This window comes from Pseudomonas sp. GW821-FHT07E12, from assembly GCF_058986605.1.
The window spans coordinates 56,531-114,201 of the sequence record NZ_JBYSVX010000008.1 but is presented as its reverse complement, the minus strand read 5'-3'; the positions used below and the strand labels follow the sequence as shown (position 1 = coordinate 114,201).

The window sequence follows — 57,671 nt, the reverse complement described above, 5'->3', positions numbered from 1 at the left end:
TCCCCGTCGCCGTAGCGTCGCGGTCCTGTGTCGATGGCCTCGCTCGGAACTCGGTCAAGGCCCCGGCATGGAGACCTTCGCTTTGAAGTCACGCATAAACCTTCCTGAGGGCGCGGCATGGACTCGCCCTATTAATAAATTTGAATATCACTTCGTCGGCACGACATCAGGCATTCCGGCCAATGACCAGAATTCACATGCCCCAGAAGTTTTTGAACAAAAAAATCCCTACACCGCGAGATCCATTAAACTCGCGGAAAGATAATGTTTATTCGGGATACGAATCACACAATCACGAGAAGTTGACGGCATCCACTGCTCCAATACACCTAAATATCCAGCTCCCATGCCCCTAACCCGTATTGCGCCCAGCCCGATCTTCAGCAGATGGATATGTGGTCAATCAGTGCGGCATCACGCGCCATGCACATAATATTCGTTGCCACACACCCAGTGTTTCTCCCGAATTAAAGCAAGGCATCTCCTTGCATGCACCCGTCTAGATCAAAACGGATCGATGGGACTCACGCGCCTCAAATTAATAACCACCAATGCGTCCTTTGGGAGGCGTATCGATATCTCACCGCATATCTAGAGCACGTGAAATCATCTTATTTCACGCGCCCTTTAAATTCCCTTCACTGCTTATGTGAATATGCTCTCCAATTGATTGAACGTTCCTTGATCGAAGAACTCATTTCATCGTGATGGTCCAGTACGACTTATGGCCCAAGGTCACATGGACCCGCTTCTACTCAAGACAGCAACGAGACGCCTCACGCAACCGCTATGCTTGTCATCACGCTCCGCCCACCATGCCGTGATGACATCGTCGATGGTCCGCCTACTGCTCGCCGCCTCGCTCGCCCTCGCCGCGATGCGTCCCGCACACGCCGGCGATGCAACACGGAACGCTCCCGCGTTCGAGTTGATCGCACTCGGCGTACAAGGCGGCCTGCATGACGGCAACCTCAGCGCCTGGCTCGCACGCACGCCGCACGATGATCGCTACATGGCGCTCGATGCCGGCACGCTGCTGCCCGGCATCGAGCGCGCGATGGAACGCGGCGCCTTCGGCACGCCACCCTCGCCAACGGACACGACCTCTGCGGCCGGTCGTGTGCTACGCGAACGCATTGCTGGCTACTTCATCAGCCACCCACATCTGGATCACGTCGCCGGGCTGCTGATCGCCGCCACCGACGACACCCACAAGCCGATCTACGGGTTGGCTTCGACGCTGGATGCGCTATCCCGCGATTACTTCAACTGGAGCGCGTGGCCGAACTTCGCCGATCGCGGTACGCCACCAGCGTTGGGCCAGTACGCATTGCGCGAAGAGGAGCCCGGGCAGTGGTTCGCCATCGAAGGCACCTCGCTGCAGGGCCTGCTGCTGCCGCTACAGCACGATCGCATGCAATCGTCGATGTTGCTGCTGCGCGCAGGCGATGCATACCTGGCCTACTTCGGCGACACCGGTCCGGATGCCGTGCAGCACAGCGAGCGCCTGGCGCAGGCATGGACACGGCTCGCGCCGCTGCTCAAACGCGGCGAACTGAAAGCCGTGGTGATCGAGACGTCCTACCCCGACGATGTGGACGACGATCATCTCTACGGCCACCTCACGCCGCATTGGCTGCTGCGCGAGCTGCACGTTCTCGCTGTGCAAGCCGGTGGCGACGACGCATTGCGCGATCTGCCAGTGGTGATCACGCACATCAAGCCATCACTTCAGCCCGGCCGCGACACCCGCGCCACGATCCAGGCGCAGCTGCAGCAGCGCAACGATCTGCACGTTCGCTTCGTGCTGCCGCAACAGGGTGACCGGCTGGCGTTCTAGCAACGCGTCACACCGTAGAGCCGAGCTCGGCTCCAGGCGCTCCCGGAGAAAGCGGCCGAGCCCACAGGAAAGGCATGTATAACGGCCACGGTGGCAGCACGCGTACGCAACGCCATCACGCAACCGTGAAGCCCACGTGCATGCAGCGGTGCAATTACCGACCCACGATTAACACCTTCGTTCGCACCCTGACCGGGTTCACCACCCAACCCAGGACCGCACGATGGCCGCCAGCAAGCCGACCGGCAAGCCCGCCCGCACCACTCCCGACAAGCCCCACGCCAGCGATCACCGCGGCAACGGCGACGAGCTGCAGCAGCAGGCCGGCGGCGCTCATCCGGTACTGACCACCAATCAGGGACTGGCAATCTCCGACAACCAGAACTCGCTGCGTGCCACGCCGCTCGGGCCGACATTGCTGGAAGACTTCGTCCTGCGCGAGAAGATCACCCACTTCGACCACGAGCGCATTCCCGAACGCATCGTGCATGCGCGTGGCAGCGCCGCACACGGCTACTTCGAGCTGACCCGATCGTTGTCGAAGTACACCACCGCCAAGCTGCTGACCGAAGTCGGCGAGAAGACCCCGCTGTTCACCCGCATCTCCACCGTGGCTGGTGGCGCCGGCTCGGTAGACACGCCGCGCGACGTGCGCGGCTTTGCCGTCAAGTTCTATACGAAGGAAGGCAACTTCGACCTGGTCGGCAACAACATCCCGGTGTTCTTCATCCAGGATGCGATCAAGTTCCCGGACCTGATCCACTCGGTGAAGATGGAGCCGGATCGCGGTTTCCCGCAGGCGGGCAGCGCGCACGACACGTTCTGGGATTTCATCTCGCTCACGCCCGAGTCTTTCCACATGGTCATGTGGGCGATGAGCGACCGCGCGATCCCGCGCTCGTTGCGGACGATCGAAGGCTTCGGCATCCACAGCTTCCGCCTGCTCAACGAGAAGGGCGAGAGCACGTTCGTGAAGTTCCATTGGCGGCCGAAGCTGGGCCTGCAATCGACGGTATGGGACGAGGCGGTGAAACTGGCCGGCGCCGATCCGGATTTCCACCGCCGCGACCTGTTCGAGGCGATCCAGGCCGGCGCGTTTCCCGAATGGGAATTCGGCGTGCAGTTGTTCACCGAGAAGGAGGCGGCGAGGTTCCCGTTCGACCATCTCGACCCGACCAAGCTGATCCCCGAGGAACGGGTGCCGGTGCAGATCGTCGGCCGCATGGTGCTGGATCGCTGGCCGGACAACGTCTTCGCCGAGACCGAACAGGTCGCCTTCTGCCCGGCCAACATCGTGCCCGGCATCGACTTCAGCAACGATCCGCTGCTGCAGGGGCGCCTGTTCTCGTACCTGGACACCCAGCTGAGCCGCCTGGGCGGCCCCAATTTCAACCAGATCCCGATCAACACACCAAAGTGCCCGTTCGCCAACCAGCAGCGCGACGGCCACATGCAGATGCAGATACCCAAGGGTCGTGTGAACTACGAACCAAGCTCGCTGCAACCGGATTCGCCGCGCGCCAGTCCGCACGGTTTCGTCAGTCACGCCACGCCCAGCGACGGAGTGAAAGGTCGCATCCGCGCCGAGAGCTTCGCCGATCACTACAGCCAGGCACGCATGTTCTATCGCAGCCAGAGCGCGCCGGAGCAGGCACACATCGCCTCGGCGCTGGTATTCGAGCTGTCCAAGGTCGAGACCGCGCATGTGCGTGAAGCGATCGTCGGCCACCTGCGCCATGTCGATGCCAGCCTCGCACAACGCGTGGCCGACGGTCTCGGCCTGCGGACGTTGCCACCGGCGCCGCATGCCGCCGTTGCACCGACCGATCTGCCGCTATCACCAGCGCTACAGATCATCGGCCGCATGAAGGACACCTTGCAGGGGCGCGCGGTCGGCATCCTGATCGACGACGGCTCCGATGCGACGCTGGTGAAGGCGTTGCGCAAGGCCGCCGAGTCGGCCGGCGCGACGGTCAAGATCGTCGCGCCCAAGCTAGGCGGCGGGAAACTCAGCGACGGCACCCAACTCGCCGCGGACGGCCAACTCGCCGGCACGCCCTCGATCGTGTTCGACGCGATCGCGGTGGTGCTGTCCGCCGAGGCCGGCAAGCAATTGGCGAAGGACTCGGCGGCGATCGGCTTCGTCGCCGATGCCTGGGCGCACCTGAAGGCGATCGCTCACGATGCCGGCAGCGCACCGCTGCTCAAGGTCGGCAACGTCGGCAAGGACAAGGGCGTGGTCGATGCCGGCGATACCAAAGCCTTCATCGCCGCCGCCAAAACGCGCCAATGGGCGCGCGAGAAAAAGGTCAGGATGCTGGCCTGATCCGAATCTGCCGGTAGAGCGGCTCAGCGCGGCGACGGATCCGGCGGCCCGGCCTGCTCGACCAGTCGCGCATTGGCCAGCGCGCGATATTCACTCGGCGTCATGCCGGTGGCGGTCTTGAATTGGCGGGTGAACGCGCTCTGGTCGCTGAAGCCGCAGGCGTGGCCGATCTCGGTCACGCTCTGCTTGCCGTGCAGCAAATGCATCGCCATCTGCAGACGCAGCTTGGTCAGCACCTGCTGCGGCGTGAGCTGGAACACGCGCCGGAACGAACGCTGCAGCTTCGACATCGAGAACCCGGTGATGTCCACCAACGTCTGCATGCGTACGTTCTGTGCGTAGTTCACATGCAGATAGCCCAGCGCCAGGCGCAGCTTCTCGTACTGCGTATCGTGTCCGTCCTGCGGATCGAGGTCGCGCGAGATGCCGATGATGCCCTGCACTTCGCCATCCACCCGCAGCGGTCGCTTGCAGGTCAGGCACCAGCCCGGTTCGCCATTGGCGAACAGATGCAACTCCAGCACGTTGTCGATCGTCTCACCGGCCAGCACGCGCTCGTCCTGGTTGGCATAGCTGGCACTCAAGCCACTCGGATAGACCTCGATCACACGCTTGCCGATCAGCTCCTTGCGCGACTTCAGGCCAAGCCGGCGCAGCATCGTCTGATTGACATGCGTATAGCGCCCCTCACGGTCCTTGACGAAGAACAGCACGTCGGGCACTGCATCGAACAGGGCTTCGAGATCGGCGGGATCGATGCTTTTCATGGTGAGCGAAAGAATCGGAGGCGGTGAGAAACCCGCGGCGAGGGTCGCTTCATGATACAGATGCAGCCCTGACCGATGCGGCAGCTGGATGCAGGTCGCATGTACAAGGCATCATGGGTGGCACATTACCTGCGCAAGGGACGCCATGTCTGCCATATCTCCCCTCTATGCTGTCGGCCAGGTCTGGCGGTGCAAGGGCCGTACACCCGATGAGACTCCCACTCTGCTGATCAATCGCATCGAGCAACATCCTCTCGATCTGGGCGAGATCATTCACGTCACGCTGCGTGACCTGCGCATCCGCCATCCGGGCCTGCCGAATGGGCTGATGACGTCACTGGCGCATGCGCCGGTGATCGCCCAAACCTTCGAGCTCAGTGAGGCGACGCTGGTCGGCAGCGACGTGCCGGACCCGGCCTACGAGGCTGGCCATGCCCAATGGAAGGCCGCGTTCGATGCAGGCCAAGCAGGTTCATACGGGATTTCCGTGGCCGCAATCCTGGATACCATCGAGCGCCAGTTGAACAACCTGCGAACGCATTGAGCACCCTTGCTTGATCCAGAACGGACAACGCCGCGCAATGCGCGGCGTTGTCCGTTTCACGGGCCGGAAATCACTCGCCAATGTGTTCCTTCAACCACGCATTGACAGTGTCATGCCAGAGAATGCTGTTCTGCGGTTTGAGCACCCAGTGGTTCTCGTCCGGGAAGTACAGGAACTTCGACTCGATGCCCTTGCGCTGTGCTGCGGTGAACGCGGCCAGGCCCTGTTCCATCGGGATGCGGAAGTCCTTCTGGCCGTGGATCACCAGGATCGGCGCCTTCCACTGGTTCACGTGCAGCACCGGGTTGAACTTCTCGTAGCCGGCCGGGTTCTGCCACGGCGTGCCGCCGTTTTCCCACTCGCTGAACCACAGTTCCTCGGTGGCGTAACCCATCGTGCGGTTGTCGAACACGCCGTCGTGGGCGACCAGGCACTTCCAGGGCTGGTTCCAGTTGCCGGCGATCCAGTAGGTCATGAAGCCGCCATAGCTGGCGCCGAGCGCACAGGCCTTGTCGCCGTTGAGGAAACCGTACTGCTGCTGCGCGGCGGCCCAGCCCTTCTGCAGGTCTTCCAGCGGGCGATCGCCCCAGTGCTGACTGATCGCGTCGGTGAACGCCTGGCCATAACCGGTCGAACCATGGAAATCGATCATCACCACGGCGTAGCCCTGGCCGGCATAGGTCTGCGGATTCCAGCGGTAGCTCCAGCCGTTGCCGAAGCTGCCCTGCGGACCACCGTGGATCAGGAACGCCACCGGGTATTTTTTGCCTGGCTGATAGTTGTACGGCTTGAGTACGTAGCCGTGCACGGTCTCGTCGTTCCAGCCCTTGAAGCTGAACTGCTCGAAATCGCCCAACTGCACGTCCGGCAGCGTCTCGGCCGCGCTCGGGGTAATCGCGCGCAACGCCTTGGCGTCGGCGTCGGTCACGAAGATCTGGTCGCCGCTCTTGAGCGAGTTGCGGGTGAAAGCCAGCGTCGGGCCGGCCAGCACCGGCGAGCCGACGCTGCCGTCGCCCACCACTTCGGTGACCTTGCCGGAGGCGATGTCGACGCGGAACAGCGGATGCTCGCCCACGTCATCGGCGCTGGTGTAGATCGCCTTGCCGTCGGCGGACAACACGATCTCGCCGGCCGAACGATCCCAATCCGGCGCGATCTCGCGGGTCTTGCCGTTGGCCAGGTCGAGTGCGATCAGGCCGAAGCGGTCGGCTTCGAAACCCGGACGCTTCATCGCGCGGTAGTACAGGGTCTTGCCGTCGGCGCTGAACACCGGACCGGCATCCCAGGCGGGGTTGGACGCGGTCAGGTTGACCGGCGCCTTGCGACCGGCGGCGTCGAGCTTGTACAGGTCGAAGTTGGTCGACCACGGCTCCTGACGGCCGGCGACGCGGATGCTGGCCACCACCGAGGTGCCATCCGGCGACCAGGTGTAATCGTCGTTGCCGCCAAACGGCTTGGATGGCGCGTCGCCCGCAATCGTCACGCTGATCGCCGAGGCACCGACCACCGGCTTGGCGCCCGCCTTCGGCAGTTCGGCCACGAACAAGGTGTTGCGGCGGCCGTCGTTCCAGGTGTCCCAATGGCGCACGAACAGCGAGTCGAACACCTTGCCCGACGCCTTGGAGGCTTCGTCGGCATCGACCTTCTTCTTGGTGCAGGCCAGGTCCGAACCGCAGTCCTGGAACACGCCGGCGCTGAACACGATGCGCTCGCCCTTCGGCGAGAGCTTGAAGCTGTCCACGTCGACAGCGAAATCGGTCAACTGGCGCGGCTCGCCGCCGCTCAGCGCGATCGAATAGAGCTGCTGGATACCGGACTTGGCGCTGAGGAAGTAGACGCTCTGGCCATCGGCGGAGAATTCCGGCGAATTGACGTTCCAGCCTTCGGGCGTCAACTGCTTCGGCGGCGCCAGATCGCGGGTACGCAGGTCGCGTATCCACAGGCTGCTGCTGGCCTTGGTCAGCTCGGGATTCATCTTGCGCTTGGCGAATACCAGCACGCCGCCATTGGGGCTGAGCGTGGGCGCGGATACGCGGTCGAGCGCGACCAGGTCGCGCACCTCCAAACCACGCGCGCCGGCCAGGACGGGCAGCGCGGCCAACAGAGCCAGGGGCAGCAGGGCAGTACGAAGCTTCATCGGGATCTCCCGGAACGGCAAAACGAGGATGGTAGGTGGCGCAACACGCGCCCGACAAAGGCATGAAGTCATGCCCTGTTTTCCTTGTAGGAGCGGCTCTGGGTGGCCTCGGGCCATCAGCCGCGATGGGGACTTACCGGTAAAGCTCCATCGCGGCTAAAGCCGCTCCTACAGAGTGCGAGCCGCCTCAGACCGCCTGCTCGCCCTTCTTGCCGGTGCGATACAGCAGCCAGCCGACCAGCGCCAGCACCACCAGGCCGATCCACTGGTTGAGGTGGAACAGCTCCGGCAATGCCAGCACGTCAGCGCGCCCCGCGGCCACGATCGGAATCGCGATGGCGATACCCATCAGCGCCTCGCCGGTGATCAGACCCGCCGAGAACAGCACGCCCGGACGATGCACACGATCGCGTCCCTCTTCGTCATCGACACGCACCTTGTGGAAGCGCTCGACCAGATACGCCAGCAGGCCACCGAGGAAGATCGGCACCATCAGCTCCAGCGGCAGGTAGATGCCGATCGCCGCCGCCAGCACCGGCACGCGGAAGTGGGCTTTGCGCGACTTCAACCATGCGTCCAGGGCGATCACCAGCGCGCCGACCACCGCACCCAGCGCGATCATCGACCACGGCAGTTCGCCGCCGAACAGGCCACGCGCGACCGAAGCCATCAGGTTCGCCTGCGGCGCGGCCAACGCGTTCGGATGCTCCGGCGTCGGCGCGCCGATGCCGTAAGCCTGTGCCAGCAGGTTCAGCACCGGCGCCATGATCAGCGCGCATGAAAACGCGCCGACCCCCAGCATCAACTGCTGCTTCCACGGCGTCGCGCCCACCAGATAACCGGCCTTCAGGTCCTGCAGGTTGTCGCCGCCCACCGCTGCAGCGCAGCACACCACAGCGCCGATCATGATTGCCGCCACCGCGCCCAGCGGCGCGCCGCCGATGCCCACCGGCGTCAGTCCGCTCTTGCCGAGCAGCAGCACCAGCACCGCCGAGGCGAACAGGATGGTGGAGATGGTGATGCCCGAAACCGGGTTGTTCGACGAGCCGATCAGACCCGCCAGATAGGCCGACACCGACACGAACAGGAAGCCGGCGACGATCATGATGATCGTCATCGGGATCGAGACGTGCCACTGCTGCACGATCGCCTGATACAGACCCAGCAGCGGCAGGGTGAAGATCACCAGCGCCACCAGCATCCACTTCATCGGCAGATCGCGCTCGGTGTGCGCCAGCACCGGGCCGCCACTCTTGCGCGCGGCGGCGAAGCCGCTCTTCACACCGTTCAGCAGTGACTTGCGCAGCGAGAACAGTGTCCAGATGCCACCGACCAGCATCGCGCCGACGCCCAGGTAGCGGATCTTCGCGCTCCAGATCGCATAGGCCGCATCGGCCGCCGAGGCATCCACCAGCTTGGCCGCCAGCGCCGGATCGCTGCCGGCAAAGAACGCCTGGTACAGCGGGATCGCGACGTGCCAGGACAGGATCGAGCCGGACACCACCACGATGCCGACGTTCAGGCCGACGATGTAACCCACGCCGAGCAGCGCCGGCGACAGGTTGGTGCCAAGGAATGCAGTGATCTTGGAGCTGCCGACGTAGGTCGACTGAATCCAGGTATCCGGGATCAAGCGCAGGCCGCTGGCGGCGGCGAGCTTGACCAGCGCGCCGATCGCGCCGGACAGCGCCAGGATCTTCAGGCCCGGACCGGGGTTCTCGCCCGCCTTGAGCACCTCGGCCGCCGCCTTGCCCTCCGGGAACGGTAGCGGGTCTTCGACGATCATCGAGCGCCGCAGCGGCACCGAGAACAACACCCCGAGCAGGCCGCCCATGCCGGCGATGCCCAGCACCCACCAGTACTTGAAGTCCGGCCAGTAGCCCATGATCACCAGCGCCGGGATCGTGAAGATCACACCGGCGGCGATCGACGAGCCGGCCGAGGCACCGGTCTGGACGATGTTGTTTTCCAGGATCGTGCCGCCGCCGAGCAGGCGCAGTACGCCCATCGAGACCACCGCCGCCGGGATCGCAGTGGCGATGGTCAGGCCGGCGAACAGGCCCAGATAGGCATTGGCGGCCGCAAGGATCACCGCCAGCACGATGGCCAGCAGTACGGCGCGGAAAGTGAGCTGGCGCGGCTGGGCGTCTTGGCTCATTGGGTAACCCCCTGATGGAATGGCAAAAAATCCGCCTCACGCTATCGTCTGAAACCATTCAAGTCCAGTGCGCCCGCCTCCCGCGCCACGGAATCGACCGTCGTCCCCGTGAAGGCGGGGATCCAGTGGCCTGGGTTTTTCCGAGAGCTTCAAGTCGCTGGATCTGCGCCTCCTGACCCTCGCGCCCAGCGCTCGGGCGTTCGGCCGGGTGCGAGCCCATGGCTCGCAAGCCCCCCGTCCTCCCCTGCCTTCGCGAGGACGGCGATTTATTGGCAAGGCCCCGTCGCGGCCAATCCCCAGAGCCACTCCTATGCAAGCCTGCGGGCCTGCCTATACTCGCCGCTTCTTCGCGACCGTCCGCCCATGTCCTCAACCCTTGCCGCTACCCGGCCAGACGACTTCCTCGGCCACCCCAAGGGCGTCTACATCTGCTTCTTCACCGAAATGTGGGAGCGCTTTTCGTTCTACGGGATGAAGGCGCTGCTGCTGCTCTACCTCACCAAGTACCACCTGTTCGGCGACAAGGCCGGGCTGGATCTGCTCGGCGCCTATGGCGGACTGGTGTACTGCATCCCGGTGTTCGGTGGCCTGCTCGCCGATCGTTGGCTGGGCATGCGCAAGGCGGTGGTGTTCGGCGGCATCCTGCTGGTACTGGGACATCTGGGCATGGCGTTCGAGGGCCATGCCGCCACCCGCGTCAACGGAGAAGTGGTACGCGACACCACCGCTCTGGCGGTGACCTATCTGTCGCTGGCGCTGATCATCGTCGGCGTCGGCTTCCTCAAGCCGAACATCTCCACTATCGTCGGCAAGCTCTACGCCGAGAACGATCCGCGACGCGACTCGGGCTTCTCGCTGTTCTACGCCGGCATCAACCTCGGCGCGCTGTTCGCTTCGCTGGTGTGCGGCTACGTCGGTGAGGCCTATGGCTGGAAGTACGGCTTCGGCGCTGCGGGCATCGGCATGCTGGTCGGTCTTGGCATGTTCCTGTGGGGCCAGAAGTACCTGCACGGCCACGCCGAGCCGCCCGCTCCGGCCACACTGCGCGAGCGCGTCGCCGGCGTCCCGCGCGAATGGCTGATCTACGGCGTGGCGGCAGTGGGCGTGCTGCCGGTGGCGTGGCTGATGTGGGCCGCCGCCAACGGTGCGTTTTCTCTGGGTGGTGAAGTCTCGCTGGCGTTGATGCTGATGCTGGTGGTGCTGGGCGGCGTGCTGGTGTGGTTCGGCTGGTTCATCGGCAGCCAGTGCACACCGGTACAGCGCCAGCAGATGATCGCGCTGATATCGCTGATCTTCATGGCGCTGGTGTTCTTCACCCTGTACGAGCAGACCTACGGCTCCTGGGTGACCTTCAACGATCGCCTGCTGACCAAGGACGTAGTACCGGCATTGGTGATCCGCGATGGCACGCCGCTGCCATGGTCGATCGCCTCGTTGCTGCTGGCGCCGCTGGGCTTCGTCGTGGCCGCCTCGATGTCCGACCGCAATCCTGCTTCCGCCGCGCCGCGCGTGCTGTTCGTTACGGTGGTCGCGCTGATGCTGGTATTCCTGGTGCGCGACTGCATCGTGCTGCCGCAGACGGCCGGCTCGCTGACCTATCTCGGTGCGCTGTTCCTGGTGCTGCTGGCACCGTTGTTCGCGGCGATCTGGGCGTGGCTGGACCGCCGCAACGCGGATCCTTCCAAGCCAGTGAAATCCGCGTTCGGCCTGCTGTTCGCCGGGCTGTCGTTCGTGCCATTGGCGCTGGCTGCGCAGCAGGTCGGCGCCACCGGACAGATGGCCAGCGTGTGGTGGCTGGTGCTGGCCTACCTGGTGCTGGAGATCGGCGAGATGTGCCTGTCTCCCGTGGGCCTGTCGGCGGTCACGCAGTTGGCGGTACCGCGCGTGGTCAGCCTGATGATGGGCACCTGGTTCCTCGCCACCGCGTTCTCCGAGGCGCTGGCCGCCCTGTTCGGCAAACTCGCCGCGATCGACGTACCCGACGGCCAGACGCTGGATCTGGTGCAAGCCTCGACCGGCTACGCGCATCTGTTCTGGCTGATGATGTGGATCGGCCTGGGTTGCGGTGTCGTGGCGTTGCTGGCGGCGCCGCTGTTGAAACGCTTGATGCACGGCGTGCGTTGAACCACGCTCGCCCGGGAACGAAAACGGCGCCTTGCGGCGCCGTTTTCATTGGCTGTGTTCGCATTCGGTGTGGACGATTTCCTCTGACACCGCCCAGAGTTCCTCCCACAGAGCACCATCCCATGCGAACAGAGCCGCTCCTGTCGATCGCCTACGGCTGCGCCGCGGCCGCCTGTTGCCCACCCAGCGAATGCGCCAGGAATGCCAGCAGCTTGGTGTAGTACTCACGTCGGTGCGGTTCGGTATAGAAACCATGGCCTTCCGTGTCGTAGTACAGCGTCTCCACCGGTACGCCGGCCTTGCGCAGCGCCGCTTCCATCCTCCTGGAATGCTGGATCGGCGCACGCTGATCCTCGCCACCTGCCGCCAGCAACACCGGCACCTTGATGTGATCGGCCAGATTGACCGGCGACACCGCCGCCAGTTGTGCGGGATCGCCGATCCATTCCTTCAGATAGGTCTCGCCCGTACCACGCTCCTGGATGTCGCCGCGCGTGAACATCACCGGCAGATCGTAGACACCCACATAGCCGGCCGCACACTTGTAGAGCGACGGCTCCTTCGCCACGCCCATCAACGCGGCATAACCGCCATAGCTCGCACCGTAGATGCAGATGCGCGAAGGATCGGCGATGCCCTGCTCGATCGCCCAGCGTGTGGCATCGGTGACGTCGTCCTGCATCGTGCCGCCCCATTGCCGAGCGCCGGCATGCAGGAACGCGCGCCCATAGTTGCCCGAGCCGCGGAAGTTGACCTGCAGCACCGCATAACCGGCCTGCGCGAGTATCTGTGCCTCGATATCGAAGGACCAGTGATCGAAAATGTCGTACGGGCCACCGTGCGGTACGACCACCATCGGCAGGTGCTTGCCGCTGCTGCCGCGTGGCTGGGTGAGATAGCCGTGCAGGTCCAGACCGTCGCGCGCCCTGAACGTGAAGGCCGTGGCCTCTGCCGCCCGTGCCGGATCAATCCATTGGCGCCTGCTGGCAAGCAGTTCGAGCTTGCCGGTCGCACGCTCGAACACATAGAAATCGCCGGGATTGGTGCCGGAATAAGTCGATACCAGCAAGGTCGCCCCATCCCGCGTCCGCGATACGACCTGGACCGCTTGCCCTCCGGCTACTTTCTCCAGAGCGGCGTACAGCCGTGCATCCTCGCCAGCGGGATCGAAGAACACATTACGCACCCCATTGTTCATCAGGGCTGCGCCCACGGGCACCGTATCGCCATCGTGGTAGAGAATCTCCAGAGGATCGACCGCCGCATCGCGCAGCACTTCCTTGCGCTCTCCCGTCGCCGGATTCCAGGCGACGATGGCATTCGGTCCCGATGCCTGCTGGACGCTGAGATAAGCCAGCGTGTCGTCCGCCAAGAAACCGAGCGGAGTCTCGACATGGCCACTGCTCGCCTCGTCATTGATCAGCTTCCAGTCGCCGCCATCACTGCCGCGGTAATAGAGCTTGCTGACGTTGTCGCTATCGGCTCCTTCGGCGAAGCGGGCCCGCGAAGCGTTGTCCACATAGAACATGCCACGCCGCACCGGCGCGCTGGCCACCGTCGCACGCCGACCATTGCGTACATCCATGCGATCCAGGCGGGTGTATGGCACGCCCGAGAGCACCAGGGGCGAGATCGCAACCAACACCTGATTGTCATCGCCCTGCAGCCGACCGACGAACGTGGCCGCCACACTCTCGGATTGCTTGTTGTTCATCAGGTTGCCCAATCCAGGGCCCTGCGTGCGATAGCCCACCAGCTGCTGGGCGTTCTTGCCGTCCACGTCCATCACGTACATCTCGCCGGTAGGCTGCGGCCTATCCAGTCGCCCCTCCTTCTCATTGATGGTGATGAGCACGCTGCGGTCGTTCGCCCACCAGAAATCGTTGACATGGACATCGTTGCCAAGCCCGAACGTACCCGTGGTCTTGCGGCTCGCGCGGTCCACGATCGCCAGCACCGTGCGGTTCTCCAGCGGCACACTCACTGCGTAATGCCGCCCATCCGGCGACAGCTTCAGCTGCGAGAAGTCGTCCAGTCGAAGATAGTCGTCAAGCTTCACCTGCGCCGATGCGCAGCCGGCCACGACCAGACAGGCCCATACCACCCCCTGCATCACCCACTTCATGTGTTTCCCCTTGGTATCGCATGTGACTCAGCGGACTGCCCAGGCGGCGCAGCCCATCGATGTTCCCGGCAAAATATACGCCGCCGGGGGACTCGGTCTTTGTCGAGCCAGGTTGCAACGGCGCTGAACCGCGCTGGCCCGGGAAAGAAAAAACGGCGCCATCAAGGCGCCGTTTTCATTTGGATCTGTCGATTGTCTAGGGTTGCGCCGCGGCCGCCTGCTGCCCACCCAGCGAGCGCGCAAGGAATGCCAGCAGTTTGGTGTAGTACTCACGCTGGTGCGGCTCGGTGTAGAAACCATGGCCCTCGGTGTCGTAGTACAGCGTCTCCACCGGCACCCCAGCTTTGCGCAGCGCCGCTTCCATCCGTTTGGAATGCTGGATCGGCGCACGCTGATCCTCGCCACCCGCCGCCAGGAACACCGGCACCTTGATGCGATCGGCCAGATTGACCGGCGACACCGCTGCCAACTGCTTGGGATCGCCGATCCATTCCTTCAGATAAGTCTCGCCCGAGCCGCGTTCCTGGATATCGCCACGCGTGAACATCACCGGCAGATCGTAGACACCCACATAGCCCGCCGCACATTTATAGAGCGACGGCTCCTTCGCCGCCCCCATCAACGCGGCATAACCGCCGTAGCTCGCGCCGTAGATGCAGATACGCGCAGGATCGGCGATGCCCTGCTCGATCGCCCAACGCGTAGCGTCGGTGACGTCGTCCTGCATCGTGCCGCCCCACTGACGGGCGCCGGCTTGATTGAATGCTCGACCATAATTGCCCGAACCGCGGAAATTAACTTGCAGCACGGCGTACCCGGCCTGCGCCAGCATCTGTGCATCGTCGTCAAAGCGCCAGCTATCGAAGATATCGAATGGCCCACCATGCGGCATCACCACCATCGGCAAATTCTTGCCGTTGCCGTCCTTTGGCAGGGTCAGGTAGCCATGCAGACCCAACCCATCCCGGGCCTTCAATGCGAATGGTTGCACCGACGCGGTCTTTGCCGGATCGAACCATTGGCGACGGCTGACTAGATGCTGTGCCTTCTTGGCCACGGTATCGAAAAGATAGAAATCACCAGGATTACTGCCGGAATACGTCTCCAACAACACTAGCTTTCCATCCTTGGTACTGGAGGTGATATAGATTGCATCGTCGCTAAAGGCCGCCTCCAGACTGTGGTAGCGCCGAGCCTCTTCCGACTGCTCGTCGAAGAACAACGACCGAGGCTTCCCGTTCATCACCACCGCTCCGACCGGCACCCGGGTACCGTCGCGATAGATGATCCGCAGAGGATCGGCAACGCTGTCACGCAGAACCTCCTTGCGCTGATCGTGAGCGATGTCCCAGGCCACGATGGCGTCAGGGCCTTCGCGTTGTTCAACCCGCAGGTAGGCAATCGCATTGTCCGCGGAGAAACCGATCACGGACTCGGCGTGACCACCAACTGCCTCGTCGTTGATCAGCCTCCAGTCACTGCTCGCCCCATCGCGATAGTAGAGCTTCCTGACATTGTCCACGCCCTGGCCATGTGCAAAGCGGATTGCGCCGGTATTGTCCGTGCTGAAATGAGCACGTCTGACCGGAGCCTTGGCCAACGGGACGCGTCTGCCGGTATTGATGTCAAGCTTTTCGGCACGTGTGAAAGGGTCCTGCGCGGTCAATGGCCAGACATCGATGACAACATTGCGATCATCATCGAGCAGCGCATCGCTAAGGAAAGCCGCGATGAGTTCTGTTTTCTTAGTCTGGATGTTCGTTCCCAGCCCGCTGCCCTGGGAACGATAGCCAACCAGTAACTCAGGACTGCCGCCATCGGCATTGATCGCGTACAGCTCACCGGTCGGCTGAGGCTTGTCGAGCAGACCCATCTTTTCGCTTATCGAGATCAGCACCCGCTTGTCATTCACCCACCAGAACCCGTCGACATGCGTGTTCTTGCCGAGCACAAATTTTCCAATCAACTTATTTCCGGTCCGTTCCATGATCGCCAACGCAGTGCGATCCTCCATCGGCACCGTCGCAGCCAGATAATCTCCTGTCGGTGATAGCTCAATATCAGTGAAATTATCCTTTTTGATATAGGCATCCACGCCCACCTGCGCCGAGGCGCAGCCTGCCACCGCCAGCAGCGTAATAACAGCCGGCAAACTCCACTTTCCCATCATGTCCCCCTCGAATCGGATCTATTCCCTGATCACCGCGCTTCTACGCGGCCCCTGCGGAAGATCATCATGTTTCCGCCCTCCAAAGTATCGCTCAGTTGGATCGGATACGCATCCGGTCCAACTGAGTCATGGAAAGCGCAGCTCAATGAAAATCCCGCGATGCCACATCCAGTTCGCCGAGCAACTCGCTGAGATCGTGCAGGTCGCCTGCGATCAGGTGTTCGACACCATCCACGCGTTCCCAGCGGCCGCGTACCGCCAACAGGCGTGACTCCAGCAAGGCGCGACGGCGGCGTACCGCAAGATGCGACCAGACGATGACGTTGATCATCCCGCGCTCGTCCTCCAGCGTGACGAAGACGGTGCCCTTGGCCGTGCCCGGACGCTGGCGCTGGGTGACCAACCCGGCCACATGTACGCCGGCGCCGTGGTGGCGATCGCGCAGTTCCTCCAGGCCGAGGATGCGGCGCTGGCGCATCTGCGGGCGCAGCAGCGCCATCGGATGCTGGCGCAGGGTCAGGCCGGTGCTGCGATAGTCGGCCAGGATGTCCTCGCCCTGACGCGGCGCGGGCAATGCAATGTCGGTCTCGGCTGGACTGCCCGGCAGCAGCGGGCGACTGCGCTCGATGCCGGCTACCGCCCAGCGTGCAGCGTTGCGATGTCCTGCCAACGTCTGCAGCGCACCTGCTTCTGCCAGTACCGTGCGCGCCTTCTCGTCCAGACCGGCGCGCAGGCACAAGTCGGCAACGGTGGCGAAAGAGCGTTGTGCGCGAGCACGCACCAGCGCGCCGGCCATTGCTTCGGACAAGCCGGCCAGTTGGCGCAGGCCGAGCCGGATCGCAGGCTGCTCGCCCGGCTCGTCATCGCTGCGCCATGGACGTCCGCCGACCAGCGTGTTGTCCCAGCCGCTGTGCATCACATCCACCGGCAACACACTCACCGACGCCCGCTCGGGACTGCCACGACATGCATCCTGCACGATCTGGCTGGCCGAGTAGAAACCCATCGGCTGCGCATTGAGCAGCCCGCAGGCGAATGCCGCCGGCTCGTGCCGCTTGAGCCAACTGCTGGCGTAGACCAGCTTGGCGAACGAGGCGGCGTGGCTCTGCGGAAATCCGTAGGAACCAAACCCCTTGATCTGCTCGAAGATCTGATCGATGAACGCCGACGAATAGCCTTTCCCTTCCATCAGCTCACGGATGCGCACGCGATGCGGCTCCATGTCGCCGCCGCGCTTCCAGGCCGCCATCGAGCGGCGCAACTGGTCGGCCTCGTGCGGCTCGTAGCCGGCGTGGATCACCAACTCCATCACCTGCTCCTGGAACAGCGGAATGCCCAGCGTCGGCCCGAGGATTTCCTCCACGCCTTCCGACGGAAAGCTCACCAGGCCCTTGTCCTGCCTGCGCTTGAGATACGGATGCACCATGTCGCCCTGGATCGGCCCCGGCCGCACGATCGCCACCTCGACCACCAGGTCGTAGAAGCACTCCGGCCTCAAGCGCGGCAGCATCGCCATCTGCGCGCGTGACTCGATCTGGAACACGCCGATGGTGTCGGCGCGCTGGATCATCGCGTAGGTGTCCGTGTCCTCGCCGGGGATGGTGGCGACTTCGAGGTCTCGCCCACGATGGCCGCGCACCAGATCCAGCGTCTTGCGCAGGCAGGTCAGCATGCCCAGCGCGAGGCAATCGACCTTGAGCATCCCCATGGTTTCCAGATCGTCCTTGTCCCACTGGATGATGGTGCGATCGGGCATCGCCGCGTTCTCGACCGGCACCACCGTGGACAGCGGCGCGTCGGAGATCACGAAACCGCCGACATGCTGGGACAGGTGGCGCGGATGGTCGCGCAGCCTCTCGGTTACCTCCAGCACCCTGCAGATCAGCGGGTTGGACAGATCGAAACCGGCCTCCTCGATACGCTGCTCCATCGGCGTGTCGCCGTTGCCCCAGCCATAGCAGTTGGCGAGCAATGCAATCTGGTCGGGCGGCAATCCGAACACGCGTGCCACATCGCGCACCGCGCTCTTGCCGCGATAGCAGATCACCGTGGCGGCGAGCGCAGCGCGTTCGCGGCCGTACTTGCGATAGACGTACTGGATGACCTCCTCGCGCCGTTCGTGCTCGAAGTCCACATCGATGTCCGGCGGCTCATCGCGCGCCTCCGACAGAAAGCGCGCCAGCAGCAGGCGGCTCTCGCTGGGATTGACCGCCGTGATCCCCAACGCGAAGCACACGGCCGAATTGGCCGACGAGCCGCGGCCCTGGCACAGGATGTCCTGCGAACGCGCGAACCGCACCACATCCTCGACCGTCAGGTAGAACGCCTCGTACTTGAGCTTGGCGATCAACGCCAGCTCCTTGACGATGTCGCGCCGTGCCTTCCACGGCACCCGGCCCTCCCTCCATCGCCGCCGCATGCCGGCGATGACCAGCTTGCGCAGGTGCGTGGCCGGCGTTTCGCCGGACGGCACCAGTTCGACCGGGTAGTCGTAGCGCACCTTGCTCAGATCGAAGCTGCAACGTCGTGCCAGCGCGGCCGCCGATTGCATGAGCTCGACGCCATGGATGCTGAGCAGCGCACGACGCGTGCGCAGGTGGTGCTCGCCATTGCGGAACAGGTGCGCGCCGCATTCGGACAGCGGCAGGTTGTGGCGGATCGCGGTGAGCGTGTCCTGCAACACGCGTTCCCTGCGCGTGGCCATGTGCGCGTCGCCGCTGGCGAGCGCGATCATGCCGAGCTGGCGTGCCACCGTCTTGAGTTCGGCCAGACGGGCAGCGTCGTCGCGCTCGCGATGCAGTTCGACGGCGAGGAAGGCACGCTCGCCGAACAGGTCGCGCAACCATTCGCCGTCAGCCGTGTTCACCTGCTCGCCGGGCAGCCACAGCGCAAACACACCTTCTGCGCCATTCCGGAACTGCACCTGCAGATCCGCGCGCGTCAATCGGTACCGGCCCTTGCCGGCGGCACGGCGTGCGGTGGTGATCAGCGCGCATAGTTGCGGATAACCGGCATCGTGTTCGACCAGCAGTACGCACTTCAAGCCGTCATCGAGTACGAACTCGCTGCCGACGATCAGCTTCATGCCGGTGGCACGCGCCGCCTCCAGCCCGCGCACGATGCCGGCCAGTGAGCATTCGTCGGTGATGGCCAGGGCCTCGTAACCGCATTCGCGGGCACGTTGGAACAGCCTCTCTGCGCTGGATGCACCACGCTGGAACGAGAAGTCCGACAGGCAATGCAGTTCGGCATAGGTGGGCAGGCCGTCATCGCCTGCATGGCCACCATCGTCGTTGGCAGCACGCAGGCGTGCGAGTACGTTCCAGGCGCGGGGCACACGTCCGCCGGGCGTATCGCGATACACGTCGTCGAACGTGTCGTCCCGGCTCATGCGAACCACCCATGCAACATCCAGCCTTCGCGCTGGCCGGCCGGCACGAATGCCCAGGCGCGCTGGCCGCGCACGGTTTCCAGCACGTAGTAGTCGCGCCGGGCCTCCGCGCCGTCCCACCAGCCGCTTTCCAGCCGCTCCGGGCCGGAGACGATGCGTGGATGTGGATCGCGCAATGGCAGCGGATGCGGCAATAGCCAGGACGGACGTGGTGGCAGCGGGCGTCGACCATCGGGTACGGGCAGCTCGACGCTACCGGCATGCATCGCTGTCTTTCCAGCGCGCGCCGGCAAGTTCGTCTTCACCGGTGATCGGCGACGCGGTGCAGCATCAGCCCGTCCACTCTCGTCCTCCATCACCCGACGCCAGCCCCGCTCCGGACGCGGATCATCGCCCGGCACCACCCGATACACCGACGCATCACCCAAGCGCGCACGCATACGCTCGCGCAGCTGCGGCCAGTCCATCGCCTGCTGCGGGCGGGCATCGAACAGATCCTTGATCGCCGGCACGAAAGGCGGCAGCTGCCTGGCCAGTAATCGCACCGCCACTACCGGATGCTCGATCTGCACCCGCTCCAGACGGTTGCGCGCCAGCTCGAACAGCAAGGCGGGCGAACGCTCGGCCGACAACAGCCCGACCTCGATATCGCAATGCCCCTGCTCGTGTTCCAGCCGCAGCACGAAACGCTGCACGCCGCCATCGCGGATCGACAGGTACGTGCACAGGTCGCCGATCAGGCGTCGCAGCGGAAACAGCAGCGCGGTGTGGGATTCGACCTCGTAGCCCATCTCCACGCGTGCGTCGAAATGGTCCGGAGGCGCGTAGCAGGGCAACGGATCGTCGGCCTCGCCGTAGAGTCGATCGAGATGTTCCAGCACCTCCAGGCCGAAGCGTCGCCGCACGCCGTCACGCGGCAACGCGCGCGATGCCGCCAGCGTGCGTACGCCCATCCGATGCAGCCGCTCGCCGGTATCGCCAGGCAGCGCGCCACGCCGGATCGGCACGCTGTCGAGCGCGCGTCGCAATGCATCGGGGTGGGTGATCGCCAAGCCGTCGCGCAGCCCGGCCAGCACGCAGGCCGCACGCGGCGTGGGTGCCATCGCGATGCGGTGGCGGAAACCCAGCGTGTCCAGTTCCTCGCGCAGGCGCCGCTCGAAGCGCGGCCACGGCCCGAACAAGCGGAAGCTGGCCTGCACCTCCAGCACGATCGCGCGCGGCCACTGGATGCTCACCAGCGAACTGTGCCGGTAGGCCCAGGCCGCGAGGAAACGATGCCAGCGGGCCTCTTCAACCGGGTCGTAATCGACGGTACGCACCTGGGCCAGCAACGCATGCGCTGCGGACAAGCGCATGCCGGCCTTCAGGCCCGACTGTGCCGCCGTATCGTTGACCGCGTGCAGCGTGCGCAGTTGCGCGGGGCCTTCCACCAGTGCCAGTGGTGCGTCGGGATCGGGAAGACGACGCAATACCGCGTCGAGTGCCAGCTGTGGCAGCAGGATGCAGGCCCAGAGCATGTCGACCTCACCGCCCCAGCCGCAGCGGCTGCGCCGGCACCGGACCGCCACGGCACTTGAGCACCTGCCAGGCCGCCTGTGCCGGCAGGTATTCCAGCCGCAGCGCCGCCGGCGAAGCATTGGCCGCATGCCGACGATCACGCAGCGCGAAACCGCAGCAATCACCGCTGTCGGCCGCCACCTGCAAACGACGCAGCGCACGCGCGTCACCGGTCTGCGGCCATCCCAGCACGGCACTGCACGCCCCGCTTCGAAGACATTGCTCGAACGCCCACAGCGCATCGCGCGGCTCGGCCTCGACCAGATGCAGCCATGCCAGATCGATTCCCCCCGCCTGCCAGGCCGACGCATACGGGATGTACGGCGGCGCCACCAGCACCACGCGCTGGCCGGCCTGGGTCATGCGCGCCAGCGTCGGCAGCAGCAGCGCGATTTCGCCGACGCCATCGGCCGGCAGCAGCAGTTCGGTCAGGGCACGACGTGGCCAGCCACCTTTCGGCAGCAATGCATCCAGCGCGGCATGACCGGTCGGCTCGCCGCCCTCGGCCACGTCGATCCCGCGACCGGCGTGCCAGACCGTGCGTGCCGCCAGCAGTTCATCCAGGGCCAGTACTTCGCCCATCTTTATCCCCGCCGCACCAGGCCGCAGAACAGACCCTCGATGGCGAAGTCCGCATCGGGCATCACTTCGATCGGCGCATGCGCCGGATTGCGCGGCAGCAGGCGCAGGCGCTCGGCACCGCACTCCAGCCGCTTGATGGTGATTTCGCCATCGATCCGCGCCACCACGGTCTGTCCGTTGCGCGCCTCGCTGGCGCGGTGCACACCGACCAGATCGCCATCGAGGATGCCGTCGTCGATCATCGAATCGCCCTGCACCACCAGCAGGTAATCCGGTGGCAGCGAGAACAGGCTGCGATCCAGCCACAGTTGCTCGTCCAGGCCGATGTCGGCACCGATCGGTACACCGGCCGCGACCCGGCCCAGCACCGGCAATGCCAAAAGCGCCTGGCGCGCGGGGGCTCCGGGAATCCGAAGACCGCGTTTGACATTGGGCAGGCGCTCGATCAGCCCGGCCTCGACCAACGCCTGCACGTGTTTCTGCGCAGCGTTGCGCGAGGCGAAGCCGAAGTGCCCGGCGATCTCGGCCAGACTGGGAACGTGGCCCTGCCGCGCACAGTCGCGCAGGAAGGCAAGGATGGCGGCACGCCGGGGCGGGAGCGGGGACATGGGCAATCAGAAAGCGAAACGAGGTGTACATTTGTACACTCATGCATCGCACGGTGCGAGACGGACTCCGTGCAAGCGGGCCATCCCCTTGCAGGACAAGCCTTTCCGCGCTATATAACGAAAGTTATAACAACCCTGGAGCGCTTCGATGAAGCTCAAGATCACCAGCATCGGCAATTCCGCCGGCGTCATCCTGCCCAAGGAGTTGCTGGCCCGTCTGCGCGTCGAGAAGGGCGACGAGCTCTACGCGCTGGAAACACCCGACGGCATCCGCCTGACCGCCTTCGATCCGGAACTGGCGCGACAGATGGATGTGGCAGAGAAGATCATGCGTGACCGCCGCATGCTGCTGCACAAGCTTGCGCAATAGGAGTGGCGCCATGATCGTCTGGATCGGCCGTGCCCTGACCCTGGCCATCCATGAGCGCCAACTGGCCGAGCATGGCGGCGGCAGCGGGGTGCGCGATGAGAGCCTGCTCGAGTCGGCCCTCGCCCGCCCCCAGCAATTGTTCGCCTATGGTGATCCGCCGCCTGATCTCGCTGATCTGGCCGCCAGTCTGGCGTTCGGCCTGGCGCGCAATCATCCCTTCGTGGATGGCAACAAGCGCACGGCAGCGGTCGCCTGCGAAACCTTTCTGATGCTCAACGACATGCGGTTGGAAGCGGACGATCTGGAGCTGTATCCGCAATACGTCGGCCTGGCCGAAGGCAACCTCGACGAAAAAGCCTTCGCCGACTGGCTGCGTCCGCGCCTGCGCGGGGCCGGTACTTCGGCCGTCCACGAGCCGGTTCCGCATTACGGCTGAGGCCAGCGGCAGCCCGTCTGCGCTGGCCGGCCGGGTTCTTTTCGCCGCGACCTTGCGCATCGGCCGGCGCCTCGAAAAACCCAGCAGAGCCCACTCCGCCCTGCGCGAAGTGGGCACCGAGCAGCCCATATCGTGCAGTGCGTCATGGCCTGACAGGCTACTTCCGATAACGTTTACAGTCTTGCCAGGCTTAAAGGACGCCCTCGAATGACCCTCCGCACCACCCGCCGCAATCTGCTGATCGGCGCCGGCTCGCTTGCTTTGCTGTCGCGCATCCCGGTCGGCTGGGCGCTGCCGCGCGACGCCGCGCGTACGCCCGCTTTCATCGATGAACTGATCGCGCGCATGACGGTGGAGGAGAAGGCCGGCCAGCTCACCCTGCTCGGCTCGGTGGCGGCCAACGCCGCAGCAACCGCCGCCAACCCCAATACCCGCGCCCCTGCCGCCAGCACCCAATTGGAAGCGGCCCGCGCCGGCCAGCTCACCGGCGTCTTCAACGGCTCGCATGTCGCCTGGCACCGGCAGATGCAGGACGCGGCGATGCAGGGCCGGCTGAAGATCCCGCTGCTGTTCGCCGCCGACGTGATCCACGGCTTCAGCACCGTGTTCCCGGTGCCGCTGGGCGAATCGGCCAGCTTCGAGCCGGACCTGGCACGGCGCACCGCACGCGCGGCCGCGCTGGAGGCCAGCGCGGTCGGCATCGACTGGACCTTCGCGCCGATGGTCGACGTGGCCCGCGACGCCCGCTGGGGCCGCGGGGTGGAAGGCACCGGTGAAGATCTGCTGCTCGGCCGGCGCATGGCCGAGGCCCGCGTGCGTGGCTTCCAGGGCGAAGGACTGTCGCACCCGGACGCCGTCGCTGCCTGCCCCAAGCACTTCGCTGCCTATGGCGCGGCCGAAGGCGGGCTCGACTACAACACCGTGGACGTATCCGAACGCACCCTGCGCGAGGTCTACTTCCCGCCGTTCCAGTCCGGCTTCGACGCCGGCGCGCTGACCACGATGGCCGCGTTCAACGAGCTGTCCGGCATCCCTGCCACCGGCAACACCTGGCTGCTCACCGACGTGCTGCGTGGCGAGTGGAATTACCAGGGGCTGGTCGTCTCCGACTACACCGGCGACATGGAGCTGATCGCGCACGGTTACGCCAGCGACGAACGCGATGCCACCAAGAAGGCGTTCCTGGCCGGCGTCGACATGAGCATGCAAAGCGGTCTGTACCTCAAGTACCTGCCCGAGCTGGTCGCCAGCGGCGAGGTACCGATGGCCAAGCTGGACGAATCGGTGCGCCGCGTACTGCGCTTCAAGGCCGCGCTCGGCCTGTTCGACGATCCCTATCGGCGCATCCAGCCCAAGCGTGCGCAGGCGCGCCAGCGCCGTCCTGAAACACTGCAGCTGGCGCGCGAAGCCGCACGCAAGTCGGTGGTGATGCTGAAGAATGACAACGACCTGCTGCCACTCAAGCCCAAGGGCCAGCGCATCGCGCTGATCGGCCCGATGGCACGCGATCTTGCCAACATCCATGGCCCGTGGGTTCTGTTCGGCGGCGATGATACCGGCCACGATCTGGCCAGCGCGATGCGCGCGGCGATGGCCGATCCCAAGGCGCTCGACGTCGTCGACGGCAGCGATTTCGACAAAGCGTTACCCGGCGGAATCGACGAGGCCGTACGCGCGGCCCAGGCCGCCGACGTAGTGGTGCTGGCGATCGGCGAACCGCTCAAATATTCGGGCGAAGCGCAATCGCGTACCGATATCGTCGTGCCCGAGATCCAGCAGCAGTTGGTGGAGGCCGTCGCCGCCACCGGCAAGCCGCTGGTCGTGCTGCTCAGCAATGGCCGCGCATTGGCACTGCAAGGTGCGGTGTTGAACGCACCGGCGATCCTGGTGACCTGGTTCCTCGGCTCGCAGTCCGGGCCCGCGCTGGCCGATCTACTGTTCGGCAAGACCAGCCCATCGGGACGGCTGCCGGTGAGCTTCCCGCGCGAAGCCGGCCAGGTGCCCTACTACTACGCACACAAACCGACCGGTCGCCCTGATCCACAGCCGGAAAAACTCGACGCGTTCAAGACCCACTACCGCAGCATCCCGAATTCCTCGCTGTTCCCGTTCGGCCATGGTCTGACCTACGGCCGCATCGAATACGACGGCCTGGACATCGGCAACGCCAGGCTCGATGCCGGCGGCACGTTGAGCGTGCACGCGCGCCTGCACAATCGAGGCCGATACGCAGCAGAAGAGGTCGTGCAGCTGTACGTACATGATCGCGCTGCCAGCGTCACCCGCCCGGTGCGCGAGTTGAAGGACTTCCGCAAGGTCTCCCTCGCCGCGGGTGCTAGCGCGGACGTGACGTTCACCCTGCGCCGCGAGGATCTGCTGTTCATCGGCACCACGCTCAAGCCCACCGTAGAAGCCGGCACCTTCGATCTGTGGGTCGCACCCTCTGCGGAAGCCGATGGTCTGCACACAACGTTCGAACTTTTGGGCTGATCTCGTCCCCGTAGCGCGGAGCTTGTACTTGCATCCCTGTTCGGAGCTCCGCCTTGTGGGCACTCGACCGACATCAAGCTCCAGCCAGCCCTGATCCCGTCGTCCCCGCGAAGGCGGGGATCCAGCGACTTGAGCCTTCACCGCGACAAGACACTGGATCCCCGCCTTCGCGGGGATGACGTCCGATCTTGATGCGACGACCGAGCGTCGGTGCACATCAGGCATCGACAAGCATCCGGCGCCGCCTACGCCGTGACCGATGACCCAAGTCCCGGCGCATATCTCATGCTACGGTCGCGCCAGTTCATCGCCGGGGAAAAACGATGCACCGCCTTCGCCGAGTCGCCACCCTTCTGCTGCTCAGCCTCACGCTGATCGGCAGCGCACACGCCGCCACCGCCAGTGACGCCTACAGCGCGGTCGATCCCTTCATCGGCACTGGTGGCGAAGGCCACACCTATCCCGGCGCCACGGTGCCGTTCGGCATGGTCCAGCTCAGCCCTGACACCCAGATCAAGCCACGCAAAGAGGCCTACGGCTGGGCCGCCGGCTACCGTTACGACGACCACACCATCGTCGGCTTCTCGCACACCCACTTCTCCGGCACCGGTCATTCCGATCTCGGCGACATCCTGCTGATGCCGATCAGCGGCGAGCCCAAGCTCGAACGCGGCGACATCGACAAACCCGGCAGCGGCTACACCTCGCGCTTCCACCATGACAACGAAAAAGCCGAGCCCGGCTACTACGCAGTCACGCTGAACGACTACGGCGTGCGCGCCGAACTCACCGCCAGCGCACGTGTCGGCGTGCATCGCTATACCTTCCCGCAGGGCAAGCCCGCGCACGTGCTGGTCGACCTGCGCACCAGCATGTACGACTACCCTGGCAAGGTGCAGTGGTCACGCTTGCGCATCCGTACCGACGGCACCGTCACCGGTTTCCGTGAGACACGTGGCTGGGCGCCCGGTCGCCAGCTCTATTTCGCGATGCGCTTCTCGCGCCCGCTCACTGGCCAGCAACTGCACGACACCGAACAGGACGTGATCTACAAGGGCTTCCCGCCACCGGGAGAGAAAGATCCGCGCCAACGCGCGCAGATCGAAGGTCGCCAATTGGTCGGCGTGTTCGATTTCGGCAATACCAACGCGCAGCCACTGGTGGTGAAGGTGGCGATCTCGCCGGTCAGCGAAGACAACGCCATCGCCAATCTCGATGCCGAAGTCCCCGGCTTCGACTTCGACCGCGTCCGTGCCGACGCAAAACGCCAGTGGAGCGAAGCACTGTCCGCCGTTGATGCACAAGGCAGCACACAACAACGCACCCAGTTCTACACCGCGCTCTACCACACGCTGCTCGGCCCGACCCTGTTCATGGACAGTGACGGTCGCTATCGCGGACCCGACAACGCGGTGCACCAGGCCAAGGGCTGGACCAACTACTCGACCTTCTCGCTGTGGGACACCTACCGCGCCCTGCATCCACTGCTGACGTTGGTACAGCCACCGCAACACACCGCCGACATCGTCAACTCATTGCTCGCCGCGCGCCGCGAGAGCCCCTACGGCATCCTGCCGGTATGGGCGTTCCACGGCCTGGAGACGTGGTGCATGATCGGCTACCACGCCGTGCCGGTAATTGCCGATGCCTACATGAAGGGCATCGGCGGCTTCGATGCCAACGACGCACTCGATGCGATGGTCGCCAGCGCCAACTACGGCCCCTACGACGGCATCGCCCAGTACCGCGAACTCGGCTACGTGCCAATCGATGAGGAAGGCGAAGCGGCCAGCAAGACGCTCGAATACGCCTTCGACGACTGGACCATTTCGCAAATGGCGCAGAAGCTCGGCAAGCCCGGGATCGCCACCGAATTCGGCAAGCGCGCCAGCAACTGGAAACACGCCTTCGACCCGGCCACCGGCTTCATGCGCGCACGCAAACGCGACGGCAGTTTCCGTGAACCGTTCGATCCCACCGCCAGCGGCTACGGCAGCGACTACACCGAGGGCAACGCCTGGCAATACTCGTGGTACGTGCCGCAGGACGTGGCCGGTCTGGCCACCGCGCACGGCGGCGCCGACAAGTTGCTGGCGAAGCTGGATCAGGCGTTCGATGCCAAGGTCGACCCCAAGGTGTTCGAGCACATGGAGGACATCACCGGCCTGATCGGCTGGTACGCACATGGCAACGAACCCAGTCACCACGTCGCCTACCTCTACGCCTACGCCGGCCAACCATGGCGCACCCAGGCGCGACTCAAGCAGATCATGGACAGCCAGTACGCCGCGCGTCCGGACGGTCTGGCCGGCAACGACGACCTCGGCCAGATGTCGGCCTGGTACGTGTTCACAGCACTCGGTTTCTATCCGGTCGCACCGGGCAGCAACCAGTACATCATCGGCCGCCCGTTCCTGCCGCGCGCTGCGCTCAATCTGCCCAACGGAAAGCATTTCACTGTCATCGCCGACGGTCTGGACGCACAGCACCCCTATGTCGGAAGCGTCAGCTTGAACGGCAAACCGCTGCCGCGCGCGTGGCTCTCCCACGAGGACATCATGGCCGGCGGCGAGCTGCACTTCACGATGCAAGCCGAGCCGAACAGGCAGTGGGCGACCGATCCGGCGCAGCATCCATACTCGATGTCCACGCAATAACCGTAGCAGGTAGGAGCGGCACAAGCCGCGATAGGACTTCCCCGGTAATGCCCTATCGCGGCTTGTGCCGCTCCTGCACTTGCACTCCCGATACCTAGCGATCCAACAAAGCAACGAAGTGCGAGCCGCCCTTGCTCCCCTGTGGCAGAGCACGGATGCGCACCACGCGGGAACGGCAGACATCCGCACCGCGATAGACCAACGTGCGACCATCGCGGAATACGAAGCGCAGGTCGTAGCGGCAATCGCCCCCCTGCAATCCGATCGTGACCGAGTCCCCGCCGCCACGCAGCGCCCCTTCCATCACCTGCTCCTCAAACGCTTCAGTGCCCGTCGGCGCGGCCGCGAACGAGACCACGCTGTCGTACGCACGGTTGACCAGCTCGAAGTAATGCACGCGGGAATCGTCTTCTGCATGCGCGGTGATCGCGGCGACCAGCAACGGCGCGGCGAGGAAGATGGTGCGGAACAGATGCATGGCAGCGCTCTCCGGTGGGAAGGGGTACCGGTTTCACCGCGTCCTCCACTACGTTCGACACAGCGATCCGGTGCGCACATCTGGCGCGTCCGAACCCTCGGCGGGGAAGTGATCCGGGACGAATCGTCGCCACGCCGTGACCAACCGTAGTAATTGGCCTCCCTGCTTTTCAGCCCCTTCCCATGCGCATACGATCCACCCAACCCGTCCGAGCACCATCCCGATGAAGATCCGCCTGGGAAACACGGAAATCAGCCTGTTCCGCTACTTCGCGCTGTGGACGATCGTGGTGATGGTGTTCTCGATCCAGGGATGCCTGCACGATGCCGTCAACAGCGAGTACCAGTGGGCACCCACCGATTACCTGCGCTGGTCGATGATCCAGTGGTACGCCTGGGCCGCGCTGGCACCGTTGGTGTTCCGCCTGGGCGAACGCTTCCCCATCCAACCGCCGCTGCGGCTGCGTGCGCTTGGCCGGCAGATCATCGCCAGCGTGTTGGTCACGCTGTTCGCGGTCGTGATCGGCGCACTGGTGTCACCAGGTGATTTCGCCGACCAACTCGCGCAGTACCTGAGCAAGCACTTCGCCATCGGCCTGCTGACCTATTGGGCGTTGCTCGCGATCCAGCAGGCGCTGCATTTCCGTGCCGAGAGTCATCGTCGCGAGCTGGAAGCCAGCCGCCTGAGCACCGAGCTGGCGCAATCGCGCTTGCAGGTATTGAAAACGCAGCTGCAGCCGCACTTCCTGTTCAACACGCTGCACGCGATCATCACCCTGCTGGACGAAGACACGGTCTCGGCCGAAGACATGCTGCTGCGCCTGAGCGAATTGCTGCGCGCGTTCCTGGAGGAGTACGACGGCCAGGAAATCACCCTGCGCCGCGAACTGGAACTGCTCGATCTCTACCTCGGCATCCAGCGCAAGCGCTTCGGCGATCGCCTGACCACGCACATCTACGTCGACCCGGAAACGCTCGACTGCGCCGTCCCCAGCCTGATCCTGCAGCCCATCGTGGAGAACGCCATCCATCACGGCATCGGCCGGCACGCCGGTGCCGATCGTGTGGAGATCGAAAGCCGGCGCGAGGGAACCGACCTGTGCATCGAGGTCCGCAACCACAACAGCACGCTCGAACCCGACGGCGATCCTGCCGGCCATGGCATCGGCCTGTCGAATACGCGGCTGCGCCTGAAGGAGCTGTACGGCGAGAGCGCCGACATCCGGCTCGACATGATCTGGCCGCAGGGCGTGGCCTGTCGCATCCGCCTGCCGCTGCATGAGCTGGAAGATCTCGACGACGCCCCGGAGCATGTCCCGGAATGAGCCTCACCGCGCTGGTCATCGACGATGAACCCATCGCCCGCCACGCGATCGTGCGGCTGCTACGCGAGCAGACCGACATCGAGCTGCTCGGCGAATGTGGTGACGGCGCGTCCGCCGTGGCCGAGATCCGACGCCATTCCCCGGACCTGGTGTTCCTCGACATCCAGATGCCGGAGATGGATGGCATCGCGGTGATCGAGCAGATCGGCGTGGAGCGCATGCCTGCCACGATCTTCGTCACCGCCCATGAGCAGTACGCGGTGCGCGCTTTCGACGCCAATGCGGTCGACTACCTGGTCAAGCCCTTCAGCCGCGAACGTTTCGCCACCACCCTGCAACGCGCGAAAGCACGGCTCGCGGCCGCCACCACCAGCGAGGCCGGTGCCGCACCACGCATCCTGCAGGCGCTGGACGAACTGCGCCGTCACACCGCCTACCTGCAGCGACTCCCGGTACGCGTGGACGAGCGCATCGTATTCGTGGACGTCGAGGACATCGTCTGGATCAAGGCCAACCGCAACACCGTCCAACTCCATCTGGCCGACCACAGCCACGAACTGCGCGAGACCATGGCGGTACTGGCCGCGCGTCTGGATCCGCGCCAGTTCGCGCGCATCCACCGCTCGGCCATCGTCAACGTGCGAAGAGTGAAGACGATCCACCCGTGGTTCAACGGCCACCACGTCGTGACCATGGATACCGGCCAGCAGCTGCGCATGAGCCGGTACCAGCACGAGACCTTCCTGCGGTTGGCAACAGCCGGGCGCGGCGAATGACCACGGCTGCAACGAGCACAAACCGCCCGTGGAGCCCAGCTTGCTCGGCTGAAGCCCTACCGGGCACACCTCAGCGGAGCAAGCTCCGCTCCACGAGAATTCGTCAGTTCAGCAGCGTCTGGATCGCATGCGCCGGAATTTCCACCTGCGTGGAGGCATCACCCACGTAGTAGTTGTAGGTGATCGCCTTGTCGCCCGGGTTCATCACCACCGTGGCGAGCTTGCCATCCACGTTGATGAACGAGGTAGTCAACAGATTGCTGCGGCTACTGGCGGCACTGACACGCTGCGCACCCGGCCGGATGAACTTGGAGAAATGGCCGATATACCAATAGCTCGGTGTATAGATCAGCTCACCGGTGCGGGTATCGGCGTGGATCGGCGCGAAGCAGTAGTTGCCGACGTGATTGGGGCCGCCGCGTTCGTCGAGCAGGATGTTCCAATCGGTCCAGCCCACCGAACCGCCATTGAGGTCGTGGATGATCGCGGTGCCGTAGCGCTCGCCGTTGCCCCAGAACTGCAGCCTGGCGGGGTCGAACTTCTCCACCGTCGCCTCGGTCAGCAGCAGGTGCTTGTCCGGGTAGGCCTCGCTCACCGCCGCCACGTTGTCGAACATCGGCTCGAAACCGGCCCAGGTCTCGTACCAGTGGAAGCCCATGCCCCAGGCATACCTGGATGCCTCCGGATCGTCGAAGATCACGTGTGCGCGGTGCACCATCATGTCGCGATTGTGGTCCCAGACGATGATCTTCCTGTCGCCATAACCGGCCTTCTCCATCGTCGGCCCGAGATGGTTCTTGAGGAAATCACGCTCCTCCTCGGCCGAGAACTGCATCGACTCCCACGTCTGGATCGCCATCGGCTCGTTCTGCAGCGTGATGCCCCAGATCGGGATGCCTTGCTTTTCGTAGGCGGCAATGAACTTGGTGTAGTACGTCGCCCAGGCCTGTGCATATTCCGGCAACAGGTGACCGCCGCGCAGCATGTTCTTACTGTCCTTCATGAAGGCCGGCGCGCTCCACGGGCTGGCGAACGTGGTCAGTGTGCCGCCCGCTGCCGCGATCGCCTGCTTGATCATCGGGACGCGGTACTTGCGGTCGTGATCGACCGAGAACGTCTTCAGTGCCTTGTCACCTTCCTTGACGTAGGTGTAGCTGGCGCTGCTGAAATCGGAACTGTGGATGCTGGTGCGCATCAGCGAATAGCCGATGCCGGCATCCTTGTCGTAATACGCGCGCAGCAACTCGGCCTGTTTGTCCTTGCCGAGCTTGGCGAAGGTCTCCGCGCTGGCATCGGTGATCGCACCACCAATACCCAGCACCGACTGGAAGCGCCGCGTCGGATTGACGAAGATCGAGTTCTCCACCTCCACCAGCGTGTGGCCCGGCTTGAGCGCCGCCACTTCCGAACGAAGCATCGGCTGGTCAGCACCCTCGGCGGTGGTATAGACCGTGACTGCGCTGTCGGAAGCGGTGTAGGCCATCACGGCGACATCAGCCGCCCGGCCTTCAGCGGATAGCGACAACATCACCGCCAGAGCACTGGTGGCCGAGAGTGGAACCGAAGATTTCATCAGGAACCTCGAATGGAAAAAGCCGGACAGCGTCGATACGCGAAAGCGCTCGCACCATACAAGCGCGCGATGCGGCCATGGTCACGCTGCGCAGCAACACCGGCCGATAATTATTCCATGCGGATGGGCTCGGCCATCTTCGCCACTGGCCTGCCGCCCCAGACCTCCGGACCGGCCTTGCAGTAGCGCTCGATGAAATCCCGCTGTGGTGGCATCTGCGCAACCGCCTGCGCGATCGGCTGACGGATCGACTCCAACAATCGGTGCAGATCCTGATCCGGCAACGCCCGCGCCAGTGGATGGTGCTGCGCTGGCCTGATCCCCTGCCCCAGCATCACGTGGGTCCACGAGTCCACCCGGAACAACTCATCCTGCCGCTGCCATGCATGCGCGCACTCGCGCCAGGCACGCAGGCGCAGGCTCAGCGACTCGGGCAGTTCCATCTCGCGGCACGCCTGCCACATCGGCTCGTCGCGCTGGTTGGCGTGGTAATGCAGGATGATGAAGTCGCGCACGTGCTCCATCTCCGCGCGGCTGATCTCGTTGTAGATATCCACCTGCGACGGCGCGATGCCTTCAGACGGGAACAACATGAGCAGACGCATCACTGCGGCGATGGTCAGGTGGATGCTGGTCGATTCCAGCGGCTCGATGAAACCGCTGGCCAGACCCAGCGCCACCACATTCTTGTTCCACGCCTTCAGCCTGCGTCCGGTGCGGAACGGCACCAACCACGGCTCCTTGAGCGGCTGCGCGCCGACATCACGCAGCAGCTTGGCGCGGGCCTCGTCGTCGGACATGTGGCGGCTGGAGAACACCAGTCCGCAGCCAACGCGATGCTGCAGCGGGATATGCCAGCGCCAGCCAGCCTCGTGCGCGATCGCGCGCGTGTACGGCACCGGCGGCCCCACCGATTCGGTCTGCACCGCCACGGCGCGGTCACTGGGCAGCCACTGGTTCCAGTCCTCGTAACCGGTGTTCAGAGTCTGCTCGATCAACAACCCGCGAAAACCGGTGCAGTCGATGAACAGGTCGCCTTCCAGCACCTGCCCGTCCTCCAGCTCCAGCGCCTCGACAAAACCGCTGCCTGCGTGCTGCCGCACCTGCCGGATCTTGCCTTCGACGCGCTTGAGCCCGTAGCCCTCGGCGATGCGACGCAGGAAGCGCGCGTACAGACCAGCATCGAAGTGATAGGCGTAGTTGACCGGTGGCTGTTGCAGCAGCGCGAAACGATCATCGCGCGAGGCCACCGTTTCCAGGCAGTAATCGCCCAGCTCCGAGTGCATGCCGCGCCGCAACGACTCCAGCCAGAAGTGGTGGAAAGCGCACACCAACGTGCTCTGCCCGGTGATGCCGAACGGATGGATGTAGCGATCCCCCGGCCGACGCCAGTTCTCGAAGGAGATCGACAGTTTGAAGGTGCCCGCGACAGCACGCAGGAACTCACGCTCATCGATCTGCAGGAAGTGATGGAAGCTGCGGATCGGCGGCACCGTCGATTCGCCGACGCCGACCGTGCCGATCTGCTCGGACTCCACCAGCGTGATATCGAGCAGACCACGGAACTGATGCGCCAGCGCGACACCGGCGATCCAGCCCGCCGTGCCGCCGCCCGCGATGACCACCTTGCGAATCTTCCGCGTCTCCATATCCCCTCCCACATTGATGCCACCACGCGCGACGGCGCGCTTCAGCGATTGAGCTTGCCGATCAGCAAGGCGCGGATCCGCCGCGCCTGTATCTCGTCGATGGGCCCCAGCACGCCACGCGCCGCCTCAGGCAGATGCTCGCCAGCGTGCCCGGCCGGGCCGAAGACATAGTGCTCGAACACCCCGCGCCAAGCCTGCTTCTCGGTCTCCGGCCGGTCACGGATCGCCCACAGCGCGTGATAGAGCGCATCCACCGGCGTCGGAATATGGTTCTGCACCCGCGCCCACCAATAGTTGACCAGCACGTTGAACGGTTCCAGCGCTTCCACGTGGTGCCACCACATGCTCGGCAGAAACAGCGCATCGCCAGGCTCCAGCACCGTACTGAATCCGTTCGCAAGCGCTTGCCGGAAACGCGGATGCCGCTCGAAATCGGGATCGGTGAAATCGACCGTACTCACCGCCTGCCCGCCCGGCGTGAGATCCAGCGGGCCGGGATAGAGATTGCCGATCTGATCGGGCGGGAACACGTTGAAGCGCCGTCGCCCCACCACGCAACAAGCGATGTTGTTAGGTGCATCGTAATGACAGGAAGCAATCACCCGATTGCCGATCCAGATACTTGGCGGCGCATGCACGCCACGCGCGGCGAAGTCCAGATCGTTGTCATCACGGAAACCCGGCAGGCTGCCATCGATCGGCAACGATGCCAGGTAATAGGTCGGCGGATGCGCATCAGCCAGATGCGCCGCGATGCCATCCAACACCGCATCCAGACTGCCACGGCGGACCTCGAAATTCAGCTCGGTGAAGTCGTCGCGATAGAACGGTCGCCCCGCAACTTCCGGTTCACCGTAGGAGTATTGCAACGGCCGTCCGTTGTAGCGCTCCCGCAGGTAGTCCATCGCATCCTGCACACCGTGCAGACCCGCTCGAACCAGCCCCCAGTCACGGGCGATGCCGCGCAGCACCACCGGTTCGTTCGCTTCCAGCAACTCGTCGAGCGGCAACCTGTCGAGCCGCGCGCCGTCGTACTCACGGATGGCCGCGAGTGGACCCATGGTGCTCAGGCAACCTGCTCGGGCGTTACCGACACGACATCGCTCTGCCGCAGCCGGCGCTGTTTTTCCGCCATCAGTCGCGGCACGTTGTGCACAGACGCAAGCAACAGGAAAGCACCTTCCAGATAACCGCCGCCGTGCAGGCGATGCAACGCATCGGCATCGAGCCCGGCCAACCGCTCACGATCGATGCCATACAGTCCGGTCAGATTCACGCTGTGCTCGCTGTCGAGCGTGACGTCAAACTGCAGCGGCTGGATCAAGCCCAGCGCATCGAGCGCGGCGAACATGGCATTGCCGCCGCGCAGGCCGTCGTGGATGCCACGCAACACGACGATGACGCGCTCCAGATACGCACTGTGCCCGCCATGCGGCAGGAACACCGGTTCACCCTCCTCGAAACTGATCCGCGGATGATCCAGATCGACATGGATGACCGGTTCGCGTACCCGTTCGCCTTCGTTCCAGCGTTCCTGGAAACCGATCAGGAACGGCCCCTTGGCAACGATGCCGGGCAGGTACGCGGCGTTCCAGCGCGAGCCATCCAGAAACAGGTTCTCATGTGCATCGAATCCCAATAGCGCCACCGACTGGAACTCGCCGGTTTCCGGATCCTTGCGCAGGAAGATCGGATACTCACGCTGCAGCTCGGCGTACTCGGTCGGAAATGCCGGGATCAGACCGACCTCGTCACCGAACTCGCGACCAAAGCGCATCACCACGCGCAGATCCTTGTGCGTCACATTGTCGAGCAGCTCGTATCGGGCCATCTGTGCTCCAGCGGTGATTGCGTACCGATGCGGCGACCATTGCAGAAAGCCGCCGCGTCGGCAAGGTCACCGCCCCAGGGCGTGTCCCAGCCATATCAAAAAAAGGACCGCCGATCGGCGGCGGTCCCACCCGTCGCGACACCCTGGGAGACGCGTCGCAAGGATTTAAAAGTTGTAGCGCAACCCGAGCGTGTAGCGCGGACTCTGTTCGATCAGCTTGATGACCTGCTTGTCCGAGCGACCATGCCAACGCACGTCCTCACCGGTCAGGTTGATCACCTCGAAGCCGATCGACAGCTGGTCGGTAAAGGCATAGTTGATGCTCATGTCCCATTGCTGATACGGCTCGACGTAGTACGGATTGCGGTTGGAGCCATCCTGATTGGCGGCGATCAGGTACTTGTCGCGCCAGTTGTACGCCAGGCGTGCGCTCCAGCCGTACTTCTCGTACATCAGCATCGCATTGGCGGTGTCGCTCAGGCCCAGCAGCGCGAACTGGTCGCGATCGATCACCGTGTTGTCGAAGCCGACATCGCCCTTGACGATGGTGTAGTTGGCGTAGATGCCAAAGCCGGTATCGCCGAAGAAGTACTGTCCGCCCAGTTCCCAGCCATGGATGTTGGCGTTGTTCTGGTTCACCGGCTCGGAGACGTCGAACTCGTACAGCGGATCATCCGCCTCGCCGACCAGGTCATAGGCATTCTCAAGTGCCAGGCTCTGCGCCGAACTGCCGTTGTAGGCGCTCAATCCACCCGTGGCTGCCGCATTGCGCAGCAGCGCCACCGCCGAGAACAACGAGGTGTCGTTGGCCGAACAGGCCGCCGTCACATCGTTGCCGGCCGCAGCCACCTGCGCGGCGCATGCCCCGCTCTGCAGGAACGCCAGCGCAGCCTGCGCGTCCGGTCCGGATGTCGGATCGCGCAAGCCGTACAAGGTTTGCCGCGTGACCGTATTGCCGATGAAGTTGGCAACGCGCTTGCTCCAGAAGGTCACCGATACGTAGCTCGCTTCGGCGAAGTACCACTCCAGCGCAAGATCCAGATTGTCGGACTTGAGCGGATCCAGGCTCGGATTCTGCGAACTGCCGGCTGCGCGCGTGGATGGATTGATCAGGATCGAGCCCGACGGCGTACCCGGGGTCGGGCCGGCAACGAGGTTGTTGTACGGCGCCCGCGCGATGCTCTGCCCGAACGAGACACGACCCTTCAGCTTGTCGGTGAAATCGACGCTGAAATCCAGGTTCGGCAGGATGTGGCTGTAGCTGTGCTTCTCGCTGAAAGGCTGCATGTCGCTCGATCGGATCAGCTGGAAGTCGTTGTTGGCCTGCCATTCGATCGCCACCGGCGTGGCCACCTGCGAGGTCGACACCACATCGGTCTTCTCATAGCGCACACCGATGCGGGTGTTGGTGGTCAAGCCGCCCAGCTCGCCCTCGAATTCGAGCTGCATGTAGGCCGCGCGGGTCTTCTCCTCGACCTCGTTGTCGGAACTGAACTGCGAGTTGTAGCGCGTGCCCACGCCATAAGCTTGCGCTGCCCATTGCGCCAGCTGATCGGCATTGCCACGCCATGCATTACGCGCCGCGCCGTTGGTGTTGTAGTCCTTGAACATGCCCACGATGCTCACCGGCTGCAGCAGGTCCACCATGCCCGGCTCGTTGCCGGCGTTGGCCACGCCCCAGTCACCGAGCGCCGCATAGCTGTCACTGGTCTTGCGATGCATGGTGGTCTTGGCCGAATCGACACCGAACTGGAAGCGCCCGTTGTCGAAATCCCATTGACCATCGATCCGGCCTTCCTTTATCTCGGTCACCTGGCTCTGGTAGTAGATGCGCAGCACCTGTGAACCCAGTTCCTCCGCCGTGAAATCCGGGTTCACCACGCCGTTGGTACCGGCGATCGAATCAGCCGCCGTCGGGTACCAGGTACGCGCGCCGATCGGCAGCCCACCGTTGAACCAGAACTCCTGGGCCCATTGACCGCCGCAGTTCGGACCGGCCGTGCAATTGTTGGTGCCGGCAAAACTGAAGTAGGTCGCGCTGCCGCCGGTCACCGGATCGTTGGGCAGACTCTCGGTCTTGGAGTTGTGTGCATCAAAGCTCAGGCGCAGCCGATCGCTCGCCTGCCAGTCGGCATTGAAGCCCAGCGAGCCGAGCTTGTACTTCTGCATGCTGCGCTGCTGCTCCATGCCGAAGTCCTTGGCACCGTTAGGCACATCGCGCAGGTACACCGGCGTGGCCACCGCCTGGCCGGTATCGAACACCAGGTCGGTGAAGCTGTTGGCGCGCTGCAGCCAGATGCCCTGCTCGCCGCGATCCTCACGGATCTTGTTCTGTGAATAGGTGTAATCCAGAGTCAGGATCAGGCTGTCGGTCGGCGCGAACTGCAGCACCGCCTGACCGTTGGTGCGCTCGCGCTCGAAGTCGGCGAAGGCATAACGCAGATCGTTGGGCAGCGCATACAACTGGCCGATCGCCGGTGCATTCACCACGTTGGCACCGGGACGCAGCGCCGGATCGGTACCGGTCCATTCCTGCACGTTCCAGGCGTTTTCCGTCGCCTGCACCGAGCCACCATGGCGTTTCTGGAAGCTGCCGCTCAACCCAATGCCCCAGACCTTGTCAGGGCTGGTGTAACTGAAGATGCCGGAGACCTCGGGCGTGAGGTCGTTGCCGAACGGCTGCGACTTGTCGTACATGCCCTTGACGCCGGCACTGGCGACGACACCCTCGTGATTGAATGGGCGATCGGTCTGGATATTGATGGTCGCGCCAATACCGCCGCTGGGCGCGTTGGCGCGGCTGGTCTTGTACACCTCGATGCCGGTGATCGCCTCGGAGGCGAGCTGCGCGAAATTGAACGCACGCGTGCCGACATCGACGCCGCCGATCGGTACCGCCCCCGGCGCACCGAATGCATCGGCGCCGGGAATCAGCCGACCATTGAGCGTCACCGTGTTGAACTGTGGCCCGAAGCCGCGCGCAGTCACCTGCGCGCCTTCACCATCGCGGCGCTCGATCGAGATGCCGGTGATGCGTTGCAGCGACTCGGCGAGATTGGTGTCGGGGAACTTGCCGATGTCCTCGGCGCTGATCGCATCCACCACGCCGGCCGCGTCACGCTTGATGCCCATCGACTGGTTGAGGCTGTTGCGTATGCCGGTGACCTGCACCGTATCAAGCGTGGTGGCATCGCCGGACGCGGTCACCTGTTCGGTTCGCTCTGCCTGCGGTGCTTCCTGGGAGAACGCCGGATTGATGACCAGCACACCACCCACGAAGGTGAACATCGCCCTCGACCTGAGCCGCTTCAAGTTGTGACGCATCAGGACATCCTCCTCACGAGAGCCCACCGTTCAATCACATCCTCTGCGGCACCCGGCACGTTCATCGCCGCTGCTGGAGCCGTCCGCCGTACCCGGCATGGAAAAATGCTTGCTCTCATGGGATCCCCTCCCGTTTCGATCGATGGATGAAACCGTCCCCTTACGGCACCGCAGGTCACGACCTACGTCTTTCCAGAACCGGACGCGCAGAACGTCCGGTCCGTTGCAGCCAAACCCATCACGCAACTTCTGCAGCGAATCGAGACCCGCCCGGCAGCAACGCTCGAAGCCGACACCTCACTTCGGCCGGCCACTTCGACGCTGATGATCTGGTAGCGCTACCACCGGTGGCGCAACCTAACCCCATGTGTCAGACGGTGTCACCATGCGCTGCAACAAGGAGTTACTTTCGCCATATGTGACAAATGTGTCCGTTCGCGTCACCCACCAAGCGAACGCCAACCCGCATCCGAGCGCTGGCGCCGATGTAATCGTTTACCGGCTGGACTGCCGGTCCGCAAAGCTCGGCATGGCGCCCCCACGAGCTGATCACGTTCCGGACGACCATGAGAGCGCCCTGGCGGCCCTGCTCATCCACCCTTGATATGATCAGCCCGCGAAACAGCTGGCACGCTCAACACCAGCGGCGTCCAGCGCGGGATGCTCAAGGAGGAACACATGAAGCATCGATTCATATGCCTGCAGATCTTCGGTCTCATCCTTGCCACAGGAGCGTGCTCGATGACAAACAGCAACCGGAAGATGCCACTCGCATCGGATGCCTTGAGCGTGCCGACGGCACTCCCGAACAAACGGCTTTTCGATTGCGCCCAATCCAGCATCCTTGAGCTTTCCAGGACCAGCAGTTCATGGCCGGACGTCACGCTGCGAAATGACAACAACGGAATCCTAGAATCCGGGGACTTCGGCCAGGACGACAAAACCGGATTCCGCATGCGGATCGAGCGCCTCAACGGCACCGGTCAGGCCACAATCGCGTTGAAGGGCGCCGGGGCCTACTATTTCGACCTCGGGGTCGATCAGGCCATGAAGGACCTCAAGGCGACCATGCAGCACTGCATCTCGGAAAAAGCCGAATAAACCCGACAACAACACAGCGTGGGGATAAGGAACATGCCCGATTACAGCATTGAGGCCAGATCACTCAAAGTCGCCGGAATTGCCGGGCATGACTACTGGGTTCTGCGCGACGAACAAGGCAAGGCCCTCGCCGAGCTGCACGGCCTGGCAACCGATCGAGCCACCGGAAAAGCGATCCCGATCGGAACCGACGAAGAAAAGCACTCGCTCCGCGCCTGGCACTACCCACATGATGCTGGGTACGCAAACTCCATCGGAGCGCGACCGGACTCAACGAGCTATATCAACGCCGACCAGCCGTCGCGCACCGTCGCCACCGGTTCCAAGGAAGAAATTCTTGATCGCTGGAACACGGCCGTAAACGCCATTCCGGAACTGAACAAGCTCGACCTGAACTACCCGGCGTATGGCTTCAAGACCTTCGGCGAAACCGTCAACAGCAACTCCGCCTACCGCACGTTCGGCGAGCTGATGGACGTTCCGGTCAATGACTTCCCGGGCAGGATCGAACCGGGCATCGACAACAGGATGCTTTCCGAAGAGCGCATCCAGCAACTCAAATATCAGGGATCACCCGATAAAGAACACGGCAACGTGCATCCGCCCCAAGACCCCAGAAATCCACAGCATCCCGATCACGCCCTGCAACAGCAGATCAACGATCGTCTGCAGGCACTGGGCGGGCAATATGCCGAGAATGCGGACAAGTACAGCCTGAGCCTGCTGCACGACGCCAAGCAAGGTGGCATCACCAACGTAAGCCAGATCGTAACCAGCAACGCCACCGCCACGCGCGCGGAAGGCGAAACCCTGTTCATGGTCCAGGGCCGCAGCGGCGACCCTGCCGCACAGCGAGTGGCGGTTTCGACAGCCGCCATGGCCGAGATGACGGAAGACGCCAGCCTGCAGCGATTGCAGCAGCAGGCGCAGAATCAACCGGTGCAAGAGCCCTCGGCTCCTGCGCAGCAGCAAGGCGTACCCGCAATAGGTGCCCGATGAGCATGCGGGCGCCACGACGGACGAGACCAAGTGGTTAAGGGTCACAACTCCGGCGTGATCGCTTCACGGCACTTGCTCCCCATGATGTCGTGAACATCAGCCGCTATGCATCATGCATAACTGCAGCCGGCATTGATGGCGCAAGTAATTTCCTCTCGACGAGTTACAGCATCAGTACCAAATAGCCGCCGGTAATCCCGTCGCATCGGGCATGACGGGAGCCGGCAGCGAACCGGCGCATCCAGCGGCGATGCGGCCGGCACTCCACAGCGCAACAAGCGCATCGAGCACATCATCCGTCGCCGCCTCCCTGCGCGGCACCGCATGGACCAGCTCCATCACTTGCTCCTGACCGAACACAGGCGCCAACAATTCAATCCGCTTTTCCTTTCCTGTGTGTGTGCGCTTGGCATCAGCCAATCCACATCCCAATCCACCATTGAGCGCGGCAAAGCAGACTTCAGGATGGACCTCCCTCACCATCTGTCGCGCATGCGCATCACCCTGTAGCAACTCGTCCCACTGACGGATCTTGGGCAGGATCGCGAACGACTGGGCCCCGAAACCGCGTCCGTCGATCTCCCGATGCCGGCGAGAGGCTTCCGCTTGCGATGCCGCATCGAGGATGCCCCGCACCGGAGTGGAGAAAATACTGCTCGCGCGCCGGCCACCCACGAATTTGCGCGCCTGGATATCGGCTTGCCGGCCGTCGCGATCGGATAACCCGATGGGGATATCAACCGCGATCACTCGCGCCCCACGATGCCGGTCTACCAACGCACGAGCACTGTCATACACGCACCAGGCAAGACCATCCTCACCCAGCCATACCGCAATCCAACCGCTCTTGGCCCCATCCGCACCTACGCAGCTTTCCATTCGCCCCTCTCCCTTTGCGCCCAATGCACTGCCTGGCAGCGGACCAACCCCAGCATGCGGCCCAGCGGCGCACGGACAGCTTGGCCTTACTGGCGATACACCATTTTGTAGCTCATGGTCGGAAACTTCGGTTTCACAGATCGTGCAGGTGACGCTACCGAGCCGGTAGCACGCCTGCACAAGGTCGATCAGCGGCAGGATCAGTGCAGGTACGCGTTGTACGACGGTTCGGTGCGTGCCACAGCGTAAACAGCTCGTCCCTCGCTTACACCGGATTGCAGACGAGGACCGCGCCGAAGCGGCAGTGCTTCCACTTCTGCCTACACCTCGCGCATGGTGGTGGCCACCTTGAAGATCGCGTCTCCAAGGTATGGCTCGCGAACTCGGCCGTATTGCTGGCCACAGCCGCCTCGCGCAGCGCGGGATTGCCCCGGAGCGATGGCGATGCGGATTTCATTGACCAACGAAACCCGCCTCACGCTGCGCACGCACTGCCAGCACGAACACCGTATCGATCTGCGCCACATAGCGGTACAGCGCGAGATAACCATGCGCACCGCGACCGATCACCAGCTCACGCTTGTCGCGGTTGGCCAGCCGCCCGATCAGCGGATTGGTTTCCAGCACGCTGATCGCCTCGATGATCTCGCGTAACCGGGCCGGCACATGCGTCGCTTCATGGTGCTGGAGGTGATCGAGTATCCGCTCAAGATCCTCCGCCACCTCGGGCGCCAGTTCGATACGCGCCACGTTATCTGGCCAACTTCCGGGCCACTGGGCGCCGGGCCGGCTCCCCCGCCATGCGCTTTTCCAGGTAGCCGCGCATGTCGTCCCAGGCGATGGCCTTCCCGGATGCCACGATGTCGGCGTACCGCTGCTCTGCAACAGCATCGAAATCGGCACGACGCTCGGCTAGATCGGCCTTCTCGGCAATCGCCTCCAGGATGAAATTGTGCGGCGTGGTGCCGTCCCGCTTCGCCGCCGCCGCAATGCGTGTCTTGAGTTCGTCGGGCAGACGGATGGTGGTGGTGGTGCTCATGGAATCCTCCGGGCGCGCAGGGGTCCGCGCGAATGTAGCACTTTTGTGCCACACGGAGCATGACAGTCCCGGAATATGGAATCCCCGCGATGGCGCTGGATCGAGCGGCCGCTATCGAGTAACTCCGCCATGCAGACACAAGAAAGGCCCCTTTCGGAGCCTTTCTTGCTTGCCCTGACCCCAGCCCTCTCCCGTCATGCGGGAGAGGGAGCGGAACGCAGTCAGTTGGATCAAGCAAACGGATCCTGCAACACCATCGTGTGGTCACGATCCGGGCCGGTCGACACGATCGAGATCGGGCAGCCGGCCAGTTCTTCCAGCGCGCGCAGGTAGGCGCGGGCGGCGGCGGGCAGCTTGTCCCACTCGGTGATGCCGTGGGTGTTCTCGGTCCAGCCCGGGAATTCCAGGTACACCGGGGTGATCTCTTCCCAGCCCTGCGCGTCCAGCGGGGCGTACTCGGTGCGCTTGCCGCGGTATTCGTAGGCGATGGCGATCTTCAGCTTCTCCATGCCGTCGAGCACGTCGAGCTTGGTGATGCACAGGCCGGAAATGCCGTTGATGGCGACGGCGCGCTTGAGCGCGACGATGTCCATCCAGCCGCAGCGGCGCGGGCGACCGGTCGAGGCGCCGTACTCGGCGCCGCGGTCGCGGATGCCCTGGCCGATCTCGTCGTCCAGTTCGGTCGGGAACGGGCCGCCGCCGACGCGGGTGGCGTAGGCCTTCGCAATGCCGAGCACGTAGTCGATCGCGTCAGCGCCGACGCCGGTGCCGGCCAGTGCACCGCCGACGGTGGTGTTGGAACTGGTGACGTACGGGTAGGTGCCGTGGTCGATGTCGAGCAGCGCGCCTTGCGCGCCTTCGAACAGCACGCGCTTACCCTGCTTGCGCAGGTCGTGCAGGATGCCAGCGACGTCGGACTTCATCGGCTGCACGTATTCGCCGAAGGCCAGTGCCTCGTCGTAGGTCTGCTGGAAATCCACCGCGTCCACGCCCAGGTACTTGGTCAGCACGAAGTTGTGGTAGTCCAGCGCGGTGCGCAGCAGCTCTTCCAGTTGCTTGGGGTAATGCAGGTCGGCGATGCGGATACCGCGACGCGCCACCTTGTCTTCGTAGGCCGGGCCGATGCCGCGGCCGGTGGTGCCGATGGCCTTGCCGCCGGCCGCCTTCTCGCGCGCCTGATCGAGGGCGATGTGGTACGGCATGATCAGCGGCGCGGCCGGGGAGATCTTCAGGCGCGAACGCACTTCCACGCCGGAGGTCTCGAGTTCTTCGATTTCCTTCTTCAGCGCGGCCGGGGAGATCACCACGCCGTTGCCGATCAGGCACAGCGCGTCTTCGCGCAGGATGCCGGACGGAATCAGGTGAAGAACGGTCTTCTTGCCATTGATGACGAGCGTGTGGCCGGCGTTGTGGCCGCCCTGGAAGCGCACGACGGCACCGATTTCCTCGGTGAGCAGATCGACGATCTTGCCTTTGCCTTCATCGCCCCACTGGGCACCGAGAACGACAACTGACTGACCCATGACGGGTGACTCCTAAGTTTTGTCTGGCGGCCATCGGGGCCGCGGGATGGATCGTGCGCAGACGGCGGCGCTGGGTGCCGGCTCCATCGGGGAGGACGGCGGCGCTGAAGCCCTTACACGGAAAAAGCCGAACGGGGTGCTCTGGTTGGAGCGTGCCCGGCCGGCTTTTGTGCATTATCCGGGTTTCTGATGGCGGCTACCACCCCGGGGGCGTTCAGGATCTGCTCGGCTCTACGTGCGGGGTCAGTGGCGAACCCACCAGAGCGCCAGCAGACCGATCGCCAGGGTCACGGCGCCGAATGCGCGCAGCTGGATGTGGTGCAGGTCGAGCAGTTGTTCGACCAGGCGCTTCCAGGCCAGCGGCGCGGCGAACAGGAACAGGCCTTCGATGACGGCCACCAGGCAGAGGGCGGAGAAGAAGTCGTGCATGGGGTGAAGAAGTCCAGGCGGAAGCAGCGATTCCCTTCTCCCAGCGAGAGAAGACGGTGCGGGGCGCCTGATGAGGCGCGTCGGGAGACGGACGGAGGCGGTCACGCTGAACGCCATTGCCAAGCACCTGAATGACAAACCATCAGGGCAGGCGCGTGGATGGCTCAGCTGGGCCGGCGGATGATGACGTGTTCACCGCCACCATCGCCATCAGGGCTCTTCGACGCCCCTCTCCCCGCGGGAGAGGGGCTTCAAGACCTCAGCGGTCGCTCTTGAGGTACTGCAGGAACGGATCGTTCTTGTCGAGCACGATCACGCCGTTGCCGTCGCTCATGGAGTTCCGATAGGCCTCCAGGCTGCGATAGAACGCGTAGAACGACGGATCGGCGTTACCGGCCTTGCCGTAGATGCTCGCGGCACCGGCATCGCCCTCACCACGCAGCTTCTGTGCGTCACGCTCGGCATCGGCCACCAGCACGGTCGATTCGCGATCGGCCTGCGCACGGATGCTCAGCGACTGCTCCTCGCCCTCGGCGCGCAGCTTGCTCGCCTCCTGCTTGCGCTGGGCGCGCATGCGCTCGTAGACGTCGGTGATCACCTGGCTGTCGGTGGGCAGGTCGATCTGCTTGATGCGCAGGTCGCTGATCTGCATGCCCAGGCCTTCGATCGCCTTGTTGATCGTGGCCAGCTGCCCGGCGATCAGCTCGCTGCGGTCGCCGGAAACCAGCTGCTGCAACGTGCGCGAGTTGATCTGGTTGCGCAGCGAGTCGGTGATGATCGGCGCCAGACGGGCGTTGGCGATCGACTCCTCACCGCCGGTCGCGCGATAGAAGGCACGCACGTCGGAGATGTGGCCGATCGCGAAGAAGTCGACGCTGACGTCCTTCTGCTCGGCAGTGAAGTAGCGCGCCGGGGCGGTGTCGAGCACCTGGAAGCGGCGATCGAACACGCGCACCGATTCCACCACCGGGATCTTGAAATGCATACCCGGCTTGAGGTCGGCACGCACCACGCGGCCGAGGTTGAGCACCATCGCGGTCTGATCCTCGCGCACCACGAACACCGAGCCGAACAGGCCCAGCAACACGACCACCGCCAGTGCGATCCAAATGGAATTCTTCATCACTTAGTTCCCCTCACGGCTGGTCGGGCGCGGGCCGCGATCCGGATTGCGGATGCTCTCGGCCGAGCTGGCGCCCTGCAACGCGGGCATCGCCGCTTCCTGCGAAATCAGCGGCAGGCTCGACGCCGGGATGCCGGTCCCCGTCGCAGCGGCCGGCTTGGCCGAATCGGCCGGCATCGGCACGTAGATCAGCTGACGCCCATCACCACCGATGACCTTGCGGTTATCCGACAACACCTTCTGCACGGTTTCCAGCCACAGGCGCTTGCGGGTGACTTCCGGCGCCAGCTTGTACTGCTCCTGCAGCAGGCTGAAACGCGCCGCGTCACCCTCGGCCTTGGCGATCACCGCGTCCTTGTAACCCTCGGCCACGGTACGGATGCGGGCGGACTGGCCGCGCGCTTCCGGCACCACCTTGGCGGCGTAGGCCTGGGCCTCGTTGATCAGGCGCTCGCGCACCTGCTGGGCACCGTTGACCTCGTCGAAGGCCGGCTTCACTTCCTCCGGCGGACGCGCGTCAGGCAGGGTCAGGCCGGTGACCACCAGACCGGTGTTGTAGGCCCCGAGCGAGCTCTGCAGACGCTCCTTGGCCGCGGTCGCCAGCGGGCCGCGGTTGTTGAGCACGGCGTTGAGGTCGGAACGGCCGACCTGTTCGCGCACCGCACTCTGCGCGGCCTGCTCCAGCACCAGATCGGCGTTACGCGAGCCGAACAGGTACTGGCGCGGGTCGTCGATGCGGTACTGCACGTTCAGCGCGACATTGACGATGTTCTCGTCACGGGTCAGCACCGGCACCTGGTTGGAGAAGGTCTTGATCTCGGTCGCATTGACCTTGGTCACCGACTCGATCGGCCATGGCAGCTTGAAGTTCGGGCCGGGCTGCAGGATCCGCGAGAACTGGCCGAAGCGCAGCACCACGCCACGCTGCTGTTCGCCGATCAACTGGAAGCTCGAGAGCAGGATCAGTATCGCTACTGCCACCAGCGCCCAACGCCAGATGCCCCCGTCCAGCAGGTCCTTCAGCGGACCAGGGATACCCCAGCCTCCGCCTCCATTGCCACCGCCCCGCGGATTCCAGCTTCCGCGGTGGTTGTCATCAGGGCCACCAGTGCCCTTGCTGCCGGGTGTGTTCCAGGCCATGCACGCTCCATCAGGATGGCGACGGCGCGGGCCCTTCCCGCTATGCCGCCAAAGTGTTGTCCAATCGATTCTAGCAAGTTGGGGCAGACCAGCCGTTTTGAAAGGGCTATCTTGGTCCGCTCCCGTTTACTCGTGAAGCCACGATGCCGATTTCCTCCCGGTTCCCTGCCTTCCGCATCCACGACGACGAGGCAGGCTACCGCGGCGGCATCGAGCAGATCGGCCTGGATGCACTGAGCCCGGGAGAGCTGGTGATCGAGGCCGCGTGGTCGTCGGTCAACTACAAGGACGCATTGGCCGGCACCGGCAAGGGCAGGATCCTGCGCCGCTTCCCGCTGGTCGGCGGAATCGATGTGGCCGGGCGCATCATCGCCTCCCGCGACCCGGCCTGGCGTGAGGGCGATGCGGTGATCGCCACCGGTTGCGGACTCAGCGAGACCCGCGACGGCGGCTACAGCCGCTACGTGCGACTGGAATCGAAGGCCGCGATCGCGTTGCCGGCCACGCTGGACCTGCGCCAGGCGATGGTGATCGGCACCGCCGGCTTCACCGCTGCGCTGGCGCTGCTGCGGTTGAGCGAGAACCGTCAGGTGCCCGCGCTGGGACCGCTGGCGGTGACCGGCGCCACCGGCGGCGTGGGCATGTTGGCGCTGGACATCTTCAGCGCCGCTGGTTTCGAGGTGCACGCGATCAGCGGCAAGCCCGACAAAGCCGATTTCCTGAAATCGATCGGCGCCAGCGAGGTGCTTGGCCGCGAAGCGCTGCAGACCGCCCGCCCACTGGAATCGGCACGCTTCGGCGGCGGCCTGGACAACGTCGGCGGGCCGATGCTGGTCAGCCTGCTGGCGCAGACCGCGCCCTACGGCAACGTCGCAGCCGCCGGGCTGGCGGCTTCGCCCGCGCTGGACATGACGGTGATGCCGTTCATCCTGCGGGGTGTCGGGCTGCTGGGGATCGGTTCATCCGGCACTGCACGCGATGTGCGCGAACGGGTCTGGGAAAAGCTGGCGGGCGAGTGGCGGCCGCGGCATCTGGATCGCATCTGCACCCGAGAGGTCACTCTGGCGGAGCTGCCGCAGGTGTTCGAGGCGATGCTGGCCGGGCAGTCGTTCGGGCGTACGGTGGTGCGGCTGTGAGACTAGGAGCCTATCTCCCGCCAGCTCCCGGTAACTGCCTTTGCTCGTCATTCCGTAGCTCCCATAGATCGCAAACGGGCTCCAAGAGCACCATCGACCACTGACGCCCTGGTAGTGCGCCATCTTTCCGACGCCGGGGCGCTGGCTCTACACTCCCCGCATCTCTTGGGGAACAACATGGCACGCATCCTGATCGTCGACGATTCGCCGTCGCAGTTGCTTGGCATCCAGCGCATCGTCGAGAAACTCGGTCACGAGACCCTCACCGCTACCGACGGTGCCGCCGGGGTCGAGGCGGCCAAGGCGGCGCTGCCGGACCTGGTGCTGATGGACGTGGTGATGCCCAACCTCAACGGGTTCCAGGCCACCCGTACGCTCAAGCGCGAGCCGACCACCCAGCATATCCCGGTGATCCTGGTCACCACCAAGGATCAGGACACCGATCGCATGTGGGGCATGCGCCAGGGCGCCAAGGCCTACATCACCAAGCCGTTCTCCGAGCACGAGCTGTCCGAGGTGATCGAGCGGGTATTCAGTCAGGACGCGACGCCAGAGGCGTGATCACCGCGTTCCGATAGAGCCGAGCTTGCTGGGCTGGGCTTTCCCGGTAGAGCCCAGCCGAGCAGGCTCGGCGCTACAGCGATCAATCTCAGATCTTCTCGCCGAACGCCTTGGCGAGATTGCGATAGGCCTTCTTCTGCGCCTCATCGACCGGCGCCGGGGCGAGAATCTCCAGTTCGACGATCTGGTCGCCCGCCGGCGTACCCGGCAGGCCGCGGCCGCGCAGCCGCAGCTTGCGGCCGGCGTCGGAGTCGGCCGGCACCTTCAGTTCGACCGCGCCGCCCAGCGTCGGAACGCTGATGCTGGTGCCCAGCGCGGCCTGCCACGGCGTGACCTGCAGCGTGTACAGGATGTTCTGTCCATCCACTTCGAACTGCGGATGCGCGGCGTACTCGATCTCCAGCAGCAGGTTGCCGCCGCCATTGCCCTGCCCGCTCAGGCGGATCGCCTGGCCGGGCTTGACGCCCTTGGGCACGCGCACGTCCAACTGCCGGCCGTTGACGGTGATGCGCACGCTGTCGCCGGCATAGACCGCTTCCAGCGGCACCGCCAGCTTGGCGCGGGTATCGCCGCGCGGTTGCGGGCCGGCACCTGGCCCCTGTGCACGACCACCACGCGCGCCGGCAAACAGACTCTCGAAGAAGTCGCTGAAGCCGCCGCCAGCGCCGCCGTTGCCGAAGACTTCCTCGAAGTCGAAACCTCCCTGCCCGCCACCAGGATGCGGCGCGCCATGGAACTCGTCGCCCGGCCGGTAGCCCTGTGCGCGCAGCTGGTCGTAGGCCGCGCGCTTCTGTGGGTCGCGCAGTGCCTCGTAAGCCTCGTTGACGGCCTTGAACTTCTCCTCGGCGCCGGCCTCCTTGCTGACATCGGGGTGATATTTGCGCGCCAGCCGGCGATAGGCGGTCTTGATCTCCGCTTCGCCGGCGGTGGGTTCGACGCCGAGCGTCGCGTAGTAATCCTTGAATTCCATCCGTCACCTCTGAACGAAAACGGCTCGCAGCCTTGTGACCGCGAGCCATAGGCCGGCGCGTCCGCCGGCTTGTCATTCTACGGATATCGCCCGTCGGCGCGTTTGACCAATCACCTGTATTGACACGGCCTTACCGTACCCCTTCCTACCCTGCGCCCATCCAGGGAGTCGCCATGTCCATCGAGATCGGCCAACGCATCCCCGAAGTCGTGCTCAAGCGCCTGCGTGAAGGCATGGAAAGCGTGGACACCCGGACGCTGTTCGGCAGCCGCAAGGTGGTGCTGTTCGCGGTTCCGGGTGCCTTCACCCCGACCTGCTCGGAGAAGCATTTCCCCGGCTACGTGGAACATTTCGAGGACTTCCGCCATCGCGGCATCGAGGTGTATTGCGTGGCGGTCAACGACCCGTTCGTGATGCGTGCCTGGGGCCGCAGCCAGTCGGCGCCGGAAGGCCTGCTGTTGCTCGCCGACGGCAACGGCGATCTGACGCGTGCGCTCGGCATGGAGATGGACGCCAGCGGCTCGGGCATGGGGCGCCGCTCGCGTCGTTACGCCCTGTATGCCGAAGACGGTGTAGTGAAGGCCTTGTTCGTCGAGGCACCAGGCGAATTCAAGCTGTCGGCCGCCGACTACGTGTTGCAGCACATCCCTGTTCCGGAACCTCCACACCCCTGAACCGCAGAGGACACGGCAAGCCATGAACAAGCCAGCCAAGCAAGCCAAAGCGCCCCGCAAGGTCGCCGCCATCCATAAACCCGCCATCCACGCCGCTCACGTCATCCATCCCGCCCACGTCATCAATGACACCGCGACGCTGCGTGCCAATGCGCGCAAGAGCATCGAGGACGGCGCGATCACCGATACCTATGTGGCCGACCGCAAGGCGGTGATCAAGTTGCTCAACGATGCGCTGGCCACCGAATATGTGTGCGTGCTGCGCTACTACCGCCATTACTTCACCGCCAAGGGCATGCTGGCCGATGCGGTGAAGGGCGAGTTCATCGAGCATGCGCAGCAGGAACAGGCGCACGCCAGCAAACTGGCCGAGCGCATCGTGCAACTGGGCGGCGAGCCCGACTTCAATCCGGCCACGCTGACCGCGCGTTCGCACGCCGAGTACAAGGAAGGCACCGACCTACGCGACATGGTGCGCGAGAACCTGATCGCCGAGCGCATCGCGGTGGACAGCTACCGGCAGATGATCAATTTCATCGGCGACAAGGACACCACGACCAAGCGCATGCTGGAGGAAATCCTCGCGCAGGAAGAGGAGCACGCCGACGAGTTCTCCGATCTGCTGGAAGGGTGGATCGGCAAGTAGTCCGCTTCGCATCCCCGAGGAAATTGGTGCTGCGCCCCAACTGCATCGACATTCACTCGCCCTTCCCCTTCCCCTGACCGCAGGGGAAGGGCTTTGGAGGGGACGGAAGGACGCAGAACCGCCTTTCGAACGACACACCGTGTCCTGTTCGCGATCTGGATGCGGGACATTGCCCACGAGCCAACGTCCTTCATCCCGGGCGAAGACGCGCCCGCTCTATTCACGTACTTCAAGCCTCTACCTGCCCCGACCATAAATACAGTCAACCTGTACAGTTTTTCTGTACTTATGCTATGGTCGAAACATGGCCAAGCCCTCACCCACATCCGAAGCGCCTTCAGCGGCCTCCCTGGCCGGCGAACTGCGCATCACCCTGAGCAAGCTGAAGCGGCGGCTGCGCGAGCAGGCCGATCCGGGGGACTTCACGTCCGCGCAGAAATCGGTGCTTCTGCGCCTGGACCGTGATGGTCCAGCCACCGTGTCCGCGCTGGCCCGGGCGGAGAGCGTTCGCCCGCAATCCATGCGCATCACCGTGGCCGGCCTGCAGGCGAGAAAGGCCATCAGCGGCAAACCCGATCCCAGCGATGGGCGGCAAACCCTCATTGACCTGGCACCTGCGTTCCGCAAAACCCTCAACGCAAGCCGGGCCGCCAAAGACGATTGGTTGCTGCGTGCCTTGCAGGTACAGCTGTCTCCCCAGGAACAAGCCGAACTCGCGGCCGCCGTGAAACTGCTGCAGCGGCTCGCCGATTTCTGAGCCGTTCCCAGCCCTTTCTGGAAACAACATGGCCCTCGGCACGCTCGATCCGAACACCGCCCTGATCGTCGTCGATCTGCAGAAAGGCATCGTCGGCGGACTCGGCCCCTTCATCCATCCCATTGACGGGGTCGTGGAGCGTTCGCGCGCGCTGCTCGATGCGTTTCGGCAGCGTGGTTTGCCTGTTGTGCTGGTCAATGTCGCCGGCATGGCGCCTGGACGCACCGAGCGGCCGCGGCGCAGCGAACCCGTCCCGGCTGGATGGACCGATCTCATCGCCGAACTTGATCAGCAGCCCAGCGACATCCTCGTGACCAAGCGGACCTGGGGCGCATTCGCCAATACCGACCTCGAAGACCGGTTGAAGGCGCTCGGTGTCACCCAGGTCGTCATCACCGGCGTTGCCACTGGAACCGGCGTCGAGGCGACCGCACGCCAGGCCTATGAGCATGGCTTCAACGTCAGCCTGGCGCTCGACGCCATGACCGATGCGCGTCCGGAAGCACACGACTACAGCGTCAAGCACGTCTTCCCGAGGCTGGGCGAAACCGGCACGGCTCAAGACATCATCGATCTGCTCACTACCCGGAGTGCCTGAAGATGGAATGGCTGCATCTCGTGTCCTATTTCCTCGGCGGTGCCTTTCTCACCAACACCGTGCCGCACTTCGTCAGCGGTGTGACCGGCAGGCCATTCCAGAGTCCGCTCGCCACACCACCGGGACAAGGGTTGTCCTCATCGACCGTGAACGTGCTCTGGGGGTTTCTCAATCTGGTCATCGGCTACCTGCTCGTGTTCCGCGTCGGTGATTTCGACCTGAAGAGCACCGGTGATGCGCTCGCGCTCGGGCTCGGTGTGCTGGCACTCGGTCTGATCTGCGCACGACTTTTCGGCCGCTTCCATGGCGGCAATGCGCCCGAGGATTCGTGAGTGCCGTGGCAACGGACCTCTTCCGTTCGCTGAGAAACCGCAACTACCGGATCTGGGCAGCCGGCGCGCTGGTCTCCAACGTCGGCACGTGGATGCAACGCACCGCCCAGGACTGGCTGGTACTGACCCAACTCACGCAACACAACGCGTCGGCGCTGGGCACGGTGATGGCGCTCCAGTTCGGACCGCAGCTTCTGTTGCTGCCCTGGACGGGCTTCGCGGCCGATCACTACAACCAGCGCAAGCTGCTGATGGCAACCCAGGCGGTGATGGGTGTTCTTGCCTTGGCACTGGGGCTGCTCACTGTCACCGGCATCGTCCAGCTCTGGCACGTGTATGTGTTCGCGTTCCTATCCGGCTGTGCGTCGGCGTTCGATGCACCCGTGCGCCAGACGTTCGTGACCGAACTGGTCGGCGATACGGATCTGCCGAACGCGGTCGCGCTCAACTCGACCTCGTTCAACGCGGCGCGAATGATCGGCCCGGCGGTGGCCGGCCTGGTCATCGCCTCGGTCGGTACCGGCTGGGCGTTTCTGCTCAACGGCGCCAGTTTTGTCGCGGTACTGGCCTCGCTGTTTCTATTGCGCGTCTCCGGGCTGCATACCAACGCTCGGGCACACCGGACCCCGGGCGGCCTCACCGAGGGATTGCGCTATGTAGCCTCGCGCCCGGACCTCAAGGCGATCCTGGTGATGCTGTTTCTGATCGGCACGTTCGGCCTGAACTTTCCGATCTTCATTTCGACCATGGCCGTCGGGGTCTTCCACACCGACGCGCGCGGCTACGGCCTGCTGTCATCGATCATGGCGATCGGCACGGTCGCCGGCGCCCTGCTCGCCGCCGGCCGCCATCGGCCACGCTTCATCTCGCTGCTGATCGGCGCCGTGGTTTTCGGGCTTGGCTGCACCCTGGCGGCGTTCGCTCCGAACTACGGATCGTTCGCCGCTGCGCTGGTCGTCATCGGCGTGGCCGCCCTGACCTTGACCAACACCACCAACAGCCTGATGCAACTCACCACCGCACCGGCCATGCGGGGACGGGTGATGGCACTACGGCTGGGCATCGCGCTCGGAGGGACGCCGATCGGTGCTCCGATCGTGGGCTGGGTGGCCGTCCACCTGGGCCCACGCTGGGCGCTCGGGGTCGGCGCTGCATCGGGCTTCGCGGCGGCCATCGTGGCCATCTACGCCATGACGCGACAGGTTCATCTGCCTCGACGGGATGAACTTCTCCAGGGAGACCGCGCTCGTTAGCCTCAGCGCAGCACGCGGAATTTCAAGCTGGCCCAGACGCCGTCCTCGCCCAGCGCGGTGAGGGTGTGTTCGCCGACCTCGCCGAAATCACGCTGGAAGACACGGCTGCCTTCGGTACGGGCGATCCAGCGGCCATCCAGCAGCCAGTCGATCGCCACCTCGCTCCCCAGCGCGCGCAGTTGCAGGCGTACCGGGTGCGCGCTGCCCGGTGCACGCGCGAACACCGCTCGATCGGTGATGCCGTCGATGCGCAATGCGCCGCCGGCATCGCGGCCGTCCGGCGCGCAGTCCGCGGACAGCGTTGGCAACTGCGCGGCCTTGCGGTCGGCTGGCGACAGCCACGGCGAAAGCAGCGCCGGCCAGCGTGCGATCTCACTTGGCTGACGCGGGTGCGGCAAGCGGCAGTCGGCGGACAGGCGCTGGCCAGTGCGGGCATCGACGTCAAATCGTTCGATACCGCTGCGCCACAGCCGTGCATCACGCTCGGCGAAAGTTGGCGGCACGGCGCCATCCAGTACGTAGGCGCTCATGCGCCGTCGGCACAGCGGTGTGGGCGTGGTTTCCGCGGCGAGGCCGAGCGGCCAGCAGATATCAAACTGCTGCACGTTGGCCGGCATCGGCATGGGCGCGGCATCGCCCGGAATACGCGGCAATGCGTCGATCACCTCGAACATCAACGGCAACGCGGTCACCGCGCCGTACTGGCCGGGCAGCGGCGTACCGTCCGGACGGCCGACCCACACACCGACGGTGTAACGACGCGTGGAACCGATCGCCCAGGCATCACGGAAGCCGTAGCTGGTACCGGTTTTCCAGGCCACGCGCGGACGCGTGGCGGTATCGAAGGTGCCCAGCCCGTAGCCGGGGCGTGGATTGGCTTCGAGCGTCTCGCGCACGATCCACGCTGCACCGGGCGACATCACGCGTCGCTCGATGTGCGGATCGCCCGGCGTGTAGCGCACGCGCCCGGCGATGCCGCCACGGTTGAAGGCGGCATAGGCGCCGACCAGTTCCTGCAGCTGCGCGCCGGTGCCGCCGAGGATCAGCGCCAGGTTCGGCGTGCTTCCGCGCGGGAAGCGCAGCTTGATGCCGGCATTATCCAGACGCGCAGCAAAACGCGCCGGACCGACCCGATCGAGCAGATCCACCGCCGGCACGTTCAGCGACAACCGCAGCGCCTCGGCCGCGCCGATCGGGCCATTGAACGCGGCATCGAAATTGCCGGGGCGGTAGTCGCCGAAGCTCTGCGGGGCATCCACCAGCAGGCTCTCGGAATGAATCAGGCCATCGTCCAGCGCCATGCCGTACAGGAACGGCTTGAGCGTGGAACCGGGCGAGCGCCAGGCCTGCACCATATCGACGTGGCCGAGCCGCTTGGCATCGCCGAACGCGACCGAGCCGACGTAGGCACGCGCCTCCATCGTGGCGTTGTCAACCACCAGCAGCGCCGCCGAGGTGCGCTCGGGCAGCTGCGAGAAATACGCGGTGACGCGTTCTTCCAGCGTGCGCTGCAGCTCGATGTCGATCGTCGTGGCAATGCGCGCGGCCTTCGGATACGCGCTGCGCAGATGCTGCGCGAGCAGCGCCGCATGCAATGGCTGCTGCAGCGAGCGCGCGACCACCGGTTCGATCCGCGCATCGTCCACCTCGGCGCGCGACCACGCACCGAGTTCGACCATGCGTTCGAGCACCTTGTCGCGCGCGGCGCGCGCGGCCTCGGGATGGCGATCCGGACGCAACCGGCTCGGCGATTGCGGCAACACCGCCAGCAATGCGGCCTCGGCATGCGACAGCCGCGCGGCCGGCTTGCCGAGATAGGCCCAGCTCGCCGCCTCCACGCCCTCGATGGTGCCGCCGTAGGGCGCGCGCTCCAGATACAGCTGCAGGATCTGGTGCTTGCTGAGATGGACTTCCAGTTGCAGCGCGCGCAGCAGCTGCTTGAGCTTGCCCCAGGGCGTGCGCGTATGCGGATCGAGGATGCGCGCGACCTGCATCGTCAGCGTCGAGCCACCCGAAACGATGCGACCGCTGCCCAGCCACTGCCCGCCGGCACGCAGCAGCGCCCACGGGTTGATGCCGGGATGGCGCCAGAACCAGCGATCCTCGTAATTCAGCAGCGCCTGCAGGTATAGCGGCGAGACATTCGCAGGCGTGGCCGGGTAGCGCCAGACGCCCTCGGCATCGGCGAATGCGCGCAGCGGCGTACCGTCGCGCGCGACCACCAGCGTGGAGGTATCGCGCGATTGCGGCAGCGGCGGCGGGAAGGCCAGATCGAGCAGCAACAGCGCCGACAGCACCAGCACACTGCCCCAGCGCAACGTCGCCCATGCCCGGCGGTGGCGGCGTGATCCACGCCATCCCTGCGCCGCGCCTTCGTCCTGTGTGTCATCCATCCGCACAAGCATGCAGTGGCGGATCGATTTCGGCCACCGTGGCCCGACATGCGCACAGGCACTCGACGATCCGTCACGAAAACATCCGCCGGCCCGGCATGAGGAACCGCCCTAGCTGTCCGGTCGTACTGTCCGCGTCCGCCGCCGCGGACGTCCGCACCCGGACACTTGCCCTCCCCGATCGAAAGGCCGGCGCTGGCCGCACCCTGCGCCAGTGCTCATTCAGGCTCATCCGGGCACCCGTCGCTCGCCCGCGCATACGCCCGACGGCGCTGGCACGGAACCTGCTCGACTGGCGTATTCCCCGTAGTACAGGACGCCATGAAGACTCATTTCCCGCTCGCCGCCCTCGCCCTGGCCTGTGCGCTCGCTGTGGTACCGGCACATGCCGAGGACCTGACCGACTTGTTGCGGCTGGCGGTCGCGCAGGATCCGACCCTGGCCCAGGCCGACGCCACCAAGCGTGCCACCGACCAGGAAGTGGGCATCGAGCGCGCGGCGCTGCTACCGCAGGCCAGTGCGCAGCAGAGCCTCACCGACACCCGCGGCGGCACGCTCGACGGCAACCTCGGCCACCAGCGCGAACGCGCGCTCGGCGGCACGCTGACCCAGACCTTGTTCAGCCTGCCCGACATCGCCACCTACCGGCAGGCGCGTGCCCAGGCCGCCGCCGGCGAGGAAACCCTGCGCCAGGCGCGCCTGGACCTGTACATGCGCGTGGCCCAGGCCTACTTCGACGTGCTGGTCGCGCAGGACCAGTTGAAGACCTACGACGCCTACGAAGACGCCTACCGGCGCGAGTACGAGCAGACCCATACCCGCTTCGAACAGGGGTTGTCGGCCGAGGTCGACATGAACCAGGCCAAGACCTACTACCTCAA

General features: G+C 64.7%; 45 protein-coding genes (1 of these 45 cut by a window edge). 21 read left to right on the top strand and 24 right to left on the bottom strand.

The window, feature by feature from the left end; translation table 11 throughout:
• Positions 1–835 precede the first annotated feature (835 nt).
• A complete protein-coding gene (locus AC3WJE_RS07470) occupies positions 836–1,840 on the top strand; it encodes a hypothetical protein (protein ID WP_493730159.1) in 1,005 nt (334 codons plus the stop codon).
• A 223-nt stretch (positions 1,841–2,063) separates the two neighbouring features.
• Positions 2,064–4,166 carry a catalase gene (locus tag AC3WJE_RS07465; RefSeq protein WP_493730158.1) on the top strand — a complete coding sequence of 701 codons (2,103 nt, stop codon included), beginning with the start codon at positions 2,064–2,066 and terminating at the stop codon, positions 4,164–4,166.
• Positions 4,167–4,189: 23 nt separating this feature from the next.
• On the opposite strand, the gene AC3WJE_RS07460 is transcribed toward AC3WJE_RS07465, so the two are convergent.
• Positions 4,190–4,933 carry a helix-turn-helix domain-containing protein gene (locus AC3WJE_RS07460; protein WP_493730157.1) on the bottom strand — a complete coding sequence of 248 codons (744 nt, stop codon included), beginning with the start codon at positions 4,931–4,933 and terminating at the stop codon, positions 4,190–4,192.
• A gap of 145 nt (positions 4,934–5,078) precedes the next feature.
• Between AC3WJE_RS07460 and AC3WJE_RS07455 the strand changes: the two genes are divergently transcribed.
• Positions 5,079–5,477, top strand: a complete 399-nt coding sequence (locus AC3WJE_RS07455; protein WP_493730156.1) for a hypothetical protein — start codon at positions 5,079–5,081, stop codon at positions 5,475–5,477.
• 70 nt (positions 5,478–5,547) lie between these two features.
• On the opposite strand, the gene AC3WJE_RS07450 is transcribed toward AC3WJE_RS07455, so the two are convergent.
• Together AC3WJE_RS07450 and AC3WJE_RS07445 are read right to left on the bottom strand one after the other, a co-directional pair.
• A complete protein-coding gene (locus AC3WJE_RS07450; RefSeq protein WP_493730155.1) occupies positions 5,548–7,614 on the bottom strand; it encodes a S9 family peptidase in 2,067 nt (688 codons plus the stop codon).
• A gap of 187 nt (positions 7,615–7,801) precedes the next feature.
• Positions 7,802–9,772, bottom strand: coding sequence for an OPT family oligopeptide transporter (locus tag AC3WJE_RS07445; protein WP_493730154.1), 1,971 nt, complete (start codon positions 9,770–9,772; stop codon positions 7,802–7,804).
• Positions 9,773–10,135: 363 nt separating this feature from the next.
• On the opposite strand from AC3WJE_RS07445, the gene AC3WJE_RS07440 reads away from it, so the two are divergent.
• Positions 10,136–11,896, top strand: a complete 1,761-nt coding sequence (locus AC3WJE_RS07440; protein WP_493730153.1) for a peptide MFS transporter — start codon at positions 10,136–10,138, stop codon at positions 11,894–11,896.
• Between the two features lie 151 nt (positions 11,897–12,047).
• On the opposite strand, the gene AC3WJE_RS07435 is transcribed toward AC3WJE_RS07440, so the two are convergent.
• The 6 genes from AC3WJE_RS07435 to lexA all read right to left on the bottom strand — a co-directional run bounded on the left by AC3WJE_RS07435 (position 12,048) and on the right by lexA (position 22,329).
• Positions 12,048–14,021, bottom strand: a complete 1,974-nt coding sequence (locus AC3WJE_RS07435; protein WP_493730152.1) for an alpha/beta hydrolase family protein — start codon at positions 14,019–14,021, stop codon at positions 12,048–12,050.
• 196 nt (positions 14,022–14,217) lie between these two features.
• The gene (locus AC3WJE_RS07430) at positions 14,218–16,191 is read right to left on the bottom strand and encodes an alpha/beta hydrolase family protein (protein ID WP_493730151.1); all 1,974 of its coding nucleotides are present in this window, start codon (positions 16,189–16,191) and stop codon (positions 14,218–14,220) included.
• Between the two features lie 142 nt (positions 16,192–16,333).
• Positions 16,334–19,582, bottom strand: a complete 3,249-nt coding sequence (locus AC3WJE_RS07425; RefSeq protein WP_493730150.1) for an error-prone DNA polymerase — start codon at positions 19,580–19,582, stop codon at positions 16,334–16,336.
• Positions 19,579–21,099 carry a Y-family DNA polymerase gene (locus AC3WJE_RS07420; RefSeq protein ID WP_493730149.1) on the bottom strand — a complete coding sequence of 507 codons (1,521 nt, stop codon included), beginning with the start codon at positions 21,097–21,099 and terminating at the stop codon, positions 19,579–19,581. The genes AC3WJE_RS07425 and AC3WJE_RS07420 overlap by 4 nt, the downstream gene beginning before the upstream one ends.
• Before the next feature lie 7 nt (positions 21,100–21,106).
• The gene (imuA, locus tag AC3WJE_RS07415) at positions 21,107–21,721 is read right to left on the bottom strand and encodes a translesion DNA synthesis-associated protein ImuA (RefSeq protein WP_493730148.1); all 615 of its coding nucleotides are present in this window, start codon (positions 21,719–21,721) and stop codon (positions 21,107–21,109) included.
• Between the two features lie 2 nt (positions 21,722–21,723).
• Entirely contained in the window at positions 21,724–22,329 is a 606-nt protein-coding gene (gene lexA, locus AC3WJE_RS07410) for a transcriptional repressor LexA (RefSeq protein ID WP_493730147.1), read from the bottom strand.
• A 148-nt stretch (positions 22,330–22,477) separates the two neighbouring features.
• On the opposite strand from lexA, the gene AC3WJE_RS07405 reads away from it, so the two are divergent.
• The 4 genes from AC3WJE_RS07405 (at position 22,478) to AC3WJE_RS07390 (ending at position 28,282) form a co-directional block, all read left to right on the top strand.
• On the top strand, positions 22,478–22,699 hold the full coding sequence (locus tag AC3WJE_RS07405) for an AbrB/MazE/SpoVT family DNA-binding domain-containing protein (RefSeq protein ID WP_493730146.1): 222 nt from the start codon (positions 22,478–22,480) through the stop codon (positions 22,697–22,699).
• Positions 22,700–22,709: 10 nt separating this feature from the next.
• Entirely contained in the window at positions 22,710–23,135 is a 426-nt protein-coding gene (locus AC3WJE_RS07400; protein ID WP_493730145.1) for a type II toxin-antitoxin system death-on-curing family toxin, read from the top strand.
• A gap of 207 nt (positions 23,136–23,342) precedes the next feature.
• Complete coding sequence (locus AC3WJE_RS07395) at positions 23,343–25,625, top strand: glycoside hydrolase family 3 N-terminal domain-containing protein (protein ID WP_493730144.1); 2,283 nt, start codon at positions 23,343–23,345, stop codon at positions 25,623–25,625.
• 323 nt (positions 25,626–25,948) lie between these two features.
• The gene (locus AC3WJE_RS07390) at positions 25,949–28,282 is read left to right on the top strand and encodes a GH92 family glycosyl hydrolase (RefSeq protein WP_493730143.1); all 2,334 of its coding nucleotides are present in this window, start codon (positions 25,949–25,951) and stop codon (positions 28,280–28,282) included.
• Between the two features lie 94 nt (positions 28,283–28,376).
• On the opposite strand, the gene AC3WJE_RS07385 is transcribed toward AC3WJE_RS07390, so the two are convergent.
• Positions 28,377–28,760 carry a hypothetical protein gene (locus tag AC3WJE_RS07385; RefSeq protein ID WP_493730142.1) on the bottom strand — a complete coding sequence of 128 codons (384 nt, stop codon included), beginning with the start codon at positions 28,758–28,760 and terminating at the stop codon, positions 28,377–28,379.
• 223 nt (positions 28,761–28,983) lie between these two features.
• Here AC3WJE_RS07385 and AC3WJE_RS07380 point away from each other — a divergent pair, with 223 nt between their 5' ends.
• Both AC3WJE_RS07380 and AC3WJE_RS07375 read left to right on the top strand, forming a co-directional pair.
• Positions 28,984–30,084, top strand: a complete 1,101-nt coding sequence (locus AC3WJE_RS07380) for a sensor histidine kinase (RefSeq protein WP_493730141.1) — start codon at positions 28,984–28,986, stop codon at positions 30,082–30,084.
• A complete protein-coding gene (locus AC3WJE_RS07375; protein WP_493730140.1) occupies positions 30,081–30,860 on the top strand; it encodes a LytR/AlgR family response regulator transcription factor in 780 nt (259 codons plus the stop codon). Before AC3WJE_RS07380 ends, AC3WJE_RS07375 begins: the two co-directional genes overlap by 4 nt.
• Before the next feature lie 103 nt (positions 30,861–30,963).
• Here AC3WJE_RS07375 and AC3WJE_RS07370 read toward each other — a convergent pair whose 3' ends face one another.
• The 5 genes from AC3WJE_RS07370 to AC3WJE_RS07350 form a co-directional block, all read right to left on the bottom strand.
• Positions 30,964–32,433, bottom strand: a complete 1,470-nt coding sequence (locus tag AC3WJE_RS07370; protein ID WP_493730139.1) for a glycoside hydrolase family 30 protein — start codon at positions 32,431–32,433, stop codon at positions 30,964–30,966.
• A gap of 110 nt (positions 32,434–32,543) precedes the next feature.
• Positions 32,544–34,082, bottom strand: a complete 1,539-nt coding sequence (locus tag AC3WJE_RS07365; RefSeq protein WP_493730138.1) for a tryptophan halogenase family protein — start codon at positions 34,080–34,082, stop codon at positions 32,544–32,546.
• A 41-nt stretch (positions 34,083–34,123) separates the two neighbouring features.
• The gene (locus tag AC3WJE_RS07360; protein WP_493730137.1) at positions 34,124–35,143 is read right to left on the bottom strand and encodes a cupin-like domain-containing protein; all 1,020 of its coding nucleotides are present in this window, start codon (positions 35,141–35,143) and stop codon (positions 34,124–34,126) included.
• A gap of 5 nt (positions 35,144–35,148) precedes the next feature.
• On the bottom strand, positions 35,149–35,913 hold the full coding sequence (locus AC3WJE_RS07355) for a SapC family protein (RefSeq protein WP_493730136.1): 765 nt from the start codon (positions 35,911–35,913) through the stop codon (positions 35,149–35,151).
• Between the two features lie 165 nt (positions 35,914–36,078).
• Entirely contained in the window at positions 36,079–39,237 is a 3,159-nt protein-coding gene (locus AC3WJE_RS07350; RefSeq protein ID WP_493730135.1) for a TonB-dependent receptor, read from the bottom strand.
• A 678-nt stretch (positions 39,238–39,915) separates the two neighbouring features.
• Here AC3WJE_RS07350 and AC3WJE_RS07345 point away from each other — a divergent pair.
• Together AC3WJE_RS07345 and AC3WJE_RS07340 are read left to right on the top strand one after the other, a co-directional pair.
• On the top strand, positions 39,916–40,338 hold the full coding sequence (locus tag AC3WJE_RS07345; protein WP_493730134.1) for a hypothetical protein: 423 nt from the start codon (positions 39,916–39,918) through the stop codon (positions 40,336–40,338).
• Positions 40,339–40,371: 33 nt separating this feature from the next.
• Positions 40,372–41,337 carry an XVIPCD domain-containing protein gene (locus AC3WJE_RS07340; RefSeq protein WP_493730133.1) on the top strand — a complete coding sequence of 322 codons (966 nt, stop codon included), beginning with the start codon at positions 40,372–40,374 and terminating at the stop codon, positions 41,335–41,337.
• A 171-nt stretch (positions 41,338–41,508) separates the two neighbouring features.
• Here the strand turns inward: AC3WJE_RS07340 and AC3WJE_RS07335 are convergent, their stop codons facing one another.
• From AC3WJE_RS07335 to hflK, 7 genes are all read right to left on the bottom strand, one after another.
• Positions 41,509–42,216, bottom strand: a complete 708-nt coding sequence (locus AC3WJE_RS07335) for a DUF429 domain-containing protein (RefSeq protein ID WP_493730132.1) — start codon at positions 42,214–42,216, stop codon at positions 41,509–41,511.
• Between the two features lie 453 nt (positions 42,217–42,669).
• The gene (locus tag AC3WJE_RS07330) at positions 42,670–42,966 is read right to left on the bottom strand and encodes a type II toxin-antitoxin system RelE/ParE family toxin (RefSeq protein WP_493730131.1); all 297 of its coding nucleotides are present in this window, start codon (positions 42,964–42,966) and stop codon (positions 42,670–42,672) included.
• Position 42,967: 1 nt separating this feature from the next.
• On the bottom strand, positions 42,968–43,255 hold the full coding sequence (locus AC3WJE_RS07325; protein ID WP_493730130.1) for a hypothetical protein: 288 nt from the start codon (positions 43,253–43,255) through the stop codon (positions 42,968–42,970).
• Positions 43,256–43,485: 230 nt separating this feature from the next.
• Positions 43,486–44,778 carry an adenylosuccinate synthase gene (locus tag AC3WJE_RS07320; RefSeq protein ID WP_493730129.1) on the bottom strand — a complete coding sequence of 431 codons (1,293 nt, stop codon included), beginning with the start codon at positions 44,776–44,778 and terminating at the stop codon, positions 43,486–43,488.
• Positions 44,779–45,021: 243 nt separating this feature from the next.
• Entirely contained in the window at positions 45,022–45,207 is a 186-nt protein-coding gene (locus AC3WJE_RS07315) for a DUF2065 domain-containing protein (RefSeq protein ID WP_493730128.1), read from the bottom strand.
• Positions 45,208–45,466: 259 nt separating this feature from the next.
• Complete coding sequence (gene hflC, locus AC3WJE_RS07310) at positions 45,467–46,330, bottom strand: protease modulator HflC (protein ID WP_493730127.1); 864 nt, start codon at positions 46,328–46,330, stop codon at positions 45,467–45,469.
• 3 nt (positions 46,331–46,333) lie between these two features.
• On the bottom strand, positions 46,334–47,470 hold the full coding sequence (hflK, locus tag AC3WJE_RS07305; RefSeq protein ID WP_493730126.1) for an FtsH protease activity modulator HflK: 1,137 nt from the start codon (positions 47,468–47,470) through the stop codon (positions 46,334–46,336).
• 143 nt (positions 47,471–47,613) lie between these two features.
• Between hflK and AC3WJE_RS07300 the strand changes: the two genes are divergently transcribed.
• Both AC3WJE_RS07300 and pilH read left to right on the top strand, forming a co-directional pair.
• The gene (locus tag AC3WJE_RS07300) at positions 47,614–48,606 is read left to right on the top strand and encodes a YhdH/YhfP family quinone oxidoreductase (RefSeq protein ID WP_493730125.1); all 993 of its coding nucleotides are present in this window, start codon (positions 47,614–47,616) and stop codon (positions 48,604–48,606) included.
• 177 nt (positions 48,607–48,783) lie between these two features.
• Positions 48,784–49,167: a twitching motility response regulator PilH gene (gene pilH / locus AC3WJE_RS07295; RefSeq protein WP_493730124.1), complete on the top strand. Its 384-nt coding sequence runs from the start codon at positions 48,784–48,786 to the stop codon at positions 49,165–49,167.
• 88 nt (positions 49,168–49,255) lie between these two features.
• Here the strand turns inward: pilH and AC3WJE_RS07290 are convergent, their stop codons facing one another.
• Positions 49,256–50,137, bottom strand: coding sequence for a DnaJ C-terminal domain-containing protein (locus AC3WJE_RS07290; protein ID WP_493730123.1), 882 nt, complete (start codon positions 50,135–50,137; stop codon positions 49,256–49,258).
• Positions 50,138–50,310: 173 nt separating this feature from the next.
• On the opposite strand from AC3WJE_RS07290, the gene AC3WJE_RS07285 reads away from it, so the two are divergent.
• The 6 genes from AC3WJE_RS07285 (at position 50,311) to AC3WJE_RS07260 (ending at position 54,397) form a co-directional block, all read left to right on the top strand.
• Entirely contained in the window at positions 50,311–50,811 is a 501-nt protein-coding gene (locus AC3WJE_RS07285) for a peroxiredoxin (RefSeq protein ID WP_493730122.1), read from the top strand.
• Positions 50,812–50,833: 22 nt separating this feature from the next.
• Entirely contained in the window at positions 50,834–51,457 is a 624-nt protein-coding gene (locus AC3WJE_RS07280) for a ferritin-like domain-containing protein (RefSeq protein ID WP_493730121.1), read from the top strand.
• A 304-nt stretch (positions 51,458–51,761) separates the two neighbouring features.
• A complete protein-coding gene (locus AC3WJE_RS07275; protein WP_493730120.1) occupies positions 51,762–52,214 on the top strand; it encodes a MarR family winged helix-turn-helix transcriptional regulator in 453 nt (150 codons plus the stop codon).
• Between the two features lie 28 nt (positions 52,215–52,242).
• On the top strand, positions 52,243–52,812 hold the full coding sequence (locus tag AC3WJE_RS07270) for an isochorismatase family protein (RefSeq protein ID WP_493730119.1): 570 nt from the start codon (positions 52,243–52,245) through the stop codon (positions 52,810–52,812).
• A 2-nt stretch (positions 52,813–52,814) separates the two neighbouring features.
• Positions 52,815–53,144 carry a hypothetical protein gene (locus AC3WJE_RS07265; RefSeq protein WP_493730118.1) on the top strand — a complete coding sequence of 110 codons (330 nt, stop codon included), beginning with the start codon at positions 52,815–52,817 and terminating at the stop codon, positions 53,142–53,144.
• Positions 53,145–53,149: 5 nt separating this feature from the next.
• Positions 53,150–54,397: an MFS transporter gene (locus AC3WJE_RS07260; protein ID WP_493730117.1), complete on the top strand. Its 1,248-nt coding sequence runs from the start codon at positions 53,150–53,152 to the stop codon at positions 54,395–54,397.
• A 2-nt stretch (positions 54,398–54,399) separates the two neighbouring features.
• On the opposite strand, the gene pbpC is transcribed toward AC3WJE_RS07260, so the two are convergent.
• Positions 54,400–56,790: a penicillin-binding protein 1C gene (pbpC, locus tag AC3WJE_RS07255; RefSeq protein WP_493730116.1), complete on the bottom strand. Its 2,391-nt coding sequence runs from the start codon at positions 56,788–56,790 to the stop codon at positions 54,400–54,402.
• A gap of 321 nt (positions 56,791–57,111) precedes the next feature.
• Here pbpC and AC3WJE_RS07250 point away from each other — a divergent pair, with 321 nt between their 5' ends.
• Positions 57,112–57,671: the 5' end (the start) of a TolC family outer membrane protein gene (locus AC3WJE_RS07250; protein ID WP_493730115.1), read on the top strand. It continues 757 nt past the right edge of the window; the window shows 560 of its 1,317 coding nt (coding positions 1–560); the start codon lies at positions 57,112–57,114; its stop codon lies off the right edge, out of view.

What these genes read in the sequence shown, in the direction of transcription:
- AC3WJE_RS07470 (WP_493730159.1), top strand. Translation starts at nt 836, where the DNA reads ATGGTCCGCCTACTGCTCGCCGCCTCGCTCGCCCTCGCCGCGATGCGT.
- AC3WJE_RS07465 (WP_493730158.1), top strand. Translation starts at nt 2,064, where the DNA reads ATGGCCGCCAGCAAGCCGACCGGCAAGCCCGCCCGCACCACTCCCGAC.
- AC3WJE_RS07460 (WP_493730157.1), bottom strand. Translation starts at nt 4,933, where the DNA reads ATGAAAAGCATCGATCCCGCCGATCTCGAAGCCCTGTTCGATGCAGTG.
- AC3WJE_RS07455 (WP_493730156.1), top strand. Translation starts at nt 5,079, where the DNA reads ATGTCTGCCATATCTCCCCTCTATGCTGTCGGCCAGGTCTGGCGGTGC.
- AC3WJE_RS07450 (WP_493730155.1), bottom strand. Translation starts at nt 7,614, where the DNA reads ATGAAGCTTCGTACTGCCCTGCTGCCCCTGGCTCTGTTGGCCGCGCTG.
- AC3WJE_RS07445 (WP_493730154.1), bottom strand. Translation starts at nt 9,772, where the DNA reads ATGAGCCAAGACGCCCAGCCGCGCCAGCTCACTTTCCGCGCCGTACTG.
- AC3WJE_RS07440 (WP_493730153.1), top strand. Translation starts at nt 10,136, where the DNA reads ATGTCCTCAACCCTTGCCGCTACCCGGCCAGACGACTTCCTCGGCCAC.
- AC3WJE_RS07435 (WP_493730152.1), bottom strand. Translation starts at nt 14,021, where the DNA reads ATGAAGTGGGTGATGCAGGGGGTGGTATGGGCCTGTCTGGTCGTGGCC.
- AC3WJE_RS07430 (WP_493730151.1), bottom strand. Translation starts at nt 16,191, where the DNA reads ATGATGGGAAAGTGGAGTTTGCCGGCTGTTATTACGCTGCTGGCGGTG.
- AC3WJE_RS07425 (WP_493730150.1), bottom strand. Translation starts at nt 19,582, where the DNA reads ATGAGCCGGGACGACACGTTCGACGACGTGTATCGCGATACGCCCGGC.
- AC3WJE_RS07420 (WP_493730149.1), bottom strand. Translation starts at nt 21,099, where the DNA reads ATGCTCTGGGCCTGCATCCTGCTGCCACAGCTGGCACTCGACGCGGTA.
- imuA (WP_493730148.1), bottom strand. Translation starts at nt 21,721, where the DNA reads ATGGGCGAAGTACTGGCCCTGGATGAACTGCTGGCGGCACGCACGGTC.
- lexA (WP_493730147.1), bottom strand. Translation starts at nt 22,329, where the DNA reads ATGTCCCCGCTCCCGCCCCGGCGTGCCGCCATCCTTGCCTTCCTGCGC.
- AC3WJE_RS07405 (WP_493730146.1), top strand. Translation starts at nt 22,478, where the DNA reads ATGAAGCTCAAGATCACCAGCATCGGCAATTCCGCCGGCGTCATCCTG.
- AC3WJE_RS07400 (WP_493730145.1), top strand. Translation starts at nt 22,710, where the DNA reads ATGATCGTCTGGATCGGCCGTGCCCTGACCCTGGCCATCCATGAGCGC.
- AC3WJE_RS07395 (WP_493730144.1), top strand. Translation starts at nt 23,343, where the DNA reads ATGACCCTCCGCACCACCCGCCGCAATCTGCTGATCGGCGCCGGCTCG.
- AC3WJE_RS07390 (WP_493730143.1), top strand. Translation starts at nt 25,949, where the DNA reads ATGCACCGCCTTCGCCGAGTCGCCACCCTTCTGCTGCTCAGCCTCACG.
- AC3WJE_RS07385 (WP_493730142.1), bottom strand. Translation starts at nt 28,760, where the DNA reads ATGCATCTGTTCCGCACCATCTTCCTCGCCGCGCCGTTGCTGGTCGCC.
- AC3WJE_RS07380 (WP_493730141.1), top strand. Translation starts at nt 28,984, where the DNA reads ATGAAGATCCGCCTGGGAAACACGGAAATCAGCCTGTTCCGCTACTTC.
- AC3WJE_RS07375 (WP_493730140.1), top strand. Translation starts at nt 30,081, where the DNA reads ATGAGCCTCACCGCGCTGGTCATCGACGATGAACCCATCGCCCGCCAC.
- AC3WJE_RS07370 (WP_493730139.1), bottom strand. Translation starts at nt 32,433, where the DNA reads ATGAAATCTTCGGTTCCACTCTCGGCCACCAGTGCTCTGGCGGTGATG.
- AC3WJE_RS07365 (WP_493730138.1), bottom strand. Translation starts at nt 34,082, where the DNA reads ATGGAGACGCGGAAGATTCGCAAGGTGGTCATCGCGGGCGGCGGCACG.
- AC3WJE_RS07360 (WP_493730137.1), bottom strand. Translation starts at nt 35,143, where the DNA reads ATGGGTCCACTCGCGGCCATCCGTGAGTACGACGGCGCGCGGCTCGAC.
- AC3WJE_RS07355 (WP_493730136.1), bottom strand. Translation starts at nt 35,913, where the DNA reads ATGGCCCGATACGAGCTGCTCGACAATGTGACGCACAAGGATCTGCGC.
- AC3WJE_RS07350 (WP_493730135.1), bottom strand. Translation starts at nt 39,237, where the DNA reads ATGCGTCACAACTTGAAGCGGCTCAGGTCGAGGGCGATGTTCACCTTC.
- AC3WJE_RS07345 (WP_493730134.1), top strand. Translation starts at nt 39,916, where the DNA reads ATGAAGCATCGATTCATATGCCTGCAGATCTTCGGTCTCATCCTTGCC.
- AC3WJE_RS07340 (WP_493730133.1), top strand. Translation starts at nt 40,372, where the DNA reads ATGCCCGATTACAGCATTGAGGCCAGATCACTCAAAGTCGCCGGAATT.
- AC3WJE_RS07335 (WP_493730132.1), bottom strand. Translation starts at nt 42,216, where the DNA reads ATGGAAAGCTGCGTAGGTGCGGATGGGGCCAAGAGCGGTTGGATTGCG.
- AC3WJE_RS07325 (WP_493730130.1), bottom strand. Translation starts at nt 43,255, where the DNA reads ATGAGCACCACCACCACCATCCGTCTGCCCGACGAACTCAAGACACGC.
- AC3WJE_RS07320 (WP_493730129.1), bottom strand. Translation starts at nt 44,778, where the DNA reads ATGGGTCAGTCAGTTGTCGTTCTCGGTGCCCAGTGGGGCGATGAAGGC.
- AC3WJE_RS07315 (WP_493730128.1), bottom strand. Translation starts at nt 45,207, where the DNA reads ATGCACGACTTCTTCTCCGCCCTCTGCCTGGTGGCCGTCATCGAAGGC.
- hflC (WP_493730127.1), bottom strand. Translation starts at nt 46,330, where the DNA reads ATGAAGAATTCCATTTGGATCGCACTGGCGGTGGTCGTGTTGCTGGGC.
- hflK (WP_493730126.1), bottom strand. Translation starts at nt 47,470, where the DNA reads ATGGCCTGGAACACACCCGGCAGCAAGGGCACTGGTGGCCCTGATGAC.
- AC3WJE_RS07300 (WP_493730125.1), top strand. Translation starts at nt 47,614, where the DNA reads ATGCCGATTTCCTCCCGGTTCCCTGCCTTCCGCATCCACGACGACGAG.
- pilH (WP_493730124.1), top strand. Translation starts at nt 48,784, where the DNA reads ATGGCACGCATCCTGATCGTCGACGATTCGCCGTCGCAGTTGCTTGGC.
- AC3WJE_RS07290 (WP_493730123.1), bottom strand. Translation starts at nt 50,137, where the DNA reads ATGGAATTCAAGGATTACTACGCGACGCTCGGCGTCGAACCCACCGCC.
- AC3WJE_RS07285 (WP_493730122.1), top strand. Translation starts at nt 50,311, where the DNA reads ATGTCCATCGAGATCGGCCAACGCATCCCCGAAGTCGTGCTCAAGCGC.
- AC3WJE_RS07280 (WP_493730121.1), top strand. Translation starts at nt 50,834, where the DNA reads ATGAACAAGCCAGCCAAGCAAGCCAAAGCGCCCCGCAAGGTCGCCGCC.
- AC3WJE_RS07275 (WP_493730120.1), top strand. Translation starts at nt 51,762, where the DNA reads ATGGCCAAGCCCTCACCCACATCCGAAGCGCCTTCAGCGGCCTCCCTG.
- AC3WJE_RS07270 (WP_493730119.1), top strand. Translation starts at nt 52,243, where the DNA reads ATGGCCCTCGGCACGCTCGATCCGAACACCGCCCTGATCGTCGTCGAT.
- AC3WJE_RS07265 (WP_493730118.1), top strand. Translation starts at nt 52,815, where the DNA reads ATGGAATGGCTGCATCTCGTGTCCTATTTCCTCGGCGGTGCCTTTCTC.
- pbpC (WP_493730116.1), bottom strand. Translation starts at nt 56,790, where the DNA reads ATGGATGACACACAGGACGAAGGCGCGGCGCAGGGATGGCGTGGATCA.